37 protein-coding genes and 2 tRNA genes (1 of these 39 running past the window's edge) are annotated in these 44,242 nt (G+C 45.4%); 12 read left to right on the top strand and 27 right to left on the bottom strand.

What is annotated here, in order from left to right; all coding sequences use genetic code 11:
* Nucleotides 1-191 precede the first annotated feature (191 nt).
* Nucleotides 192-806: an invasion associated locus B family protein gene (locus GQS64_RS07070; RefSeq protein ID WP_075870681.1), complete on the bottom strand. Its 615-nt coding sequence runs from the start codon at nucleotides 804-806 to the stop codon at nucleotides 192-194.
* 466 nt (nucleotides 807-1,272) lie between these two features.
* Here GQS64_RS07070 and GQS64_RS07065 point away from each other — a divergent pair, with 466 nt between their 5' ends.
* Nucleotides 1,273-3,000: an extracellular solute-binding protein gene (locus GQS64_RS07065; protein ID WP_198231341.1), complete on the top strand. Its 1,728-nt coding sequence runs from the start codon at nucleotides 1,273-1,275 to the stop codon at nucleotides 2,998-3,000.
* A gap of 8 nt (nucleotides 3,001-3,008) precedes the next feature.
* Nucleotides 3,009-3,683 carry a DsbA family oxidoreductase gene (locus tag GQS64_RS07060; RefSeq protein WP_198231100.1) on the top strand — a complete coding sequence of 225 codons (675 nt, stop codon included), beginning with the start codon at nucleotides 3,009-3,011 and terminating at the stop codon, nucleotides 3,681-3,683.
* A 136-nt stretch (nucleotides 3,684-3,819) separates the two neighbouring features.
* Here the strand turns inward: GQS64_RS07060 and mfd are convergent, their stop codons facing one another.
* Together mfd and GQS64_RS07050 are read right to left on the bottom strand one after the other, a co-directional pair.
* Nucleotides 3,820-7,323, bottom strand: coding sequence for a transcription-repair coupling factor (gene mfd, locus GQS64_RS07055; protein ID WP_198231099.1), 3,504 nt, complete (start codon nucleotides 7,321-7,323; stop codon nucleotides 3,820-3,822).
* A 3-nt stretch (nucleotides 7,324-7,326) separates the two neighbouring features.
* A complete protein-coding gene (locus tag GQS64_RS07050) occupies nucleotides 7,327-7,620 on the bottom strand; it encodes a succinate dehydrogenase assembly factor 2 (protein WP_077992161.1) in 294 nt (97 codons plus the stop codon).
* A gap of 154 nt (nucleotides 7,621-7,774) precedes the next feature.
* Between GQS64_RS07050 and GQS64_RS07045 the strand changes: the two genes are divergently transcribed.
* Together GQS64_RS07045 and GQS64_RS07040 are read left to right on the top strand one after the other, a co-directional pair.
* A complete protein-coding gene (locus GQS64_RS07045; RefSeq protein WP_077992157.1) occupies nucleotides 7,775-8,497 on the top strand; it encodes an AzlC family ABC transporter permease in 723 nt (240 codons plus the stop codon).
* Nucleotides 8,497-8,811, top strand: a complete 315-nt coding sequence (locus tag GQS64_RS07040) for an AzlD domain-containing protein (RefSeq protein WP_077992156.1) — start codon at nucleotides 8,497-8,499, stop codon at nucleotides 8,809-8,811. The genes GQS64_RS07045 and GQS64_RS07040 overlap by 1 nt, the downstream gene beginning before the upstream one ends.
* 66 nt (nucleotides 8,812-8,877) lie before the next feature.
* Here the strand turns inward: GQS64_RS07040 and GQS64_RS07035 are convergent, their stop codons facing one another.
* The 20 genes from GQS64_RS07035 to GQS64_RS06940 all read right to left on the bottom strand — a co-directional run bounded on the left by GQS64_RS07035 (nucleotide 8,878) and on the right by GQS64_RS06940 (nucleotide 30,254).
* Complete coding sequence (locus tag GQS64_RS07035; RefSeq protein ID WP_077992155.1) at nucleotides 8,878-9,558, bottom strand: ABC transporter ATP-binding protein; 681 nt, start codon at nucleotides 9,556-9,558, stop codon at nucleotides 8,878-8,880.
* Nucleotides 9,558-10,838 (bottom strand): lipoprotein-releasing ABC transporter permease subunit, encoded by a 1,281-nt coding sequence (locus tag GQS64_RS07030; RefSeq protein ID WP_077992154.1) that lies wholly within the window; start codon nucleotides 10,836-10,838, stop codon nucleotides 9,558-9,560. Before GQS64_RS07030 ends, GQS64_RS07035 begins: the two co-directional genes overlap by 1 nt.
* Nucleotides 10,838-12,163, bottom strand: a complete 1,326-nt coding sequence (proS, locus tag GQS64_RS07025) for a proline--tRNA ligase (RefSeq protein WP_198231098.1) — start codon at nucleotides 12,161-12,163, stop codon at nucleotides 10,838-10,840. Before proS ends, GQS64_RS07030 begins: the two co-directional genes overlap by 1 nt.
* Nucleotides 12,164-12,452: 289 nt before the next feature.
* On the bottom strand, nucleotides 12,453-14,129 hold the full coding sequence (locus GQS64_RS07020) for a ribonuclease J (RefSeq protein ID WP_198231097.1): 1,677 nt from the start codon (nucleotides 14,127-14,129) through the stop codon (nucleotides 12,453-12,455).
* 60 nt (nucleotides 14,130-14,189) lie between these two features.
* Nucleotides 14,190-14,987, bottom strand: a complete 798-nt coding sequence (locus GQS64_RS07015; RefSeq protein ID WP_198231096.1) for a biotin--[acetyl-CoA-carboxylase] ligase — start codon at nucleotides 14,985-14,987, stop codon at nucleotides 14,190-14,192.
* Between the two features lie 5 nt (nucleotides 14,988-14,992).
* Complete coding sequence (gene nuoN / locus GQS64_RS07010; protein WP_198231095.1) at nucleotides 14,993-16,453, bottom strand: NADH-quinone oxidoreductase subunit NuoN; 1,461 nt, start codon at nucleotides 16,451-16,453, stop codon at nucleotides 14,993-14,995.
* Between the two features lie 14 nt (nucleotides 16,454-16,467).
* Nucleotides 16,468-17,937 carry an NADH-quinone oxidoreductase subunit M gene (locus tag GQS64_RS07005; protein WP_198231094.1) on the bottom strand — a complete coding sequence of 490 codons (1,470 nt, stop codon included), beginning with the start codon at nucleotides 17,935-17,937 and terminating at the stop codon, nucleotides 16,468-16,470.
* Nucleotides 17,937-19,901 (bottom strand): NADH-quinone oxidoreductase subunit L, encoded by a 1,965-nt coding sequence (gene nuoL / locus GQS64_RS07000; RefSeq protein ID WP_198231093.1) that lies wholly within the window; start codon nucleotides 19,899-19,901, stop codon nucleotides 17,937-17,939. The genes GQS64_RS07005 and nuoL overlap by 1 nt, the downstream gene beginning before the upstream one ends.
* A gap of 6 nt (nucleotides 19,902-19,907) precedes the next feature.
* The gene (gene nuoK, locus GQS64_RS06995) at nucleotides 19,908-20,216 is read right to left on the bottom strand and encodes an NADH-quinone oxidoreductase subunit NuoK (protein WP_075870696.1); all 309 of its coding nucleotides are present in this window, start codon (nucleotides 20,214-20,216) and stop codon (nucleotides 19,908-19,910) included.
* 13 nt (nucleotides 20,217-20,229) lie between these two features.
* The gene (locus GQS64_RS06990) at nucleotides 20,230-20,850 is read right to left on the bottom strand and encodes an NADH-quinone oxidoreductase subunit J (RefSeq protein ID WP_077992141.1); all 621 of its coding nucleotides are present in this window, start codon (nucleotides 20,848-20,850) and stop codon (nucleotides 20,230-20,232) included.
* 96 nt (nucleotides 20,851-20,946) lie between these two features.
* Complete coding sequence (nuoI, locus tag GQS64_RS06985; protein ID WP_077992139.1) at nucleotides 20,947-21,438, bottom strand: NADH-quinone oxidoreductase subunit NuoI; 492 nt, start codon at nucleotides 21,436-21,438, stop codon at nucleotides 20,947-20,949.
* 11 nt (nucleotides 21,439-21,449) lie between these two features.
* Entirely contained in the window at nucleotides 21,450-22,496 is a 1,047-nt protein-coding gene (gene nuoH, locus GQS64_RS06980; RefSeq protein WP_077992137.1) for an NADH-quinone oxidoreductase subunit NuoH, read from the bottom strand.
* Between the two features lie 24 nt (nucleotides 22,497-22,520).
* Nucleotides 22,521-24,590 (bottom strand): NADH-quinone oxidoreductase subunit NuoG, encoded by a 2,070-nt coding sequence (nuoG, locus tag GQS64_RS06975; protein ID WP_198231092.1) that lies wholly within the window; start codon nucleotides 24,588-24,590, stop codon nucleotides 22,521-22,523.
* Nucleotides 24,591-24,655: 65 nt separating this feature from the next.
* Nucleotides 24,656-25,963, bottom strand: a complete 1,308-nt coding sequence (gene nuoF / locus GQS64_RS06970) for an NADH-quinone oxidoreductase subunit NuoF (protein ID WP_198231091.1) — start codon at nucleotides 25,961-25,963, stop codon at nucleotides 24,656-24,658.
* 104 nt (nucleotides 25,964-26,067) lie between these two features.
* The gene (gene nuoE / locus GQS64_RS06965) at nucleotides 26,068-26,727 is read right to left on the bottom strand and encodes an NADH-quinone oxidoreductase subunit NuoE (protein ID WP_198231090.1); all 660 of its coding nucleotides are present in this window, start codon (nucleotides 26,725-26,727) and stop codon (nucleotides 26,068-26,070) included.
* Complete coding sequence (locus GQS64_RS06960; protein ID WP_198231089.1) at nucleotides 26,727-27,917, bottom strand: NADH-quinone oxidoreductase subunit D; 1,191 nt, start codon at nucleotides 27,915-27,917, stop codon at nucleotides 26,727-26,729. The genes nuoE and GQS64_RS06960 overlap by 1 nt, the downstream gene beginning before the upstream one ends.
* Nucleotides 27,918-28,034: 117 nt before the next feature.
* Nucleotides 28,035-28,646: an NADH-quinone oxidoreductase subunit C gene (locus GQS64_RS06955; RefSeq protein ID WP_198231088.1), complete on the bottom strand. Its 612-nt coding sequence runs from the start codon at nucleotides 28,644-28,646 to the stop codon at nucleotides 28,035-28,037.
* Between the two features lie 15 nt (nucleotides 28,647-28,661).
* Entirely contained in the window at nucleotides 28,662-29,243 is a 582-nt protein-coding gene (locus GQS64_RS06950; RefSeq protein ID WP_077992127.1) for a NuoB/complex I 20 kDa subunit family protein, read from the bottom strand.
* A complete protein-coding gene (locus tag GQS64_RS06945) occupies nucleotides 29,234-29,599 on the bottom strand; it encodes an NADH-quinone oxidoreductase subunit A (protein ID WP_077992125.1) in 366 nt (121 codons plus the stop codon). Before GQS64_RS06945 ends, GQS64_RS06950 begins: the two co-directional genes overlap by 10 nt.
* A 578-nt stretch (nucleotides 29,600-30,177) precedes the next feature.
* Nucleotides 30,178-30,254 (bottom strand) — tRNA-Asp (locus GQS64_RS06940).
* 238 nt (nucleotides 30,255-30,492) lie between these two features.
* On the opposite strand from GQS64_RS06940, the gene GQS64_RS06935 reads away from it, so the two are divergent.
* The 7 genes from GQS64_RS06935 (at nucleotide 30,493) to GQS64_RS06905 (ending at nucleotide 36,488) form a co-directional block, all read left to right on the top strand.
* Nucleotides 30,493-30,568: transfer RNA gene (locus GQS64_RS06935), tRNA-Val, on the top strand.
* A 545-nt stretch (nucleotides 30,569-31,113) separates the two neighbouring features.
* Nucleotides 31,114-31,743 carry a LemA family protein gene (locus GQS64_RS06930; RefSeq protein WP_198231087.1) on the top strand — a complete coding sequence of 210 codons (630 nt, stop codon included), beginning with the start codon at nucleotides 31,114-31,116 and terminating at the stop codon, nucleotides 31,741-31,743.
* Nucleotides 31,740-32,600: a TPM domain-containing protein gene (locus GQS64_RS06925; protein ID WP_198231086.1), complete on the top strand. Its 861-nt coding sequence runs from the start codon at nucleotides 31,740-31,742 to the stop codon at nucleotides 32,598-32,600. The genes GQS64_RS06930 and GQS64_RS06925 overlap by 4 nt, the downstream gene beginning before the upstream one ends.
* Nucleotides 32,600-33,247: a TPM domain-containing protein gene (locus GQS64_RS06920; RefSeq protein ID WP_198231085.1), complete on the top strand. Its 648-nt coding sequence runs from the start codon at nucleotides 32,600-32,602 to the stop codon at nucleotides 33,245-33,247. The genes GQS64_RS06925 and GQS64_RS06920 overlap by 1 nt, the downstream gene beginning before the upstream one ends.
* Nucleotides 33,248-33,761: 514 nt before the next feature.
* Nucleotides 33,762-34,490: a lipoyl(octanoyl) transferase LipB gene (gene lipB / locus GQS64_RS06915; RefSeq protein ID WP_198231340.1), complete on the top strand. Its 729-nt coding sequence runs from the start codon at nucleotides 33,762-33,764 to the stop codon at nucleotides 34,488-34,490.
* A gap of 10 nt (nucleotides 34,491-34,500) precedes the next feature.
* Nucleotides 34,501-36,051: a glucosyltransferase domain-containing protein gene (locus tag GQS64_RS06910; protein WP_198231084.1), complete on the top strand. Its 1,551-nt coding sequence runs from the start codon at nucleotides 34,501-34,503 to the stop codon at nucleotides 36,049-36,051.
* Nucleotides 36,048-36,488, top strand: a complete 441-nt coding sequence (locus GQS64_RS06905; RefSeq protein ID WP_198231083.1) for a GtrA family protein — start codon at nucleotides 36,048-36,050, stop codon at nucleotides 36,486-36,488. Before GQS64_RS06910 ends, GQS64_RS06905 begins: the two co-directional genes overlap by 4 nt.
* A gap of 20 nt (nucleotides 36,489-36,508) precedes the next feature.
* On the opposite strand, the gene GQS64_RS06900 is transcribed toward GQS64_RS06905, so the two are convergent.
* Both GQS64_RS06900 and GQS64_RS06895 read right to left on the bottom strand, forming a co-directional pair.
* A complete protein-coding gene (locus GQS64_RS06900; RefSeq protein ID WP_198231082.1) occupies nucleotides 36,509-37,399 on the bottom strand; it encodes a ChbG/HpnK family deacetylase in 891 nt (296 codons plus the stop codon).
* Complete coding sequence (locus GQS64_RS06895; RefSeq protein ID WP_077992112.1) at nucleotides 37,396-38,355, bottom strand: glycosyltransferase family 2 protein; 960 nt, start codon at nucleotides 38,353-38,355, stop codon at nucleotides 37,396-37,398. The genes GQS64_RS06900 and GQS64_RS06895 overlap by 4 nt, the downstream gene beginning before the upstream one ends.
* A gap of 184 nt (nucleotides 38,356-38,539) precedes the next feature.
* Between GQS64_RS06895 and parE the strand changes: the two genes are divergently transcribed.
* Nucleotides 38,540-40,618, top strand: coding sequence for a DNA topoisomerase IV subunit B (gene parE, locus GQS64_RS06890; protein WP_077992110.1), 2,079 nt, complete (start codon nucleotides 38,540-38,542; stop codon nucleotides 40,616-40,618).
* A gap of 514 nt (nucleotides 40,619-41,132) precedes the next feature.
* On the opposite strand, the gene recJ is transcribed toward parE, so the two are convergent.
* Together recJ and GQS64_RS06880 are read right to left on the bottom strand one after the other, a co-directional pair.
* On the bottom strand, nucleotides 41,133-42,914 hold the full coding sequence (gene recJ, locus GQS64_RS06885) for a single-stranded-DNA-specific exonuclease RecJ (protein WP_198231339.1): 1,782 nt from the start codon (nucleotides 42,912-42,914) through the stop codon (nucleotides 41,133-41,135).
* A gap of 185 nt (nucleotides 42,915-43,099) precedes the next feature.
* Nucleotides 43,100-44,242 carry the 3' portion of an O-acetylhomoserine aminocarboxypropyltransferase gene (locus GQS64_RS06880; RefSeq protein WP_198231081.1) on the bottom strand. It continues 141 nt past the right edge of the window, so 1,143 of the gene's 1,284 nt are visible here — the last part of the coding sequence; its start codon lies off the right edge, out of view; the stop codon is at nucleotides 43,100-43,102.

Below are 44,242 nucleotides of genomic sequence, written 5' to 3'. Positions count from 1 at the left end.
GTCTTTGAGACTTTGAGACTTTGAGACTTTGAGACTTTGAGACTTTGAGACTTTGAGACTTTGAGACTTTGAGACTTTGAGACTTTGTCTCTTTCGTTAAGAATGTATTAAATAACCGAAAAATTCTATATTTTAGGCAAAATAAAAAGGCCGCAAGCGGCCTTTTGAATAGTCATAAATGAAGCATCGCATCAATTGCCGGACTTGGCTTTTTCCTGTTCAGCGCGCATCTTGTCTTCAAACTGCTTTTCTTTGGCCTGAACAGCTTTCTGAAGCTTCATTTGCTCGGCTTCAAAATCTTTCTCCTGCATGCCAGGACCGGTATAAGCAGCACTGAAACCGTCAAGCGAAATTTCGATCGGATTTGGTGTGCCACGGAAATTGATTGTTGTTACCACCAATTTCTGTCCTGTTTTCATAGCATTGATAAGTTTGTCATCAAATGTATCATTGGCAATGCAGCTAGGGCCATTGCAGATGACATAGGGAATCTTCTTCACAGGGCCGTCACCGACCTGAATATGAACGCCTTCCGGAATAAAACGACCTGTCGGTACCTGAATACCGATGCGTTTTTCGTTCTGTTTCCCTTTGACTTCAACCAAATTCACAGCCGTCAGCGGTTGTCCGGTGTTGGAAACAACGGTATTCATTGTGTTACAAACATCAACATCCTGTTGCTTGCTGCAAACCTTATACCACCCCTGAGGCATGCCCTGAGCATTGGCGGTGCTATGTGACGCAACGAGTAGAGCAGCAGCACCAGCCAATGCGGAAATAGCAGCGTAGGTTCTTTTATGGGACATGATCAGGCAAATCCTTTCAATGCGCAAAAAAATAATCCCGAAAGGCAAATATCATCCTCTATGAGGATAGCTCTACTTACAATTAGGGCGATAGGATGACGTTTCCTTCCATTAGAGCCGCATTTACACAAGATTAATCAAAAAATCCAGCATTAGTAGCAAACAAAATATAAATTGCACCGATCTTTGTGCTTTTTAAATCACATCCCATATATAGCGACGCGGTTGAAAATGGTATTTTTTCCTGTAATTAATGATAAAAATCCCTCAAAATCTATGAAATAGGTTAAAACGCGGCGAATCGGGAATATTATGATCCCAAGGTTTTTATGAACCCACGGTCTTTTTATGAACCCAAGGTCTTTTTATGAATATTGTCTATAAACTCGGTTTTTTCTTTGTGATTCTCTGTTTGAGTTTTGGACAATCGGGACACTATTGTCAGGCCGCTCAAAACGGGATTGCAATGCATGGAATGCCTGCCCTGCCTCCCGGTTTCGACCATTTTCCCTACGCCAACCCTGAAGCGCCAAAAGGTGGTAAAATAACTTTTGGCGTCGTTGGAACATTCGATGGCCTCAATCCCTTTGTTATTCGCAGTTTCCGGACGACTGCGCGCGGTCTATTTGCCGACGAACAATTTGGTGGTCTGGTTTACGAAAGTTTGATGGTAAGGTCGCGTGATGAGCCGTTTACACTTTACGGTTTGATCGCCGATAATGTGACATTGAATGACGATCGAACTGAAATTGTTTTCCATTTGAATCCTGAAGCAAAGTTTTCGGATGGCGTCGCAATTACTGCCGATGATGTATTATTCACGGTCAATTTGTTGAAAGACAAGGGGCGTCCCCCCTTTGATCGTTATATGAAGCGGATTGAACACATCGAAAAGCTTGATGAACGCACCATAAAAATGGAATTTCCACATTCCAAAGATCGGGAATTTCCCTTCATTCTGGCAAGTAGTATGCCGGTTCTTCCAAAGCATGCAATCAATCCTGCAATTTTCGAGAACAATGGGCTGACGCCAATTCCGGGAAGCGGACCTTATATTATTTCGCGCGTTGATCCGGGGGAACGCGTCATTTACACGCGCAATCCCGATTATTGGGGAAAAAATTTACCGGTCAACCGCGGTTTCAATAACTTCGACATTGTACAAATCGAATACTTCCGCAATGATAATACGCGGTTCGAGGCATTCAAAAAAGGCATTCTTGACGTTTTTCTGGAAGAACCCGCCAATCCGAACCGCTGGCGTCTATCCTATAATTTTCCTGCCGTTCGTGCAGGAGAGGTTATCAAAGAAAGTTTTAAAAAAGAAACACCTGCCGATATGATCGGCTTTGTATTCAACACCAGAAAATCCGTTTTCAAAGATCGGAAAGTCAGGCAGGCACTTTCGCTTGTTTTCGACTTTGAATGGGTCAATCACAACCTGTTTGACGATGTGTATAGCCGGACAGAAGGTTATTGGTGCGGTTCTGTGCTTTCGGCCGTTGGCCGCCCCGCATCCGAAAAAGAAAAACAACTTTTACGCCCTTATCCTGACGCCGTTTTACCTGACGTGATGAATGGAACCTGGCATAGTTTAAAGACCGACGGATCAGGCATTGACCGTGCAGCAGCTGAAAAAGCTTGGCAGTTACTACGCGAGGCCGGTTATAGACTTCAAAACCGGCAGGCTGTGGGGGCGGATGGGCAACCACTTCATTTTGAAATTATGACACAATCTTTGGAAGAAGAGAAAATTGCCCTCGCCTATCAGCGATCTCTTGCACGAATCGGTGTTGACGCGGAAGTGCGAACCGTCGACGATACACAATATCAAAATCGGCTGACTTCATTTGATTACGATATGATTATCGGAAAACTCAAGGCTTCCTTATCGCCCGGCAACGAACAGCTCAATCGTTGGGGTTCTGCTTCGCGCAATCTCGAAGGCAGTTTCAATTTTGCAGGAACCGCCGATCCGGCAATCGACGCCATGATTTCGGCACTGTTGGATGCCCGCTCCGATGAAGATTTTACTGCCGCTGTCCGTGCGCTTGACCGTGTTCTCATTTCAGGGAATTATTATCTTCCGCTCTATCATTTGCCCGATCAATGGGTTGCACGTTGGTCACGCATAGAATATCCGGCCTATACCCCGCTTTATGGATATCGCCTGCCGGCCTGGTGGCACCGCTAAAGGATAGAATGATGAGCACGAACCTTTATATCAATATGATTTCGGATCTTGTTTGCCCATGGTGTTTTATCGGTCGCAAACGGCTTTTCAAAGCAATAAAATCGCTTCCCGAAATTGACATCAAACTCACATGGACGCCCTTCCAGCTCTATCCGAATATGAAAGCGGAAGGCATTCCTTATGCCACCCATATGAAGAAAGTTTCAGGTAATCAGAATACAATTGATGAAACCGAAAGAACGTTGATCGAGCTTGGCAAACAGGAAGACATCGAATTCGATTTCGCTGCGATTAAAACCGAGCCGAATTCGCTTGATGCCCACCGTGTCGTCTACTGGGCATCTCAGGATAAAGAAGGAATGCAGGACAAACTTATCGCCGAACTGTTTTCCCGCTTTTTCGAGCAGGGACAGAATATTGGCGATCATGCGATACTCGTTGACGCAGCCAAAAGTGTCGGAATGCGTTTTGATGTTGTGGAAAAATTGCTTGAGACGGACATTGATAAAGATACGATCAAACAGGACAGCGCCCATTCATATTATATCGGTGTACGTGGTGTCCCTTCTTTTATTATCGACAAGAAATATGTTGTCATGGGGGCACAACCTACCGAGGTTTTAATAGACACTATCGAACAGATTGCTGACGGTTATGAACCGGGAGCAAGTGAAGATCGTTAACGCAGATCTGAAAACAAACAGAATGCCGGTTTTCAGATTTCCATCGTCTTTAAAAATGCCATCGTCTTTAAAAATGTTTGTTAAATGCGTGAATTTGATAAACGCCTGAAATCGATCGAAAGCGAAGACGCAACGGTTATTTCTTTGCGCCTTCTTTCGCCAATTTTACGAGCTGCGTCATGACTGTGGCTGCACCATTCAGACGTTGATCGGCGTTCGGCCAATCGCGGATAAAGACCACGCTTTGATCGGGGCGTATTTTTGCCATGCTCCCCTGCTCGCCAATCCATTTGACAAGACCGACACCGTTGGCAAAGTTGTTTTCCCTGAATTGGATAACGACACCTTTGGGGCCGGCATCCAGTTTCTCGACATTCGCCTGCCGACATAGCGATTTGATATAAACAACCTTGAGCAAATGCTGAACCGGAACCGGTAAAGGACCGAATCGATCAATCAGCTCGGCACCGAATGCATCAATATCGCCAAGCTCTTCGATTTCGGCGAGCCGTCTATAAAGCGACAGGCGCAAAGGCAGATCGGGAACATAGTTATCCGGAATCATAACGGCTGTTCCTACAGAGATTTGCGGTGACCACTGACTATCGTTAATAGCTGTTCCGTCTTTCAATTCGGCAACGGCTTCTTCCAACATTTGTTGATAAAGCTCGAAACCGACTTCTTTGATATGTCCGGATTGTTCCTCGCCGAGAAGGTTACCCGCTCCTCTTATATCCATATCGTGACTTGCGAGCTGAAATCCTGCTCCGAGAGTATCAAGAGATTGCAAGACTTTCAGCCGCCGATCTGCACCCGGTGTCAAAACCTTCTGGTTGGGAAGTGTAAACAAAGCATAGGCTCTCTGCTTGGAACGCCCTACCCGCCCGCGTAACTGATAAAGCGCCGCAAGACCGAACATATCTGCACGATGGACAATCAATGTATTAGCGGAGGGAATATCAAGGCCCGATTCAACGATACTGGTTGAAAGCAACACGTCATATTGCCCGTCATAAAAGGCATTCATAATATCATCAAGCTGGCCTGGCGGCATTTGCCCGTGGGCGGTGGTGACTTTCAGTTCCGGAACGTGGTTGGAAAGAAATTCCTCTACAACTTTCAAATCGGAAATTCGCGGGCAGACATAGAAGCTTTGCCCACCCCGATAATGTTCACGCATTAGCGTTTCCCGCACGATCAAAGGGTCAAACGGCGAGACAAATGTTCTCACCGCCATACGGTCTACCGGTGGCGTCGTAATGAGTGATAACTCCCTGACGCCGGTCAAAGCCAGTTGTAGAGTGCGCGGAATAGGAGTTGCCGACAGGGTCAATACGTGAATGTCGGTCTTCAATTCCTTCAGACGTTCTTTCTGTTTGACACCGAAATTCTGTTCTTCATCAACAACCAACAAGCCGAGCCGTGAAAATTGCATTGTTGATCCAAGAAGCGCATGTGTGCCGATGACAATATCGATTGTTCCGTCGCGCACCCCGTTTTTAACCGCGCCAAGTTCTTTTGCGCCCACAAGGCGTGATGCTTGCCCGATTTTTACCGGCAAGCCCTGAAAACGCGCTTGAAACGTTTTATAATGTTGACGTGCCAAAAGCGTTGTTGGCACCACGACCGCAACCTGAAAGCCATTTAATGCAGCAACAAATGCAGCTCTGATTGCAACTTCTGTCTTTCCGAACCCGACATCACCGCAAATCAACCGATCCATCGGCTTTCCGGCAGCAAGGTCGCCGAGGACCGCATCAATGGCGCGCAACTGGTCGTCTGTCTCGTCATATGGAAAACGGGCAACAAATTCATCATAGCTACCGGTCGGCGGAACAAGAACCGGTGCTTTTCGCATTTCGCGCTCGGCAGCAACATGAATGAGATGTCCGGCAATTTCGAGCAAACGTTTTTTGAGTTTTGCTTTTCTCGCCTGCCACGCCACACCACCAAGCTTATCGAGAACAACATTTGTGCCCTCTCCGCCGTAACGCGAGAGCAACTCGATATTTTCGACAGGCAGGAAAAGCCGGTCTTCATCTGCATAATGTATTTCCAGACAATCTCTTGGCACGCCGGCAGCTACAATCGTCTTCAAACCGACAAACCGGCCGATACCGTGATCGACGTGAACGACAATATCTCCGCTGTTCAATGTTGTCATATCGGATATAAAATCGGCGTTGCGCTTGCGTCGGCGCGCAGACCTTACCAACCGGTCGCCCAATATATCCTGTTCGGCAACAACGACCAGATCTTCGGCAACAAATCCATGTTCGATAGTGACGACTGCAGCAGTAATGTGATCGCGTGGTGTGGCCTTTACCGTATTGAGAGAACCAACTTTTTCAATTTTTTTAAGGCCATGTTCGTCAAGCACCTGCACCAGACGTTCTAACGAGCCTTCACTCCAGCCGGTAAGCAAAACCTTGTTTCCACGGGAACGGAGTTGAGCAACATGCTCGACAACACTTTCAAACAAATTCTTGTTTTCCGAGGTCCGTTCCTCGACAAAATCCCGACCGGTTGTGACATTGCTGTGAAGCACATAGTGACCGGATGTTTCCGGCTCGGCAAAAGGCGTGAAGTCGATTCTGTGGGTGGCTTTTTCCGAGAGCGCAACAATATCTTGTGGAGTGAGATAAAGTGCCGCCGGTTTTACAGGATTATAGGGGGTTGAAGAGTCCTTTGGATCATGATTTTCCAAACGCGCCTGATAATAATCTTCAATAAGTTTATTGCGCTCGATCATTGCCTCTTCCACAAGATGATCGAACACAACCGGAATATCGCCAATATAATCAAAAATGGTATCAAGCTTGTCGTAAAAAAGTGGTAGCCAATGTTCCATTCCGGAAAAACGCCGGCCTTCCGAAATCGCTTCGTAGAGTGCGTCATTCGGTTTGGCTGCACCGAAAGAGCGGATGTAATTCGTTCTGAATTTGCTTATCGATTCCGGTGTCAGCGTTATCTCGCTCATCGGTTCCAACGAAAATTCTTGAAGCGTTTTCACTGTTCGTTGGCTGGCCGGGTCAAAAGCACGTACTGTTTCAAGACTATCGCCAAAAAAATCCAGTCTTACAGGTGCATCGCTTCCTGGTGCAAACAAATCGACAATTCCGCCGCGAACAGCGAAATCACCGACTTCACGGACTGTCGAAACCCGCTCGAAGCCATTGTGCTCAAGATGATGGATAAGCTTGTCCATATCGAGGCTCTGCCCTGGCTTTGCAGTAATCGATTGTCCTGCAACGGCCGCACGGGGTGGCAATTTTTGCATCACAGCATTTGCCGTTGTAAGAATAATTGCCGGATGCGGATTCTCTAAAAGACTGTAAATATTCGCAAGTGCCGACATACGCTTGGCCGAAATCGCCGGATTGGGCGAGACCCGATCGTAAGGGAGGCAATCCCATGACGGCAATTGCACAACCGGCATCTGCGCTTCTATAAAAGCGAGTGCGTGTGTCAGATCATCAAGTTTTTGTCCATCACGAGCAATATAAAGAATTGGTCCTTTATTGCCGATTTCAGCCGCTATTTTATAAATTGCAAACGGTTCATAACCGGAAACGATGCCGTCAAAGCTGACATATCGAGGCAATTTCTCCGGACTGAAATTTTTTTTGAATATCGACATAACTTAAGCGTTAAAATCCATGCGTGTACGGTAATCGAGAATGTCGCGAAAAAGCGGCGTATCCACGTCATAAGGTACTTTGACTTCGCCGGTAACCCACGTCAATAAATCTCTATCTTCAAAAGACATAATATATTCAAGCTCGTCCATGGCCTTTTCATCAAGATTCATGATATGCGCGTCAACATATTGTCCGAAAACCAGATCCATTTCACGGATCCCCCGATGCCAGGCACGAAAGACAAGTCGGCGTTGCCTTACATTCAGCTTACTATTATCGACTCTTGAGCCTGTCATCCTATCCTCCAATTCAACACGATATGGGACTTCGTCCTATATTACGCTCTCGACTATGTTTCAATAATTCGTTGTTTGACAATAGTCCAAATATATAAACATGTATATCAGGACGTCGTTCCAAAAGGCGTTGAACGCAAATTTGAGTCTTTGAATGATACAGAAAAATCATTGGCATCTGTTCAAACAGGGGATCGTCGCCTGCATCCCGACATTGTTAGGATATTGGGCAATCGGTTTCGCCTGCGGTGCAATCGGCTCGGTATCCGGATTTTCTGTTTTGCAGATTTTTTGTCTAAGCACATTTGTTTACGCCGGTTCAGCACAATTCCTGTTTTATTCAATGGCCTCGACAGGAGCCGGACTGATGCAAATCGCTCTGGGCGTCCTCTTTATCAATATGCGCTATCTTTTAATCAACACCTATATGGCGCAGTTTTTTTCTCACGCCAACCGGTTTGAAAAACTCGTCGGCGGCTTTCTGATGACCGATGAAACATTCGGCGTGGCTTCGCAATATGCCCGTTTGCATAATAATATTCTGCCATTTTCATGGCTGTTAGGATTGAATTTAACAGCTTGGTTCAGCTGGATTTTTGCAACACTCGTCGGCAGCGTTTTTGCAACATCGCTCCCCGATTGGCTAAAGGATAGCTTGAGTTTCAGTCTTGTCGGTATGTTTATCGGGCTATTATTGCTCGGTTGGTATGCAAGCCAGACTAAAAAAATAGATATTGTTGTGATTGTTGTCGCTATGGCTATTGTTACCTTTTCACATGGTATTATTGCCGCAAATGCATCGTCAATCATCGCCACTTTGATCGCCGCAACAATTGGCATGTTTATGCTTCTCAAGTCGGGGAGTAGCAAAATATAATGATGGAACATGTCGGATTGGGTATAGCAATTGCAGCGGTTGTCACCGGATTGATTAAAATCGTCCCTGTCATGACGCTGGCACACCGTCCATTTCCCAAACTTTTCCGCTATTGGCTGAACTTTGTACCGGCTGCAGTGCTTTCTGCAATTATTGTCGCCGAAATCCTTGAAAAACCTCAAACAACCAGTTTCGGTATTTCAGTGGCTTTACTAAGCACAATTGTTTCTCTCATTGCCGGCATGGCAACGCGAAGCCTGTTCGTGACCGTCATTGTCAGCATATTAGGCTATCTGCTATTCCAGAATATCTAGCACCGGATTTTGCCTGAATAATATATCGATTATATCAACCATCCAGAGTTCTGCACTATTTCCTCTTCAAGGAAGCTCGATAATTTTTCCGCTTTTCAGCGTTATGCGCCGATCCATCTGTTTGGCAAGCGAAAGATTGTGTGTCGCAATAAGAGCAGAAAGCCCCGATTGACGAACCAAAGCAGCGAGTGCCTGAAAAACATAAGCGGAGGTCACAGGGTCAAGATTACCTGTCGGTTCATCTGCCAGCAAAATTGACGGAGCATTGGCAACGGCACGGGCAATCGCCACACGTTGCTGTTCGCCGCCGGAAAGTTCGGATGGCCGGTGTTTGGCGCGATGGCCTACGCGCAGGTAAGTCAGCAGTTTCAATCCGCGGTCAGCCGCTTCGGAACGCTTAAGACCGGCAATCATTTGCGGTATCATCACATTTTCCAAGGCTGTAAATTCAGGCAGCAAATGGTGAAATTGGTAGACAAAACCGATGTCGTTACGACGAATAGCTGTGCGGTCATTATCCGATAAATTGGAACAGGAATGCCCGCGCAAAACGACATCTCCGCCATTGGGGCGCTCAAGAAGACCGGCAATATGTAAAAGTGTCGATTTACCGGCACCGGACGGCGCCACAAGGGCAACAGTCTGCCCCTGTTCAAGAGAAAAATTGGCTTTATCAAGAATAACAAGAGGCTTGTCACTGTCCAGATAGCGCCGGTCAATGTTTACGAGTTGCAACAACGACGCCATTATTCATACCTCAAGGCTTGAACCGGATCGAGCTTTGCAGCGCGCCACGCCGGTATGAGCGTTGCAAGGAAGGAAAGAAAAAGCGCCATAAAGACAACCATCAACGTTTGTCCCCATTCCAGACGCGCTGGTAATTTTGTCAGGAAATAAAGCTGCGGGTTGAAAACATCGACATTAAACAGCCATGACACAAAGTCCTGAATGTGGCCGATATTTTCGCATGTCAACACACCCAACAAAAGTCCGAAGATCGTTCCTATCACGCCGATGACCATGCCTGTCATGATGAATATACGCATAACAGCACTTTGTTTTGCCCCCATAGTTCGCAAAATCGCAATATCATGCCCCTTGTCTTTAACCAACATGATTAAACCGGAAATGATATTCAAAGCTGCGACCAGAACAATCAGCGATAATATGAAAAACATCACATTGCGCTCGACTTGCAGTGCTGAAAAGAAAGCCTGATTTCGAGACCGCCAATCAATCGAATATACCTGTCTGCCGACCGCTTTTTCAACTTCCGGAGTCATTGACGATACGGCATCGGGATTATTCAAAAAGATTTCCAGTGATTGAACTTTATTGCCCAAATTAAAGAAAGCCTGCGCTTCTTTTAACGGCATGAAAACGAAAATCGTATCATATTCCGACATACCGACGGTGAAAATAGCCGTAACTTTATAAGCTTTAACACGAGGATTGACACCAAAAGGCGTAACATCGCCATCCGGTGTGATAATCCGGATGTCGCTTCCCACCGATAGTCCCAGTTTTTCTGCCATGCCGCTGCCAATTGCAACGCCGTCCTGCTTGTCAAAATTTTCAAGGCTGCCAAATTTTATATTTTTTGTGACAGTCGTAAGTTTATCGAGATCCGTTTCGCGCACTCCGCGAACCAATGCTCCGGTTCCGCCGGTTGCATCGCCTTGGGCTAGAGCCTGCCCCTCGACAACGGGAAGCGCAAACTTGACACCGTCGACGGATTCTATACGCGGTATCAAACTGTTGTAATCGGTAAAATCGCTATCAATTGCCTGAATAACGAGATGACCGTTCATGCCGAGGATGCGATCAAGCAATTCTGTTCTGAAACCGTTCATAACGGCCATGACAACGATCAAAGCGAAAACACCAAGCATGATACCGATCAGCGATATAATCGATATGATCGACGTGAACATCTGTTTCCGGTTCGGAAGCATATAGCGAAATGCAATCATCCATTCATAGGATGAAAATCCTGACCGGCTACCGCTTCTGGCTCTCGTACTCATCAAGCCTCCGTTAGTCGCCTCAAAGCCGCATCGAATGGAAGTATTTCTTTATGACCGGTTTTACGATCTTTTATTTCGACTTCGTTTTGAGCGGCATTTTTCGGACCAATAACAATTTGCGTAGGAAGTCCGATAAGATCCATCGTTGCGAATTTGGAACCAGCACGTTCCTGTGTATCATCAAGCAAAGGATCAAAACCTGCATTGATTAATGATTGGTAGACCCTTTCACTCAATGCGTCGCACTTTGGATCACCCGGTTTCATATTGATGATACCAAAATCAAATGGCGACATAGCACGCGGCCAGATAATGCCGTTTTCATCATGCGAAGCTTCAATAGCCGCAGCCACCAGACGTGACGGACCAATGCCGTAAGAACCCATCGAAACCGGATGTTCCTGACCGTCGGACCCCATGACAGTGGCATGCATCGGAAGCGAATATTTGGTACCGAAATGGAAGATGTGACCGACTTCAATACCCCTTGCCGCTATCTGGTCGGATTGCGGAACTTTCGCCCAAAGCGCTTCATCGTGCATTTCGTCGGTTGCAGCATAGGGTGTTGTCCATTCCTTGACTATATCGGCGATTGCCGCATCATCAGAAAAATCGACATCGGCCGGAGGAATGGTCATGTCCAGAAAATGCTTGTCGCAGTAGACCGCGCTCTCGCCGGTATCGGCAAGAATAATAAATTCGTGGCTCAAATTTCCACCGATCGGACCGGTATCCGCGCGCATCGGAATTGCTTTAAGACCTGTTCTTGCAAATGTCCGTAAATATGAAACAAATACACGGTTATAAGCCGCCTTCGCTCCCTCATAATCAATGTCGAAAGAATACCCGTCCTTCATCAAAAACTCGCGTGAGCGCATAACGCCGAAGCGCGGGCGAATTTCATCGCGGAATTTCCATTGAATATGATAAAGATTAAGCGGGAGATTTTTGTAAGACTTGATATGGGCTCTAAAAATATCGGTAATGACTTCCTCGTTGGTCGGACCATAAAGAAGTTCACGTTCCTGCCGGTCTTTAATGCGCAGCATTTCCTGCCCATACGCATCGTAACGGCCGCTTTCCCGCCACAAATCCGCTGATTGTATGGTTGGCATCCATATTTCGAGAGCGCCTGCGCGATTTTGCTCTTCGCGGATAATGTTGCAAACTTTATCCAGCACCTTTTTGCCGAGCGGTAGCCAGGCATATATGCCGGCTGCCTGTTGGCGTATCATTCCGGCACGTAACATGAGGCGGTGGGAAGCAATTTCTGCTTCCTTCGGATTTTCTTTCAATATGGGTAAAAAATAACGAGATAGACGCATCGACTATTAAAATTCCAGCTAAGCTCCTCGAATCGGAGCAGATTTATCAGTATTTGTTAACCATAGCGGCTAACGTAACGCTTGAAAATAGAAACAATCGAAGATCGAAAGCTTTTTATAAAAATTGTCCTTCAGGAACATAAGAAACAGATAGAAACCGAAACATAAAAACGATTGTTTTCAAACAATTTCTAAGCTTGCCAAATAAAACAATACCCCTGATTTATGCGTTTTCGCACCAACATTTTTATGCAATCGACAACAAGATTATAAAGTTCAAGTCGTTGCTTTATCTCAACCTGTGGGAGAAAATTGTGCAAACAGGTTTTTTGCCCCATATTTCGTTAACAGATGCTCTGACAGCCCGTCGAACAGCTTCCCGAACCATATCATCATCTTTACGCTTTACACGGGGAATACTTTCAATCGTCGTTTCGATTGCGTCTGTAATAATGTCATCAAAAAGATTCCCCTCGTCATCTGTTTCCGGCAAACCGAAACAGACAACTTCAGGCACATCGACGAGATTGTGGTGCTTGTCCAACAGGAATGACGCTGATACCTGCCCTACATAGCTTAATTTTCGCCTTTGACTAATCCCCAATTCTTCTTCATTGCCAATGAGATTTCCGTCTTTATAAATTTGCCCAACCGGAACTTCATCAACAATTTCGGCAGGTTCCGGTGCAAGCTTCAACATATCGCCATTGCGTATTTCTGCCACTTGTTTGATACCCGCCTGACGCCCCAAAGCCGTTTGTGCTGCCAGATGAAGAGCCTCACCATGAACCGGAACCAAAATCTGCGGTTTTACCCACTCATACATTTTCTTCAGGTCGTTACGACGTGGATGTCCGGAAACATGAACAAGTGCGTCATGATCGGTGATAATCTTCACACCCATGTCAGTCAGGCGGTTTTGCGTATCGATAATAGCTCTTTCATTTCCGGGAATACTGCGCGAAGAGTAAATAACCGTATCGCCAGCCGTTAACGCAAGCGAACGCATTTCATCACGAGACAATTTGGCAAGTGCTGCTCTTTGCTCTCCTTGACTTCCCGTCAAAACCATAACAATTTTATCGCGCGGAATATAAGGATAGTCTTCCTCACTCAGAAACGGATCAATGCCTTCAAGATAGCCGAGTTCTTCGGCAACATTGACACTCCGTTTTATCGAGCGGCCTACCAGTAAAACCTGTCGACCAGCTTCCTTTGCCGCCTTTGCTATTGAAATAATCCTCCCGACATTGGATGAAAAAGTTGTAATCGCGACGCGACCTTTTTCACCTGAAATTATTTCGGTCAAGCTTTTAAAAACATCATGTTCTGTCGGTGATACACCGTCCCGCATCGAATTTGTCGAGTCGCAGACGAGTGCAAGTACGCCATCTTTGCCCAATTCTCTAAACCGCTTCTCATCAGTTAACGCGCCAAGTGACGGTTCAAGATCAATTTTCCAATCGCCGGTGTGAACAACCGTTCCGAGCGGCGTTTTAATTGCCAATGCTACCGGTTCGGGAATAGAGTGGGCAACGGCTATTGCTTCGATTGAAAACGGCCCCAGTTCAAAACGATCTCCGGCTTTGAACAGAGTAACCGGCACATCATAAGAATTGTAATCAATTTCGCGCTTTGTTTCCAACAAGCCTGCGGTAAATGCGGTACAGTAAACAGGTATCTTCAATTTCGGCCACAAATCCAATATCGCGCCGAAATGGTCTTCATGGGCGTGCGTTACGACCAACCCTAATATATTCGTGCGTTCGTTTTCCAGAAAACGTATATCCGGCATGACAAGGTCGACACCCGGTAACTCGGGACCTGCAAAACTGACACCGAGATCAACGATCAGCCATTTCCGGTTATCTTCAGGACCGTACCCATAAACGCCGAGATTCATACCGATCTCGCCTACGCCCCCAAGTGGTAGAAAAACCAACTCATTATTTTTGCGTGATGCCATTAGGGACTCCCTGATATACGACTTCCGGACAGCGCTTACCCGACTTATCTTCTCTTCTTATTATCGGCCAGCAACCGAAGATGCAATATTACCGAAATGGACATCACCAGCCGACACTTTTATTTCATGCCCGTCATCATCGGTAACGATGCAATTATAGTTTTCATCAAGACCCGAAAAAATCCCGCGAATGACTTTATTGTTGCCGGTAATCGTCAATTCCTGACCGAGATGGGCAGCGTGTTCGAGCCATTTTTTTCTGATTATTTCTGTTCCGTCGGATGCAAGAAATATGTCATAATTTATCGCCCAATAATCGCCAAGCAACTTGAAAAGAGTGGCGCTATCAGCGTTCGGTATTATGTTTTTTAATGCTTCGGTCGGATAAGGGGCGTCTTCATATTTATGGATTATGTTGACGCCAATCCCTATGACCAGTGCAAAACGCGTTTCATCGAGCCGTTCAAGCTCCAGCAATATTCCGGACGCTTTTGCGTCTTTCAATAACATATCATTAGGCCATTTGAGACCTAAAACGTCGCTCGAAATTCCCTCTTTTTGCAAAAGTGCTGCAATTGCATCTGCAAGAGAAACACCTGCAACAAACCCCAATTGTGCAGCGTTGACCGGATTAATATCGCGGCTCAGCAGAAGACTGGCATAAAGATCACCTTTGGGACTATTCCATTGCCGACCTCTGCGTGCCCTTCCCGATGTTTGTTCATCGGAAACAACCCAAAGACGATCTTCATCTTCATGCGCTTTGGCCAAAGCAACACGATTAGTGGAGTCCACACTTTCGTAGGACTCCACTTTATAACCATGTCGCCGGGCAAGATCCGAAAGTGTAAATTCCATCTTGCTTAGAAAAGTGATGCAGCAGCGTTCTGTGCCAATGGCGAAAGATAAATGCCGAAGAAAATATAAAACAGCACAAATATACCGGTTATCGTGAGAACAAATTTAAGCTCGCCTGTTAAAGGCAAGAAGCTAGATGACTGCTGTGCCTCGTCAAACCACATGATCTTGATAACACGTAAGTAATAGAACGCACTGATGACAGATGCGATCATACCAATGACAACAAGCGGTATCAATCCGGCATAAACAGCGGCTGAAAATGTATACCACTTCACGAAGAAACCAGCCATTGGCGGAACACTTGCCAACGAAAACAGCATGATCGTCATAACCGATGCCATAAACGGACTATTTTTCGCCAATCCTGCAAGATCATATATGCTTTCAACGTTACCATCACGCGTCCGCATACCTAAAATAAAGGCAAACGAGCCTAAAATCATCGCAACGTAAACTGTCATATAAAGGATTACGCCTTCAATACCGAATGCTGTGCCGGCAGAAAGACCGACGAGTGCATAACCCATATGGCTTATCGAAGAATAAGCCATAAGGCGTTTGATATTGGCCTGCCCTATTGCGGCAAACGCTCCCAAAGCCATAGAGGCTATCGACATGAATACGAGGATTTGTTGCCACGCAGCCAAAGCGCCGTGGACGCCGGAAAGCGGAAGAAATCCTTCAACAATGACACGAATGATAAGTGCCATAGCCGCAACCTTCGGTGCACTGGCAAAAAAGGCAGTAATCGGTGTCGGAGCACCTTCATAGACATCAGGTGTCCACATATGGAAGGGAACAACCGAAATCTTGAAGGCAAGGCCGGCAAGGATGAAAACGATACCAAAAATAACGCCGAGCTGCGGTATCTGACCGTTGAGAATCGTTGCCAGCTCACGAAAACCGATTTGTCCGGTAAAGCCATAAATCAAAGTTATACCATAAAGAAGCATGCCCGAAGACAAAGCACCGAGGACAAAATATTTCAAACCGGCTTCGGAAGATTTTACGTTATCGCGATTGAAAGCTGCCAGTACATAAAGAGCCAATGAGTGAAGTTCCAACCCCATATAAAGCGTCAGCATATTTCCGGCTGATATCATCAACATCATACCGAGAACAGCAAACAGCATCAGAATTGGATATTCAAATTTCGCAAGCTTATCCGACCGCGCAAATCCAACCGACATTATCAATGTGAATATTGCACCGACCAGCATAAGCACTTTCATGTAGCGGGCAAAATTATCGACAATCAGAGCGTTTACGGCAAACGCGCTATCATTTGCCGATAAAACGACAACAAAAATCGTCGCTACCAACAGCGCAATGGATAACCCGGTTATCGTTACATAGGAACGCGCACCGGAAAACACCCCGATCAGTAACAGCACCAAAGCTCCTAAGGCAACAAGGAGTTCAGGAAATATCAGCGGCAATTGAGCCATTAAATCAGTATGCATGGACATTCGCCTCTTCAGTGCAGCTGGTTAACAAGAGCTTCTACTGCCGCAGCCGTTGTGTTGAGAACCGGCGTCGGATAGAAACCGAAAAATACGGTAAGAGCAATCATCGGATATAGAATGAATTTCTCCCGTGGTGACAAATCAAGAAGAGTCTTCAGGCTTTCTTTGTCGAGTTTTCCGAAGATAACGCGACGATAAAGGTAAAGTGCATAAGACGCTGACAGAATAACGCCGGTTGTACCAATGACAGCAACCCAGCTATTGACCTGGAATACGCCGATCAAGGTGAGAAATTCACCAAGGAAGCCGGACGTACCAGGAAGAGCGATATTCGCCATTGTGAAGACCATGAAGGCAACAGCATATTTGGGCATGTTGTTGGCTAGTCCCCCAAAAGCGGCAATTTCCCTCGTATGCAACCGGTCGTAAATAACACCGACACAAAGGAAAAGTGCAGCCGACACGATACCATGGGAAAGCATCTGGTAGATAGCACCCTGAATACTGAGTTCATTCGCCGCAAAAATACCCATCGTCACATAGCCCATATGCGCAACAGACGAATAAGCAATCAGCTTTTTCATATCTTCCTGAACGAGTGCAACAAGTGACGTGTAGATAATTGCGATCAGCGAAAGGGTGAACACAAACGGCGCCAGATCTGCTGAAGCAACCGGAAACATCGGCAATGAAAAACGGATAAAGCCGTAACCGCCGAGTTTCAGAAGAATGCCGGCCAAGATCACCGAACCGGCTGTCGGCGCTTCAACGTGGGCATCAGGCAACCATGTATGAACAGGCCACATCGGCATTTTGACTGCAAAAGACGCAAAAAACGCAAACCACAGCCAGAACTGCATGTGAGCCGGAAACTTATAGTGGAGAAGCGTCGGAATATCGAGAGTGCCGGATTGCCAATACATAACCATAATGGCAACCAACATCAGAACCGAACCCAGAAACGTGTAGAGGAAGAATTTCAAGCTTGCATAAACACGTCTTGGACCACCCCAGACACCGATAATAATGAACATCGGTATCAAGCTTCCCTCGAAGAAGACATAGAACAAAACCGCATCGAGAGCACAAAATACACCGACAACTGCAACTTCAAGAAGAAGGAAAGCTATCATATAGGCTTTCAACCGGTCTTTCACTGTTTCCCAGCTAGCTAAAACACAGAACGGCATCAGGAAGCCGGATAGAACAACGAATAAAACCGAAATCCCATCAACGCCCATATGGTAATTAATGCCGCCACCGAGCCAACTGATCTTCTCTTCCATCTGGAAACCGGAATTGCTGTTATCAAATCCTGCCCAGATAATGAGGGATAATACAAATACGAATAAAGTCGTAAAAAGTGCCACATTGCGAATATTGCGCTTTGCTGCCTCGCCATCGTCCTTAATCAAAAGGATCAGAACAACGCCAACAAGCGGCAAAAATGTGACCGTAGAAAGAATAGGCCAGTCGGTCATCAGTTTAAGCTCCCGATCATCATCCAGGTGATGAGCGCAGCGATACCGATCAGCATCGCGAATGCGTAATGATACAGATACCCAGTCTGCATACGAACCACCTTATTGGTTATGTCTACGACGCGGGCCGCTACTCCATTCGGGCCAAGGCCATCAATAATCTTTCCGTCTCCCACTTTCCAGAAGAAGCGGCCAATTACAAAAGCCGAGCGGACAAACACGACGTCATAAAGTTCATCAAAATACCATTTGTTGAGTAGAAAACGGTAAAGGAAGGGAAATGCGTTGGCCAATGCCTTTGGAATGGCAGTTGCGACAATGTAAAAAAGATAAGCCAATACAAACCCGACAACCATTACTACGAATGGCGACCATTTTACCCATACCGGAACGCCATGAGCATCATGAAGGATATGGTTTTCAGCTCCGGTAAATATCGCGCCTTTCCAGAAAGCATCGTATAATCCGCCGGAAAAATATGGCTGGAAAATAACACCGGCAAAAACTGCACCGATTGCCAAAATAATCAACGGCACAATCATGACTGCTCCGGATTCATGGACATGGTGCATTATATCTGCTGTTGCCCGCGGTTTGCCGTGGAATGTCAGGAAAATCAGACGCCACGAATAAAAGCTCGTAAACAATGCAGCAATAACAAGCAACCAGAAGGCATAGCCGCTAGCGACATTATGGGAAGCAAACGCCGATTCAATAATGCCGTCTTTCGAGAAAAAGCCCGCCGTACCGAATACAGTTTCCGGAATACCTACGCCGGTTAGTGCGAGCGTGCCGATAACCATCATCCAGTATGTGGTTGGAATGTATTTGCGCAAACCACCCATCTTGCGCATATCTTGTTCGTCCGAAACGGCATGGATAACCGAACCCGCACCAAGGAACAACAAAGCTTTGAAAAATGCGTGGGTAAAAAGATGGAAAACGCCCGCGCTATATGCGCCAACACCGAGCGCTACGAACATGTAACCAAGCTGCGAACATGTCGAATAGGCGATAACGCGCTTGATATCGTTTTGCACCAGCCCCACGGTTGCTGCAAAAAATGCTGTTGTCGCGCCAATAACCACAATAACTGTCTGAGCAGTTGGAGCAAGCTCGAAAATCGGTGACATGCGCGTAACCATGAATACGCCGGCAGTAACCATCGTTGCAGCGTGGATGAGAGCCGAAACAGGCGTCGGACCTTCCATGGCATCTGGCAACCACGTGTGTAGAAAAAACTGCGCCGATTTAGCCATTGCCCCGATGAAAAGGAAGAAACATGCAACAGTTATTGCCTTGTTGCCATCCACTTGCCAACTGAGGAAGGTCATATGTTCAACAAAACCGGGATCTGCAGCTCTTGAAAAAATCGTATTGAAATTGACTGATTTGAACAGAGCAAAAACACTGAACACGCCTACAAGAAATCCGAAATCCCCGACCCTGTTCACAACAAATGCTTTGATAGCAGCAGCTGATGCGGAGGGGCGCTGATACCAAAATCCGATCAACAGATAAGATGCGAGACCGACACCTTCCCATCCAAAGAAGAGTTGGACAAGATTGTTCGACGTAACGAGCATCAACATCATAAATGTGAAAAATGACAGATAGGCAAAGAACCTTGGCCGCGACGGGTCAGTATGCATATATCCTATCGAATAGATATGAACCAATGCAGACACTGTATTGACAACAATTAACATTACAGCCGTGAGTGCGTCGATATGCAAAGCCCAATCGAACTGTAAACCGCCAACCAATATCCAATGGAATATTGGAACATCAACAGTTTGCCCGCTTCCCATAGCAATATCGAAAAATGCTATCCATGAAAGAACCGCAACGATAACCATGAAGGTACATGTTACGAGTTCGGCGGCGCGGGCTCCCAGCGTTTTTCCACCTAATCCGGCGATAAAAAAGCCTAAAAGAGGTAGGAAGACAATAGCGTAAAACATAACGCGTCAGCCTTTCATCACGTTAACATCTTCGACCGCAATCGAACCGCGATTACGATAGAATACAACCAGAATAGCCAAGCCGATTGCAGCTTCTGCTGCAGCAACGGTCAACACAAAGAGCGCAAATACTTGCCCCACAAGATCGTGCAGAACCGAAGAAAAGGCCACAAAATTTAAATTGACTGAAAGCAATATGAGCTCAATCGACATCAGAATAATAATGACGTTTTTTCTGTTCAGAAAAATGCCAAAGACACCAATTGTGAACAACAATGCAGAAACGGTCAGATAGTGAGCAATTTCAATGTGCATATTATTCTTCCCGTTAAATACCTTTACCAGATTCAACTTTTTTAATTTCAAGCGTGTCTTCAGGCATGCGTGCAACCTGTTTGGAAATTGATTGCCTTTTCACGCCTGAACGATGATGCAAGGTCAAAACAATCGCACCAATCATTGCAACAAGCAAAACAAGACCGGCAAGTTGGAAATAGAAAACATAATCCGTATAGAGAATGTCGCCTAAAGCCTGAGTATTGGTTCGCTCTGTCAAACTTGGCATCGGTTCGGTCACATGTTCTGCCAATGTTGGCGAAAAATGCGAACTTGCGAACACCACAATCAGTTCGACTGCTATAATAATACCGACCAGTGCGCCGATCGGAGCATATTTCAATGCGCCACTTTTCAGCTCTGCGAAATCGACATCGAGCATCATAACGACGAACAAGAACAGAACAGCGACCGCACCCACATACACAACAAGCAGAATAAGACCGAGAAATTCGGCTCCTGTTAAAATGAACAACGCGGCCGCGTTGAAAAACGCAAGTATTAGAAACAATACCGAATGCACCGGATTACGCGCGGCAACAACCAGAACTGCGCTTGCCAGCATAATGAAAGCGAACAAATAAAAGAATGCCGCTGCTATACCTGTTAACATTGGTTTCCCCTAAGTTAAACCAAAACGTTGACGCAAATAATTACGCCGATTTATATTTTGCCGCGTCAATAAACGCGACCACGCGATTTTCCCACTTCACCGATAAGGTGCATCCATAGCAATATTTCTTGCTATTTCACGCTCCCACCGGTCACCGTTTGAAAGCAGTTTTTCTTTGTCATAATAAAGCTCCTCCCTGGTTTCAGTGGCGAACTCAAAGTTGGGACCTTCAACAATGGCTTCCACGGGGCAAGCTTCCTGACAAAAACCGCAATAGATACATTTAACCATATCGATGTCGTAACGAACTGTGCGACGGGTTCCGTCATTTCGTCTCGGACCAGCTTCAATTGTGATAGCTTGTGCCGGACAAATGGCCTCGCATAATTTGCAAGCAATACACCGTTCCTCACCATTGGGGTAACGCCGCAAGGCGTGTTCACCGCGAAAACGTGGTGACACATACCCCTTCTCGTAAGGATAGTTGATCGTCGGTTTCGGAGCGACAAACTGGCGCATGGATAGCCAGAATGCACTCCAGAATTCTATCAGAAGAAGTGACTTGGCAGCTCGAAAAAGACCAGACATATCCTTCACCCTCAACTAAAACTTACAAATTTCAAATAGGCTGCCGTAATAACGACCATTGCAAGTGAAATAGGCAGGAACACTTTCCACCCCAATCTCATCAATTGGTCATAACGGTAACGGGGAACGAATGCTTTCACCATGGCAAACCAGAAGAAAACAAAGCAAACTTTCAAGACAAACCAGATAATTCCGGGAACCCAATTGAGCCACCAGACATCAAGTGGAGGCAGCCACCCGCCTAAGAAAAGAATAGTTGTCAACGCGCACATCAAAACGATTGCAACATATTCTCCAAGGAAGAACAGCATATAGGGTGTCGAAGAATATTCGATCATATGTCCGGCAACCAGTTCCGACTCCGCTTCAACCAAATCGAATGGCGGGCGGTTCGTTTCGGCCAAAGCCGAAATGAAAAAGATGATAAACATCGGAAATAGTGCCAACCAGTTCCAGTCAAGGAATGTATTGAATGGTAACCCGATATTTGTACCAAGTCCTGCTTTCTGTCCATTAACAATCGTTGTCAGATCAAGTGAACCGCTCACCAGAATAACGGTTACCAGAACAAAGCCTATTGAAACTTCATAGGAAACCATTTGGGCGGTGGAACGCAAAGCACCCAGAAAAGGATATTTCGAGTTCGAAGCCCATCCTCCCATAATAACGCCGTAAACTTCAAGAGAAGATATAGCGAGAATATAGAGAAGACCGATATTGATACTGGCTACCGCCCAACCTTCGTTAACCGGAACGACAGCCCATGCCGATAATGCCAATGTCGAGGAAATAAATGGTGCGAGCAAAAACACACCCTTATTTGCACCTGCAGGAATAATCGGCTCTTTGACAACAAATTTGATCAAATCCGCAAAAGATTGAAACAAACCCCAAGGCCCCACCACATTGGGCCCGCGGCGCAACTGGACTGCCGCCCAAATCTTTCTATCGGCATAAAGAAGGTAAGCGATAATAACCAACAAAACTACCAAAAGCAGTACCGCTTTGCCGACAATTATCAGCAGGGGAAGCAGCCAGGTCATAAAGAAATCAGCCATTGTCTTTATTTTTCCTCTCTACCTTCATTCTGCCGCTTCTGTCAGTCGGGCTTTGGCGAGAGCTGAACATTCAGCCATCACAGCCGACGCACGGGCAATCGGGTTCGTCAAATAGAAGTCTTTTATCAAAGACGAAAATGTTTGTTTGCCAAGTTTCACCGGATGTGAGCCGAGTTTTATCAACTCTTTACTGTCACCGGTCTTAATGGCGTTCACATTCGCCATATGAGGGAAATTACCGAACAGGTTCTTTCGCAATTCAGCAAGTGAATCAAACGGCAATTTGTGACCGAGAACTTCGGATAGAGCTCTTATAATTGCCCAATCTTCTTTCGCTTCACCTGGAGCAAATGCTGCACGGGCAGTCATTTGCACCCGTCCCTCTGTATTGACATAGATACCGGATTTCTCGGTATACGCAGAAGCCGGTAAAACAACATCTGCGTTCTGCGCTCCGTTATCACCATGACTTCCGATATAAACCGTAAACCCTTTTTTCTGATCGAGGTTGATTTCATCAGCACCGAGAAGGAACAATACGTCGGATGATTTTACGATATTTTCCGCACCAAATGGCGAGGAGAAACCGATATCCAATCCACCAACACGGGAAGCAGCCGTCTGCAGAACAGCAAAACCGTTCCAATTTTCCGAAAACGCGCCGACTTCATCACAAAGCTTGGCTATCGCCTTCAAAGTTGCTTCGCCATTCTCTCCGGTCAATGCTGATTGCCCAACAAGGATCAACGGTTTTTCAGCTTTTTTCAAAACCTCGAAAAACTCGTTCTTGCCGTCAATAAGCTGGGCAAGAGTATCTGCCCCCGCACCAAGATAGGTATAAGGATAACGCAAATCCACTTGCTCGCCGATCAGACCGATCGGGAAGTTGTTCTGCCGTTCACGCTTGCGGAATCTCGCATTCATCACAGCAGCTTCAAACCGCGGGTTCGAGCCGATAATCAATAATGCATCAGCGGCTTCAATCCCCGCAATCGTCGGATTGAAGATATATGAAGCGCGTCCCGTCTCGTTTGAAGGAGCACTTCCATCCTGCCGACAATCGACAGCTGTAGAACCAAGAGACTGAAGCAACATTTTCAGTGCATACATCTCTTCCACAGTTGCAAAATCGCCGGCAACTGCACCGATTTTATCGGACGATGCAAGCTCGACAGCCGATTTTATCGCTGCAAAAGCTTCAGACCAACCGGCTTCCACCAGTTTTCCGTTTTTGCGAACATAAGGCCGATCAAGCCTCTGGGTGCGGAGCCCGTCCCAAATGAAACGGGTTTTATCCGAAATCCACTCTTCGTTAATATCGTCATTAACACGAGGCATAATACGCATGACTTCGCGTCCACGCGTATCAACTCTAATGGCACACCCCATACCATCCATAACGTCGATGGTCTCGGTCTTGGTCAATTCCCACGGACGAGCATGGAACGCGTAAGGACGGGAGGTTAAAGCACCGACAGGGCAGAGATCAATGACATTTCCCTGCAATTCGGATGTCATAGCCTGCTGAAGATAAGTAGTAATCTCTGCATCTTCACCACGACCGATTAACCCAAGCTCCGATATTCCGGCAACTTCCGTTGTGAAACGCACACATCTTGTGCAATGGATACAACGTGTCATTACCGTCTTTACCAACGGTCCGATATATTTGTTCTCGACCGCGCGCTTATCTTCCGTGTAACGTGAAAAATCATGGCCATAAGCCATAGCCTGATCTTGCAAATCACATTCGCCGCCCTGATCGCAAATCGGGCAATCAAGCGGGTGATTGATAAGAAGAAATTCCATCACCCCTTCACGAGCTTTTTTGACCATAGGGGTATTGGTGAACATCTCCGGAGGCTCACCGTTCGGCCCCGGACGCAGATCACGAACACCCATTGCGCAAGAGGCTGTCGGCTTGGGCGGACCACCCTTAACCTCGACAAGACACATGCGACAGTTTCCCGCGACCGAAAGCCTCTCGTGAAAGCAGAAACGCGGCACTTCCGCTCCGGCTGCCTCGGCAGCCTGAAGAAGCGTATAGTGATCCGGTACTTCGATCTCTTTTCCGTTAATTTTGATCTTCGCCATTGTTATTCCAGTCCGCGGACAACCCGCTTAACCTTTAAACTTTATTTCCTCAAACACTACCGACTTTATTCAGCTGCTTCCAAAGCAATGTTCTTACTCTGGACAGCGTTACGTGTATAATCATCAATCCGTTTTTCAATTTCAGGACGGAAGTTTCTTATCAAAGCTTGAACAGGCCAAGCTGCTGCATCCCCCAACGCGCAAATTGTATGTCCTTCCACTTGCTTTGAAACCTCGAACAAAAGGTCAATTTCACGCTTTTGTGCTCTTCCTTCGACCATGCGTCCCAAAAGGCGCATCATCCAGCCTGTGCCTTCCCGACATGGAGTGCACTGACCGCAACTCTCATGCTTGAAAAACGCAGAAATTCTCCAAATTGCTTTGATAATATCGGTCGTTTTATCCATCACAATTGCGCCGCCTGTACCGAACGACGAACCAATTGCTTTCATGCCGTCAAAATCCATAATCGCATCAGGCATTTTTTCACCCGGCACAACCGGACAGGAAGCACCACCCGGAATAACCGCAAGGAGATTATCCCAACCGCCACGAACGCCGCCTGCATGTTTTTCGATCAATTCGCGGAATGTCAGCCCCAAGCTTTCCTCGACAACACACGGCGTATTGACATGACCGGAGAACATAAACAGCTTGGTTCCAACATTGTTCGGTCTTCCGAATGACGAAAACCACGCAGCTCCACGCCGCAAAATTGTCGGTGAAACAGCAATCGATTCCACGTTGTTAACCGTTGTCGGACAACCGTAAACACCCATATTGGCGGGGAAAGGCGGTTTTAATCGCGGTTGACCCTTTTTACCTTCCAGACTTTCGAGAAGCGCTGTCTCCTCACCACAAATATAAGCGCCAGCACCGTGATGAACGATAATATCGCAAGCGTGGCCGTGTACAGTTTTCTTACCGAGAAGGCCGGCATCATAACATTCATCAATGGCCGCCTGCAGGGCTTCACGTTCACGAATATATTCGCCCCGGACGTAAATAAAAGCGGTGTGAGCCCCCATAGCGAAGGTCGCAATGACACACCCTTCAATCAAAGTGTGCGGATCATGACGCAATATCTCGCGATCTTTACACGTTCCAGGTTCTGATTCATCAGCATTAACAACCAGATAATGTGGCCGCCCGTCATTTTGCTTGGGCATAAAAGACCACTTCATGCCCGTTGGAAAACCGGCGCCACCTCTTCCGCGCAGTCCGGACGCTTTCATCTCGTTGATGATCCAGTCACGCCCCTTTTCGAGGATAGCCTTGGTTCCGTCCCAGCAGCCACGCGACATCGCGCCTTTCAGAGACTTGTCTTTTAACCCGTATATATTGGTGAAGATGCGATCACTATCAGCCAGCATTTCTCACCTTTTCCTTTTTTCCAACACGTTATTCGGCTTCATTCAAACTGTTTTAATTGTTGTTACCCAACCGTTTATCAGTCAGTTCAAAATCATGCGTTATTTCATTCCTCTACTTTCTTCGTAGAAGATTTTTTCTTGGTTGAATTTCCATCACCGTCAGTCAACGACGTTAAACCGGTAACCGGTTCAGACGTTTTCCTGCCGTTTTGCGGACCGACGGGAACAGAACTCCCCTTCCCTGCTTCAAATGCATCAATGATTTCTTCCAACCTTTCAGGTGTCAAATCTTCATAAGTATCTTTGAAGATCATAACCATGGGCGCATTTGCACAAGCACCAAGACACTCCACCTCTTCCCATGAAAGTGTGCCGTCTTTATTGGTCTCGAACGGTGCATTATTGATCTTGTTTTTACAAACTTTGATAAGCTCTCCGGCACCCCTTAACATACACGGAGTGGTTCCGCAGACCTGTACATGCGCTTTTGTACCAACAGGTTTCAGTTGAAACTGCGTATAGAAAGTTGCTATTTCCAAAACCCGAATATAGGCCATGGAAAGCATATCCGCGACATATTCAATAGCCGCGCGGGTGACCCACCCCTCCTGCTCTTGCGCACGCATAAGCAATGGAATGACTGCTGATCTTTGGCGGCCTTCCGGATATTTTGCAATAGTCTTCTCTGCCCACTTCAAATTCTCTTTATTAAAAGAAAATGAGCTAGGCTGTATAGCTTCATTGGCAAGACGGCGCACAGACATCAGCGATCGACCTCTCCAAAAACAATATCAATAGAACCCAATATCGCGGTAACATCTGCAAGCAAGTGCCCTCTCGCCAGAAAGTCCATAGCTTGCAAATGCGCATAACCGGGTGCACGCAACTTTACGCGGTAGGGTTTGTTTTTACCCTCCGAAACCAGATAGACACCAAATTCGCCCTTAGGAGCTTCGACAGCCGCATAAACTTCGCCAGCGGGAACGTGGAAGCCTTCCGAATATAATTTGAAATGGTGAATAAGCGACTCCATAGAACTTTTCATTGCAGCTCTTCTGGGCGGAGTAACCTTATGATCCACAGCCAGAACCGGACCGTCTTTTTCAGTGCTTAACAGACGTTCCACACATTGACGCATAATACGTGCCGACTGACGCATTTCTTCCATACGGATAAGATAACGATCGTAACAGTCGCCATTCTTCCCGACAGGAATATCGAAATCCATCTCATCGTAACATTCATATGGCTGGCTTTTGCGCAAATCCCAAGGAACACCGGCACCACGAATCATAACTCCCGAAAATCCGCGCACCCAAGCATCTTCAATTTTCACAACACCGATATCGACATTACGTTGTTTGAAAATTCGGTTTGGCGTGACGAGTGCATCAAGCTTATCAAGTGCCACCAAAAACGGATCAATGAACTTGCCAATATCTTCCACCAATTCCTCAGGCAAATCCTGATGGACACCGCCCGGACGAAAATAATTTGCATGAAGACGCGCACCGCAGGCACGTTCATAAAAGATCATTAGTTTTTCGCGTTGCTCAAATCCCCATAATGGCGGAGTGAGAGCGCCAACATCCATAGCCTGCGTTGTAACATTCAAGAGGTGATTGAGTATGCGTCCGATTTCAGAAAACAGAACGCGGATAAGTTGGCCACGCTTTGGAACCTCGATTCCCAACAACCGTTCGACAGCAAGAACAAATGCATGTTCCTGATTCATAGGTGCAACATAATCAAGCCGATCAAGATAAGGTGTCGCTTGCAAATATGTTTTGGTTTCCATCAGCTTTTCAGTGCCGCGATGCAGTAGCCCGATATGCGGATCGACACGCTCTACGACCTCGCCATCAAGTTCGAGCACCATACGCAAAACACCGTGAGCAGCAGGATGTTGCGGACCAAAGTTGATATTGAAATTACGGACATTGACCTCAGCCACGATCAACTCCTCTGTTTTGAAATGGCATAAAACTATCGAACTCGACGAAAGCCGGTTTTTTCAACAAGCCCGCGCAAAAATTGCAATCGCCAATGTTGAAAAACGTCATTTTTCCGTTCATTTGGCACCCCCTGCCTTCTCGTCACCGGGCAATACATATTCCGTACCTTCCCAGGGTGACATGAAGTCGAAATTGCGCATTTCCTGACGAAGAACAACCGGTTCATAAATAACCCGTTTTACTTCATTATCATATCTGCATTCAACAAATCCCGATGTCGGAAAATCTTTGCGCAACGGATGTCCCTCAAATCCGTAATCCGTCAAAATACGGCGCAAATCCGGATGACCGGAGAACAAAATACCATACATATCGTAGGCTTCACGCTCGTACCATTCCGCTCCCGGATAGACACTGCAAGCCGAAGGAACAGCCGTATCTTCGTCGGTGCGCACTTTTACACGCAAACGCAAATTATGGCGTGGAGAAAGCAGATGATAGACAACATCGAAACGCTTTTCACGTTCAGGATAATCCACACCACAAATGTCGATCATCCCGACGAATTGACAATGAGAATCATCTTTCAAAAACGACAGCACATCAACAATCGCTTCAAGTTTGGAAATGATTGTCAGTTCATTATAAGCAAAAACAGAATCCTCGATTACATCCCCCAAGCGTTCGGAGAGATACGATTGTAATTCTTTTAGCGCTTCAGTACTCATTGAGTGCTCTCCTCATCACCGTTCTATCGAGCCGGTGCGACGTATCTTCTTCTGTAACAAAAGCACACCATAAAGCAGGGCTTCTGCCGTCGGAGGACATCCGGGAATATATATATCAACCGGTACAATACGATCGCATCCACGAACAACGGAGTAGGAATAGTGATAATATCCGCCGCCATTTGCACAGGATCCCATCGAGATCACATAACGCGGTTCCGGCATCTGATCGTAAACTTTCCTTAGCGCAGGCGCCATTTTGTTCGTCAAGGTACCAGCCACCATCATAACATCCGATTGGCGCGGTGAAGCACGCGGCGCATAGCCGAAACGTTCGTTATCATAATGAGGCATTGAACATTGCATCAATTCGATTGCGCAACATGCGAGACCGAAACTCATCCACATAAGAGAACCGGTACGCGCCCAAGTTACAAGCGCATCAACCGATGTCACCAAAAACCCTTTATCGGAAAGTTCGCCGCTTATATTTTTGAAAAATTCGTCGTCCGAACCAATCAGTTTTCCGGTATTCGGGTCAATAATACCCTTCGGTTTTGGAGCAACCAATGCCGAATTGTCATGAATCAATCCCATTCAAGTGCTCCTTTTCTCCATTCATAAATAAAACCGACAGTCAGCACAGCGAGAAATACCATCATCGAAAGAAAGCCGAACAAGCCCACCGCATCAAATGACACTGCCCAAGGGAAAAGAAACGCAACTTCCAGATCGAAAATAATGAACAGAATCGAAACCAGATAAAATCTGATATCGAATTTCATACGTGCATCATCAAACGAATTAAAACCGCATTCATATGCAGATAATTTTTCCGGATCCGGAGAACGATAAGCCACGATATATGGCATTATCAGCAGTACGCCGGCTATTAATGCCGATACAATGATAAATATCAATACGGGCAAATAAGAACTTATAAGATCAGCCATGGTTCACTTCTGCCTTTTAAAGGTGCCGAACTAACAGAACCAACATCCACTATTACAGCGATTTTGTCGATTCCTAAGTTAATCCCGCCCGTGCAGCTTAAAGGGCATGCCGTGCGACAAATCTATGCTAAGCGTTACCCCACCGAACGCCGTTACGCAATAGCTAACACTAGCATAAAACCACAAGCTGTGCAAAATCGGAACGGGAAATAGGTAAGCTTATTTAGGTAAAACAGATTTTTGTTTTTAAAAATTCCTGCAAAAACAATGCATTGGTTCATTTTCGCCAAATTCTGTCACTATTTGAAAAATGAATATTTCCCGATTTAGTCACTTGGTCACGTTTTGGCGAGCAAAAATCTTTGCCTCGCCTCTGGCTCAAAAAGGAACAGACCAGCTGTTTTATCATCCGATAATTTTATCGAAATCAGATGAATCACATATCAACGGCCAAAAGACCGGTGACATTCTGTCTTTACATTTGAAGACATCCGTCTTCACATTAAGAAACTACAATCGTTGAGGAAAGATATAAGACTAAAAGCCAATTTTCATTAGCGATTAAGCTAAATGAAAAATGGCGCGAGTGACGGGACTCGAACCCGCGACCTCCGGCGTGACAGGCCGGCGCTCTAACCAACTGAGCTACACCCGCGCACTTTTCAGTTCAGTCATTGTGACTGTGTGCGGTCGTTTAAGGTGTTCGTTTGCATCTGTCAAGCGACAAGCGTAGAGTTTTTTCATAAAAAATGTTTTTTCCTGAAAAAAGACCAGAAAACCGGCTTTAAAAAAATTTCAGATAAAAAAAACGATTTCTTTGCAATCTTTCTCTTGCGTTTGCGAAAAGTTTTGCCTAAAGAGAGCTCCAGTTGTTACCGCTTCAAGGTAACGGCGGGCGATTAGCTCAGCTGGTAGAGCGCCTCGTTTACACCGAGGATGTCGGGAGTTCGAGTCTCTCATCGCCTACCACTTTATTTTTCCCGAAATTTGTAATTCTGTTTTGATCTTTTTCAAATGAGGAAAAGTTTGAAAAAGGCGGGAATTAGATAAACTGCTTCATCCTGTCTATATCCTTATCCCTTCTATATCCTTGCGATTCCACAGTCTCCAACCAAGGTGTTCAGTGGCTTTTATGTGTGGCGCGCGAAGATTTTTACGAGATGTTCTTTTATTCGCTTTTGAACTGACACCGGACTTCAGCCAGATATGTGTTTTCTGCGCTGTTTGCGCGGATTGTCATATGCGACGGCGGCTTCTTGAAAAAATGTTTTGAACGGTATGAAGCAAGATATTCATATCATCGACGGCGAAATTTTCGGCTTACCAAAAGGTCGTGCGTGTAAATATCGCTACCGGCTGGTCTCTGGCGAAAATGATTGATAACGACGACGCTTATTATGATAGATTCGATTGGTAAATCTTCCAAAACAAATTAAAAGCACAAGCTGGATCTTTTCAATGGAAGAATTTTTCCTATTTCCTACTGTAAGGCTTTATTACCCGGAGATAATTTTATGCAAGCAGTCCATTTGAAATACCAACTTCATTCGTTAAAATTTCCTCTTATTTTGCTGCTACTTTCATTTTTGTTGCCAGCATTGACAGGATGCGGTTTCAATACAATCCCGACCAATGAAGAGAAAGCTCACGCTGCCTGGAGCGAGGTATTGAATCAGTATCAACGCCGTTCCGATTTAATACCGAATCTCGTTGAAACTGTTAAAGGATATGCACAACATGAACAGGCCGTTTTGACCGGTGTTGTTGAAGCGCGTGCAAAGGCAACGCAAACAAATATCAACGCCGATATGCTCAACAACCCTGAAGCCATGCAACAATTCATCAATAATCAATCCAATTTGACAGGTGCGCTTTCACGCTTGATGGCCGTTGCCGAAAACTATCCCGACTTAAAGGCAAATCAGAATTTTCTTGCACTTCAATCGCAACTAGAAGGAACCGAAAACCGCATTGCAGTTGCACGGCGCGACTATATCGAAGCGGTTCGCGTTTATAATACTGCAATCAGGACGATGCCCACAATGATATGGACATGGATATGGTATCGTAATGCTAAACCGATGCCGACATTCTCGATAGACGAAGCTGCACAACAAGCCCCGAAGGTCGAGTTCGGTAAATGATTCACATTCGTTGGCCAATTTTTATAAGGATATTTTTCTTTGTGGGATTGGCCCTGAGCACGGTTTGCACGTTATCCGTTGCTTTGGCTGGCGGTTTGGACAATTTTCCCCGCCTGACAGGACGGATTGTCGATAATGCGAACTTGCTTTCCGGCGAGACTCAACAATCAATCACAACAGAACTTGCCTCTCTTGAGGAAAAAACCGGCGATCAGATAGTTGTGGTGACTTTATCGAGCCTCTCCGGCTACGATATCGAAACCTATGCAAACAGTTTGTTCAGACATTGGGCATTAGGCCAAAAACAAATTAACAATGGTGTAATGCTCCTCGTGGCGCCGAATGAACGTGCGGTGAGAATCGAGGTCGGATACGGACTTGAAGGTGTTCTGACGGACGCACTCTCGGCGACTATTATCAATGCTATAATTTTGCCGAATTTTCGCGAAGAAAATTTTGATAAAGGAATAAAAGATGGCGTCACTGCGATCGAAGAGGTTTTAACGGGCAATAAAGCGGATTTTGAGTCGCGTATAAAAGCCTATCAACAAATTGAACAGCAAAAGATCGAGGAACAGAGAAAACAGGAACTTCTTGCCAATTTTGTAACCTTTGCCATCTTTTTTATATTTGTCGTACTTCCGATACTCGCCTCTATTTTCGGAACCAAAGTTGGTCCGCGGCGCTATCGCTGGCTTGGCATTGTATTTGTGTTGTGGTTCCTCGGATCAGGTCGAGGTGGCGGTTTCGGTGGAGGCTTTGGTGGTGGTTCCGGCGGATTTGGTGGCGGTTTCGGTGGAGGATTTGGCGGTGGCGGAGGATCGTCCGGCGGTGGCGGCGCGTCGGGGAGATGGTAATGCAGACAAATAAACCTGTTTCATTAGATGTCATTCAACACGACGAAATCAGCGCAGCTATTCGTTCTGCCGAAGCGACAACAGACGGCGAAATTTACGCAGTTTTTGCGAAAGAAAGCGATAGCTATTTCTTTATTTCGTTTTTCATCTGGACGGTCACTATATTTTTCGTTTCAATCATTGGCGCATATATGTTGCATTGGGGGTGGCATGATATTCCCCTGCACTATTTCGCTACGGTAGTTCTTTCCGTTCATCTTTTGGGATTGTTTTACCTGTCCATCATCCCAGCATTGAGACTGCTCATTACACCGGGTGCAATCAAAAACCGTATTTGCCACGCGAACGCCGCACGTCAATTCCTTGCACAAAACATTAACAGGACGACGAAGCGAACCGGAATTCTTCTCTTCATTTCGCAAGCTGAACATTACGCAGAGATTATAGCTGACGTGAAAATTGCGGAAAAAGTCCCACCGGAAACATGGAAAAGAATTATAAACGGAATGGTGAAAAAAGCGCGTGATGGAGACATTAACGGTGCATTTATCGAATCCATACAAAAATCCGGTGAAATATTGACACAATTTTTCCCTCGAAACAGCCACATAGATAACGAACTTCCTGATCGTATTGTTGTAATCTGACTCTTATTCTGTTTGTTGTAACGATTTTATATCTATCATGAACCATAAACCGTTCGGTTGATCCGATTAAAAAAGATGAATACGACTGAAATGAAGAATAATATTTTATATTATCGTTGTATTCGCGATATTTTTGTTAATTATAAATAATAATATTATATTACGTGAATGTTAAAGGATGAAATTTTCACGTCCATTTATATATTATAGATTGTATTATTCAAAATTAAAATATTTAAATCCATGCTGAAATCTCTCCCGATGTCCTTTCGAGGGTGCATCGGCACTCGGTGAAATAAAGTTGTAAACATGAAAATAAACACCTGTTTCAAGGAGTGCTCCGAGTTGAAACAGATTTTTGTAAAAAAATTCCCAACAATAGTAAATCCGGTTCAACCGATCTTCGATTCCGACATATCGTTTCGTTAAATTAATCTTGGCTTGTCTAGTTCCTTGATTTAACAGTCAGAGGCTAATAGATTGCCTTCAATTGCAAACTTTCCCACAGGATATGATGAATAATACAATTCGACAAAATCTCGATCATTCTTTTTTACCTAAAGTTCCATCCCGACCGGTTGAATGGGTCGTGAGTGAAGAGCTGGTTCCTTATCCGTTCGCCCTTGAACAAATGGAAAAAAGAATTGCCGAAATAGCTTCCGGAGAAGCTGATGAACGGATTTGGTTATTAGAACATCCCCCCATATATACCGCCGGAACGAGTGCCAAACAAAGCGACCTGTTAACACCCGGGCGGTTTCCTGTTTATCAGACTGGTCGTGGCGGCGAATTTACCTACCATGGTCCCGGACAAAGAGTGATTTACATTATGCTTGACCTGAAGCGGCGCAAAGAAGATGTCCGCGCTTTCATAGGAGCATTGGAAGAATGGGTCATTCAAACTTTGGCAGCGTTCAATATCAAGGGTGAACGCCGCGAAGATCGCGTGGGAGTTTGGGTCGTTCGCCCCGATCGACCTTCCACAATTAAAAATGAGCCGGCAGAAGATAAAATTGCAGCAATTGGAATCCGTTTACGTAAATGGGTCAGTTTTCATGGCATCGCGTTAAACGTTGAACCGGATTTGTCACATTATACCGGAATTGTTCCCTGCGGAATATCGGATCATGGCGTCACCAGTTTTGTTGACCTCGGTTTACCGGTTACTATGGCCGATGTTGACGTTGTTCTAAGACAAACATTTGAAAGAATATTTGGCCCTACCGTATCTGTTGGAATTTAGGTTCAAGATAATGATCTTCAAAAACACCGACCAGAAGAATTTCTGTATCACGGCATCAATCGCCACGTTTCTATTCTATTTCCCGTTGATTTTAAATAATTATTATTATCGTGACGATTATATACGTCTTTATACCCAAACTCCGGGTTGGAGTGAATATGGAAGGCCTTTTGCAGACGTTCTCACCCTCTTCCTTTCGGGTGATTGGCAATGGTTGCCGGATTCTGCGCCTTTTTTTCTTCTGGTAGCCTTGTTTTTAACCGTCGTTTCAGCTTGCGTTAGCTTGAATATCCGATCAATTCCGTTCAACTCTATTACAGCAGTTCTACTTGTAGCCTTTCTTTTCAATCCGTTTTTGCTTTCTGCTTATCTCTACCGTTACGATTGTGTGTTAATGGCGATGGGGCTGACTTGTAGTTTATTAGGTTGGGCCTACTATCCAGGTTCAAAACTCAAATCGGCTATTTTTTGTTTTGTCTGTATGGGATTTTATCAGTCCTATATAAATATGTTTATTGTTCTTATATTAATTGAAGCATTATTTAAAATTTATAATGGTGGTAAAATTGGTGCTGCAATAAAATATCTTTTTAAAGCAATTATTTTTGCTGCAATTATAACAATAATCTTTTATTTTTTTGCGAAATTATTCATTCTGGAATATGCAACGGCAAAAAGCCAATTTATTTTCCAGAGTCCCAAAGGACCTTGGCACCATATTGCAGTTACAACAGAAAATGCGTTTTCACGCTATTTTGGTTTTTTATCAACAACCGGAAAAGTTTTATATGGAATGGCAATTTGCGTTGCTTTCACACAAATTCAACTTCATTTTTATCGCGATACGCAGTTTGAAAAACCTGTTTTGAGAGCAACCATTTGTTCAATAGCATTTTTATTCATGCTGCCTATTTCTTTGGGTGTAATATATGGAATCGTAGGAGACAACGGCATTCCGCCAAGACTCATGCCGCAGTCTATCTTCTTTTCGGTTTGTATTATTTTTCTCATTATCCAGTTTGTTACGCGTTTTCAAAATTCCAGGCAAACAATCGGGCCTTTGACGTTTGCGAGCACAAAAATCACTTGGGGGTTAATCGTTTTTTTCCTGCTATTTCCGCTTGTATTCAGTTATATTCTTAATAGCGCGGTCCGAATTCAAAATGAACTCAACCGATATTATTTGCATCGCCTCGCTACCTCTTTGGAAAAGTACCCCCCCGAAAAGCCCGCTTACATTCTAGGTGGTTTGGGTACATCGATTTATTTAAAAGACACCGTGCAACGAATGCGTCTCATGGCGGTCATGATACCTCATGGAAGCGATTGGCTCTTTTCATCACAATTGAAAGAGTTCGGGTATACGAATATCACTAATCTCGCGAATACCCCGAAAGCGCATGAACTTGTTAGGCAATTATGTAGCACAAACAAAGTTCCCGACATAAAAACGATGAATTACCGGATATTCGATTTAGGTGATTTTCTATTTATTTCACTTGGCCGCAAAAGCATGTGCCTGAGCGATTATAACAAAACTGTCGAGCTTGGAAAAAAATGATTTCGCATTCGGATTTTTTTAAAGCCGGTTCTCATTTTTACACCAAACATAGATCATTGGTGCTGTTTTTGTGTTCCGGCGCCATAGCTTTCTGGATTGACTTTTTTACACTTTGGTTATTGCAAACAATCGGCCTCAATCTTTGGGTTGCGCGAGCAATCGCATTTATTGTAGCAGCCACTTTTACGTGGATTTTTAATAGCCGAATATCATTTCGCGGTAGAGAAGCCCGTTTCAAGAACTTGAAAGGCTGGGGAAGCTATATGGGACTGGCAGCTATTGGCGGTGTGCTCAATTATTGTGCGAGTATGGCAGTTTTAAAAAGCGTCACCACAGTGACGCCAATAACTTTATTTCTCGCTATAGCCGCCGGATCGCTCGCCGGATTGTTTGCCAATTATTTTTTGAACCATTTTGTGTTTTTCAAAAAAGCATAAAACGCACCATTCGGATTATTCTATTTTTCAAAAACAGCATTATATTTTTTCATAATATTTATAAGATCGTCGGATAATAACAGTGTCAGTTCATTGCGTCGTTCCGGCGTTGCGTGAGCGAAGCCATAGCGGCTATCTTTATAAAAATGGCTATCCGAAATATCATTACCAAGCGGGTGCACCATTATCTCTATTTGTGCGTCACAATTGCCTGCTGCCCGCGATATAACCGACAATCCTCTATCAATATCGTCGAGAGTGAGATTGCAGCTCGCAGCGGTTCCCAGAAAAAAGTCGGAAGTCGCCACTTGATAGCGCCTGGCCAACTTTCCTATATCTTTGGCCCAAAAGCCTAACAATTGCCGGCGCAAACAGCCCTTCATATTGCTAATAAAGGGAGCTTGCCTGCTATATCCGCGTTCGGATGGAGTGCGGATATAACGAATTGGATATTTGATGAGAAGCTTTTCAATGACTGTTCTCAACGGTGGCAGTATGTGAATGTGAAGATGGCCGTCAAGCCTCATTTGTCTTTCGGGAAAATGGTCATAAACAAATTCTATTTGTTGGCAAAATTCTTTAAAAATCCACTCTCGTAAGCGTTTTTTTTGGGGAGAAAGATATAATTTTGTTATCAATTCCCCAAGGGACAAATGAAAAAAGTCATCATTTCCTGTCAATCCGAATTCGCTCCCACCCTTGGTGAGTGCTTTACCTTCAAGAAGGTTAAGATGCACGTTTATGAATTTGCATCCGGTTTTATCCAATTGTCCAAAGCTCGCCTGATCTTCTCCACCGGCCAGAACGCTTGTCGCCTGTAAGCGGCCTCTTTCCACGCCCTTAATCACAGCATTTGAACACGCCAGATCAAGAGCAAAATCATCGGCATTGAACAAGCAGAAAAGGGTCATTTACGAGCTGTCCTGTTTATTGGCTCGCTCCCCTCTTCCAGTTCAATGTGTTGACTGACGAGAAAACGCGGACGACTTTTGACTTCATAAAATATCTGGCGAATGTAAGCCGACAGAATGCAGAAACAAGAAAGGATCGCAGCGCCTGTAATCAGAATAACCAGAATGAGCGTCGAAAAACCGCCTATTGACCTGCCCATAATTTTAGAAATGATCGCATCTCCACCGACCAATAGCGAGAACACCAGAAACAGAAATGTCAAAAACCAGATAAAAATAAGCGGTTTTGCAGAAAAGCCTGTTAATGAATCAATCGCGAGACGAAGTTTTTTCCAAAACGACCAACCGCTTTTTCCGTTTTCCCGATTGTTGGGAATAAATGAAACACTTTGCTGTTTGAAACCAAGCCACTGAACAACACCGCGGTAAAAGAAAAGCTTTTCCGGTAGTGATTTGAGCGCGTCGGCTACTTTCCGATCAAGCAAAATAAAATCACTTGTGCCACCGATGTCATTTTCGGTTACCCAATGAAAAACTTTATAAAATCCTTTTGCTGCCAGACGATTTAAGGTCGATTCCTGTTGCCGCTCTTCTTTTACCGCCAAAACAATTTCTGCACCCTTTTCCCATAATCCGAGCATTGTGGACATCAATTCGGGTGGATGCTGCAAATCACAATCAATCGTTATGACAACATCGCTATCAGCTAAAGAAAGACCGGCCGCAATTGCCGCCTCCTTGCCAAAATTTTTAGCAAGTTTAATTCCAATCAGCTTGAATTTTTCAGGAACAATACTTCTGACGTTCGACCAGCTATTATCCGTTGACCCGTCATCTACCAGTATAATTGTCAACTCATAGTGTAATCGGGAGAATACACGTACCACTTCTTCAACAAAATTGGAAATGCCATTTCCTTCATTGTATACCGGGCTAATGATTGAAACTGTTGTCATCTTTGCATTCCGCAAATAAAACTCTTGCTATAAGTCTTTTACATGAATTTATTTTAAAAGAAAGCCTTGCGAACAGAACAAGAACATTCTCGCTTTTTCATCCTATCTATGCAAATATGTGGAAAAATAATTCGATTCGTATTAATGGAACGTCAAATAAATTTTAGATAGATAATCGGCAGTGATGGACGAGAAACATAACGATCTTTTTGGAAATTTGCAAAGCAATATCGAAACGACACGAGATCTTTCCAATGTAACGTCGAAAAAAGCAAATTTGGAAAAAAAAGATAAGCAGACGCAGAAATCCTTGAATGTAACAACGGATGCCGAAGATAGCTATGATGCGTCCTCCATCCGTGTTCTGGAAGGATTGGAGCCGGTACGTTTACGTCCGGGAATGTATATCGGCGGTACCGACAGTAAAGCACTCCACCATCTTTTCGCAGAAGTTATTGATAATTCGATGGATGAGGCCGTTGCCGGTTATGCCAATTTTATTGAAGTGTCGCTCGATGCCGAGGGATATTTGACCGTCACGGATAACGGGCGCGGCATACCGGTCGAGAACCATCCCCAAATGCCGGACAAATCGACCCTTGAAGTCATCATGACGGAACTGCATTCCGGCGGAAAATTCGACGGGAAGGCATATGAAACTTCCGGTGGGCTTCATGGTGTGGGAATATCGGTCGTCAACGCTTTATCAGACGATATGGAAGTGGAAGTTGCGCGCGGCCGCAGGCTTTATCGGCAGCGATTTTCCCGCGGCATCCCCCAATCCGGTCTTGAGGATTTGGGCGAAATTCATAACCGTCGCGGCACACGTGTACGTTTTCATCCTGACCCACAAATATTCGGTGCCAAAGCGGCTTTTAACCCCGAACAGATTTATAAAATGGCGCGTTCCAAAGCCTATCTTTTCGGTGGTGTTGAAATTCGCTGGAGTTGTGATCCTGCAAAGCTAGTCGGAAAAGAAGATATACCGGAGAAAGCTGTTTTCCATTTTCCGGGTGGATTGAAAGATTTTTTAAGTTCGTCCTTGAATGGCGAATATCAGGTTACGTCGGATATTTTTGCAGGTAAAACCGAACAACGTGGCGGTCATGGTTCTGTTGAATGGGCAATCACCTGGTATGGCGGCGACGGTTTTATCCATTCCTACTGCAATACAATCCCGACCGGTGAAGGCGGCACGCATGAAGCAGGTTTGCGTCAGGCTCTTCTTCGCGGGCTGAAGGCCTACGCGGAATTGACCGGAAATAAACGGGCATCTGTTATCACCACAGACGACGTGATGATCTCGGCCGCAGTTATGCTTTCGGTATTTATCCGCGAACCTGAATTCGTGGGGCAGACCAAAGACCGTCTGGCAACTGTGGAAGCACAACGGATAGTAGAAAACGCTATTCGTGACCCCTTCGATCATTGGCTTGCCAATTCTCCGCAAGAAGCAACCAAACTTCTTGAGTGGGTGGTTGACAGAGCCGAAGAGCGATTAAAAAGACGTCAGGAGAAAGAAGTCAGTCGCAAAACTGCCGTGCGTAAATTGCGTTTGCCGGGAAAACTTGCCGATTGTACCCATAATTCTGCCGCAGGTGCCGAACTGTTTCTCGTCGAGGGAGACTCGGCCGGTGGATCTGCCAAGCAGGCGCGAAATCGTGCAACTCAAGCGGTTTTGCCTTTACGTGGGAAAATCCTCAACGTTGCAAGTGCAGGCAGGGACAAGCTCAGCAATAACCAGATTATCTCCGATCTTATATTGGCGCTCGGATGTGGGACCCATTCAAAATATAAAGAAAGTGATTTGCGATATGATCGCATTATCATCATGACAGATGCCGATGTGGATGGCGCACATATTGCTTCATTATTGATTACTTTTTTCTATCAGGAAATGCCTGAACTTATAAAGAAAGGGCATCTTTTCCTCGCAGTCCCGCCTTTATATCGCATTTCTCAAGGTGGCGTTGTCGCCTATGCGCGTGATGATGCCCATAAAGACGAGCTGTTAAAAACGAAGTTTACCGGCCGTGGAAAAATTGAAATCGGGCGTTTCAAAGGTTTGGGAGAAATGCGCTCTGACCAATTGAAAGAAACGACTATGGATCCTAAAAACCGGACTTTGTTGCGGGTCGATATTGCGAACGACAGCGACCAGGAAACTAAAAAAGTTGTCGATGATCTTATGGGATCAAAACCTGAAGCACGGTTCCATTTTATACAGGATAATGCGGAATTTGCCGAAAACCTCGATATTTGATGAAGTATCAGCGAAACTGAAATAACTATTAGATTGTGATGGTATAATTCATTTTTTAAAAATGTTTTGACCGTTTATACAATGTGCAGTTACGACGGGCAATCCAGTACATTCTGCCGGATATTCTTTTTATAATTTTGAAATCCGCGTAAGGCTGTTTCGTCGTTGTGGCAAGTCCCAAATTGCAATTATGATATAAAATACGATTGCCGTAAATTCGATCTCTTTATTTCTGATACCTTTCTTGAAAAAGTTTATTTGTGTAACTCTGTCATTCATCATTATAGAAGTTGGAATTGAACAAACTTTTAGAACTTGATTTGTCAAACAGTCTATTCTTTTTGTAATCCTGCTTACAATTATACAAAGCAGGATATAATCCTGTCATTGATATTATTTTTAACCGGATAATACATTAACAATAAACAGACATAAATCGGCTTTTATACTTTATAAAACACATGTCCGCTGGATGAAATTATGCCGGGTTATTTTTCGAGCGGCTAATAGAAATTTATTCCGGCTCGGCAGCGTCAATAACGCGAAATTGTGGCGAAGCTTGTCCATTCCAATAGTTAAGGTTGAGATTGCCCGCAACATGGATGTTTTTCCCCAAATGGGTCATCAGGAAGTCACCCAAATCTGTGCCAACTGCACGAAATGCAATAGCCTTCAATCTTTTGCCTTCAGTATTAGAAATAGACATCATCAGGTGGCCTTTACCCACCTCACGGACATCGGCCAAACGGTGCGACGGCAACACGAACACCGGCAATGGATTTCCCGACCCGAAAGGACCTGCTTTTTCAAGCATTTCATAGAGTTCCCGCGTGGCTCCGGAAGCCGAAAGGACACCATCAACCAACAAGGTTTCCCGATCATGCAAGTCGTTTACCTTTGAAGACAATTTCTCGTTAAGCCATTTTCTGAATTCGTCAATTTTACCGCTTGAAATCGTCACACCGGCGGCCATTGCATGGCCTCCGCCTTTTTCAAGCAACCCCGATTGAACGGCTTCACGGACAAGCTCTCCGAGATTGACACCGGCTATCGAACGACCCGATCCCGTAGCCGTGCCGTCATTCTTGATTGCTATCGCAAAAGCCGGACATCTGAATTTTTCTTTCAGTCTGGCGGCAAGAATACCAACAATTCCGGGGTGCCATCCTTCATGGGCAACCACAATAACACTCGGGGTTTCGTCAAGTGTCAATGATTGTAAGCCGACTTCGGCTTCAAGGAGTTGCTTTGCTTCAATATTTTGTCTTTCCTGATTTAAAGCATTGAGCTCTTCCGCAATGGACTCGGCATCGCTTTCTGTCTGTGTCGTCAGCAAACGCGCTCCCAGTGCCTGATCGCCAATCCGTCCACCTGCATTTATGCGTGGTCCGAGCAGAAAACCGAGGTGAAACACATTGAGCGGCTCACCAATTCCGGCAACCCGTGAAAGTGCGGCAATGCCCGGATTGGACATCATTCGCGCCACTTTAAGCCCCTTGATAACGAAAGCCCGATTGACGCCGACGAGAGGCACAACATCGCACACTGTCGCAAGCGCCACAAGATCAAGATAACGAAGAATATCCGGAAGGGTTTTATGTTTTCCTTCAGCCCGAATTTTTTTCAGTGTCCACGCCACCGCAATAAACACAAGGCCTGCGGCGCAAAGATAGCCCTGCCCCGACCGATCATCCGGACGGTTTGGATTGACAAGAGCGTTGGCCGCAGGGTCGACTTCCCCCATCTGGTGATGGTCAAGCACCACCACATCCACACCTTTTTCACGGGCAGCTTTTATAGCTTCGGGGCTATTTGCACCGCAATCGACTGTTACAATCAGACTGGAGCCTTCATCTGCCAGCATTCTCATAGCCTGCGGGTTTGGCCCATATCCTTCAACAAGGCGATCGGGTATGTAGATATGAACATCAAGACCGAAAAACGTCAAAAATTGATAGAGAATGGCAGAAGAACAAGCACCGTCGACATCATAATCACCGAAAATAGTGACCTTTTCCTTCCGGTCGATCGCCTGCAAAATACGATCCGTTGCTTTTTCCATATCAATAAAAGTCGTGGGATCGGGCGTCAACGTTTTCAAAGTCGGTTCGAGATAATTCAAGACTTCGTCTTCGGAAACCGAACGGGCTGCAAGAACACGCGCCAAAGGTTCTGCAATTCCGAATTTTTGTGATAGGGAGCGAGCATTATTCACCCCTTCTCGGTCGAGACTTTCCGTCCAGCTTCGACCGACTGCGGAGCGGGTTACTCCCAAAAAATTTTGTTTACGCTGTATCATATCGGATTTGATACAACAAAACACCGTCGAAAGCGAATGACAAATTGATATATGTCCGGATCAACCTTTGTCACCAAAATCAAACAATTCGGAAATTCTATAGTTTGAACTTTCAGACGTGACTGGTTTTTGCACGCCTGAAAGATCTGTTTGTCATTAATAAATGATAATTTGTTTTATTATCAAATTTGGTTCAATGCCTGTTCAATGTCGCCGATAATATCTTTAATATCTTCTATACCGATCGACAGACGCACAACGTCCGGACCTGCACCGGCGGCAATTTTTTGACTGTCTGTCAACTGGCGATGGGTGGTTGAAGCCGGATGGATAACAAGCGACCGTGTATCGCCGATATTGGCAAGAAGCGAAAATAATTTCAATGAAGAAGCGAATTTGACGCCTGCTTCATAGCCGCCTTTAACACCAAAAGTGAAGACAGAACCCGCCCCCTTCGGTGCATAACGCTGCTGAAGCTTGTGGTATTTGTTGTCCGGCAAACCGGCATAATTAACCCATGAAACTTTTTCGTGTTTTTCCAGATATTGGGCAACTGCCAATGCATTATCGCTATGCTTTTGCATACGTAACGGCAAGGTTTCAGCCCCTGTCAAAATGAGAAAGGCGTTAAACGGCGAAATGGTCGGACCGAAGTCGCGCATTCCCAGCACGCGCGCCGCCGTGGCAAAAGCCGCATTACCAGTTGCTTCGTAAATGACAAGACCGGCATAATCGGGACGTGGTTCGGTCAATTTTTTATAATGCCCTGACTTGCCCCAATCGAAAGTGCCACCGTCAACGAGAAGACCGCCCATCGAATTGCCATGACCACCAATAAACTTCGTTAGTGAATGAATGACGATGTCGGCTCCATATTCGATAGGGCGTAAGAGATAAGGTGTCGCAAGTGTGTTATCGACAATCACAGGAACACCATGTGCATGAGCTATTTTCGCAATGGCTTCAATATCGACCACAATTCCACCGGGATTGGCAAAACTTTCAATAAAAATTGCCCTTGTCTTGTCGTCAATCTGCTTTTCAAATGACTGTGGATCTTCGCTATCAGCCCAACGCACTTGCCAATCAAAAGATTTGAAAGCATTGGAAAACTGGTTAATCGAACCACCATAAAGCTGTCGGCCGGCAACAAAATTTTCACCCGGTTCCATCAAAGTATGAAACGTCAAAAATTCGGCAGCATGACCGGATGCCGTTGCCAAAGCAGCCGTGCCGCCTTCGAGTGCTGCCACTTTTTCTTCAAGTACCGCCTGTGTCGGATTTGTGATGCGTCCATAAATATTCCCCGGCTCCGCCAAGGCAAA

The organism is Bartonella sp. P0282 (genome assembly GCF_048452985.1).
In the GTDB taxonomy this organism is placed as follows: Bacteria; Pseudomonadota; Alphaproteobacteria; order Rhizobiales; family Rhizobiaceae; genus Bartonella; species Bartonella choladocola.
The sequence above is the reverse complement of the archived record's forward strand: the minus strand, read 5'-3'. Positions and strand labels throughout refer to the sequence as shown.

Coding starts and splice junctions, on each gene's coding strand:
- GQS64_RS07065 (WP_198231341.1), top strand. CDS start 1,273: ATGCATGGAATGCCTGCCCTGCCTCCCGGTTTCGACCATTTTCCCTAC.
- GQS64_RS07070 (WP_075870681.1), bottom strand. CDS start 806: ATGTCCCATAAAAGAACCTACGCTGCTATTTCCGCATTGGCTGGTGCT.
- proS (WP_198231098.1), bottom strand. CDS start 12,163: ATGCGTCTATCTCGTTATTTTTTACCCATATTGAAAGAAAATCCGAAG.
- GQS64_RS06930 (WP_198231087.1), top strand. CDS start 31,114: ATGCAAGCAGTCCATTTGAAATACCAACTTCATTCGTTAAAATTTCCT.
- GQS64_RS06895 (WP_077992112.1), bottom strand. CDS start 38,355: ATGACAACAGTTTCAATCATTAGCCCGGTATACAATGAAGGAAATGGC.
- GQS64_RS06955 (WP_198231088.1), bottom strand. CDS start 28,646: ATGAGTACTGAAGCGCTAAAAGAATTACAATCGTATCTCTCCGAACGC.
- GQS64_RS07035 (WP_077992155.1), bottom strand. CDS start 9,558: ATGGCGTCGTTGTTGCAACTCGTAAACATTGACCGGCGCTATCTGGAC.
- GQS64_RS07020 (WP_198231097.1), bottom strand. CDS start 14,129: ATGGCATCACGCAAAAATAATGAGTTGGTTTTTCTACCACTTGGGGGC.
- GQS64_RS07015 (WP_198231096.1), bottom strand. CDS start 14,987: ATGGAATTTACACTTTCGGATCTTGCCCGGCGACATGGTTATAAAGTG.
- GQS64_RS06920 (WP_198231085.1), top strand. CDS start 32,600: ATGCAGACAAATAAACCTGTTTCATTAGATGTCATTCAACACGACGAA.
- nuoK (WP_075870696.1), bottom strand. CDS start 20,216: ATGCACATTGAAATTGCTCACTATCTGACCGTTTCTGCATTGTTGTTC.
- nuoF (WP_198231091.1), bottom strand. CDS start 25,963: ATGCTGGCTGATAGTGATCGCATCTTCACCAATATATACGGGTTAAAA.
- nuoH (WP_077992137.1), bottom strand. CDS start 22,496: ATGGCTGATTTCTTTATGACCTGGCTGCTTCCCCTGCTGATAATTGTC.
- GQS64_RS06905 (WP_198231083.1), top strand. CDS start 36,048: ATGATTTCGCATTCGGATTTTTTTAAAGCCGGTTCTCATTTTTACACC.
- GQS64_RS07030 (WP_077992154.1), bottom strand. CDS start 10,838: ATGAGTACGAGAGCCAGAAGCGGTAGCCGGTCAGGATTTTCATCCTAT.
- nuoE (WP_198231090.1), bottom strand. CDS start 26,727: ATGTCTGTGCGCCGTCTTGCCAATGAAGCTATACAGCCTAGCTCATTT.
- GQS64_RS06910 (WP_198231084.1), top strand. CDS start 34,501: ATGATCTTCAAAAACACCGACCAGAAGAATTTCTGTATCACGGCATCA.
- GQS64_RS06925 (WP_198231086.1), top strand. CDS start 31,740: ATGATTCACATTCGTTGGCCAATTTTTATAAGGATATTTTTCTTTGTG.
- mfd (WP_198231099.1), bottom strand. CDS start 7,323: ATGTCGATATTCAAAAAAAATTTCAGTCCGGAGAAATTGCCTCGATAT.
- lipB (WP_198231340.1), top strand. CDS start 33,762: ATGAATAATACAATTCGACAAAATCTCGATCATTCTTTTTTACCTAAA.
- nuoI (WP_077992139.1), bottom strand. CDS start 21,438: ATGTCTGGTCTTTTTCGAGCTGCCAAGTCACTTCTTCTGATAGAATTC.
- GQS64_RS07005 (WP_198231094.1), bottom strand. CDS start 17,937: ATGACCGACTGGCCTATTCTTTCTACGGTCACATTTTTGCCGCTTGTT.
- GQS64_RS06945 (WP_077992125.1), bottom strand. CDS start 29,599: ATGGCTGATCTTATAAGTTCTTATTTGCCCGTATTGATATTTATCATT.
- GQS64_RS06990 (WP_077992141.1), bottom strand. CDS start 20,850: ATGTTAACAGGTATAGCAGCGGCATTCTTTTATTTGTTCGCTTTCATT.
- nuoL (WP_198231093.1), bottom strand. CDS start 19,901: ATGTTTTACGCTATTGTCTTCCTACCTCTTTTAGGCTTTTTTATCGCC.
- parE (WP_077992110.1), top strand. CDS start 38,540: ATGGACGAGAAACATAACGATCTTTTTGGAAATTTGCAAAGCAATATC.
- GQS64_RS07040 (WP_077992156.1), top strand. CDS start 8,497: ATGATGGAACATGTCGGATTGGGTATAGCAATTGCAGCGGTTGTCACC.
- GQS64_RS07050 (WP_077992161.1), bottom strand. CDS start 7,620: ATGACAGGCTCAAGAGTCGATAATAGTAAGCTGAATGTAAGGCAACGC.
- GQS64_RS06900 (WP_198231082.1), bottom strand. CDS start 37,399: ATGACCCTTTTCTGCTTGTTCAATGCCGATGATTTTGCTCTTGATCTG.
- nuoG (WP_198231092.1), bottom strand. CDS start 24,590: ATGGCGAAGATCAAAATTAACGGAAAAGAGATCGAAGTACCGGATCAC.
- GQS64_RS06950 (WP_077992127.1), bottom strand. CDS start 29,243: ATGGGATTGATTCATGACAATTCGGCATTGGTTGCTCCAAAACCGAAG.
- GQS64_RS07045 (WP_077992157.1), top strand. CDS start 7,775: ATGATACAGAAAAATCATTGGCATCTGTTCAAACAGGGGATCGTCGCC.
- nuoN (WP_198231095.1), bottom strand. CDS start 16,453: ATGCATACTGATTTAATGGCTCAATTGCCGCTGATATTTCCTGAACTC.
- GQS64_RS07060 (WP_198231100.1), top strand. CDS start 3,009: ATGATGAGCACGAACCTTTATATCAATATGATTTCGGATCTTGTTTGC.